The following is a 56,376-nucleotide window of genomic DNA, read 5'->3' on the forward strand; positions in this document are numbered from 1 at the left end:
GGTCGCGCTGGGCTTCGCTTCCGCTGCGGGCAGGTGCCGGGCACTCGTTCCTCGCGCCCGACCCCTACCCTCCGCTGCAGCTCAGCTCAGCCGCTCGTGCTGATGGTCGCGCTGGGCTTCGCTTCCGCTGCGGGCAGGTGCCGGGCACTCGTTCCTCGCGCCCGACCCCTACCCTCCGCTGCAGCTCAGCTCAGCCGCTCGATGACCATTGCCATGCCCTGGCCGCCGCCCACGCACATCGTCTCCAGGCCGAACTGCTTGTCGTGCCACTGGAGGGAGTTGATGAGGGTGCCGGTGATGCGGGCGCCGGTCATGCCGAAGGGGTGGCCGACGGCGATCGCGCCGCCGTTGACGTTCAGGCGGTCCAGGTCGATGCCCAAGTCGCGGTAGGACGGGATGACCTGGGCGGCGAACGCCTCGTTGATCTCGACCAGGTCGATGTCGGAGACCGAGAGGCCGGCCCGCCGCAGCGCCTGCTTGCTGGCCTCGACCGGGCCGTAGCCCATGATCTCCGGGGAGAGGCCGGAGACGCCGGTGGAGACGACCCGGGCCAGCGGGGTCAGGCCCAGCTCGCGCGCCTTGGTGTCGGACATGACGACCAGCGCGGCGGCACCGTCGTTCAGCGGGCAGCAGTTGCCGGCGGTCACCAGGCCGTCGGGGCGGAAGACCGGCTTGAGGCCGGAGACGCCCTCGACGGTGACGCCGGCGCGCGGGCCGTCGTCCTTGGCGACGACCGTGCCGTCGGGCAGCGTGACCGGGGTGATCTCCCGCTCCCAGAACCCGTCGTTGATCGCCTTCTCGGCGAGGTTCTGGGACCGGACGCCGAACTCGTCCATGTCCTGGCGGGTGACGCCCTTGAGGCGGGCGAGGTTCTCCGCGGTCTGGCCCATCGCGATGTACGCGTCCGGGATCAGGCCGTCCTCGCGCGGGTCGTGCCAGTCGGAGCCCGCCTGCTCGGCGCGGGCCGCGGTGCGGGCCTCGGCGTCGGCGAAGAGCGGGTTGTGGGTGTCCGGCAGGCCGTCGGAGCTGCCCTTGACGCTGCGCGAGACGGTCTCGACACCGGCCGAGATGAAGACGTCGCCCTCGCCGGCCTTGATGGCGTGCAGCGCCATGCGGGTCGTCTGGAGCGAGGAGGAACAGTAACGGGTGATGGTGCAGCCCGGGAGGTGGTCCATCCCCATCTGGACGGCCACGATGCGGCCGAGGTTGTGGCCCTGCTCGCCGCCGGGGAGACCGCAGCCGAGCATCAGGTCGTCGATGTCCTCGGGGTCCAGCTCGGGGACCTTGGCGAGGGCGGCCTCGATGATCTTCGCGGTCAGGTCGTCCGGACGCAGGTCCTTGAGCGAGCCCTTGAAGGCCCGGCCGATCGGGGAGCGGGCGGCTGAGACGATCACGGCTTCGGGCATCACACGGCTCCAGGGTGCGCGGGAAAACGGCGGACTGTGAGGGAAGTTACCTGCACGTAGTGCTGAGGTCACGGGGTCCGCGCTGTGATGCGGGCCTCTTTTCTAAGCGCCCGCTTATGGCAACGAGGAGGGGCCGCGGGGTATTCCCCACGGCCTCCCCGCAGCGGTCGGGAGCCGTCCCACGGCCCCTCCGCAGCGACCGCGAGCCGCCCCGGGGCGGCTCCCGTCAGCCGGTGACCGACGAGGGGTCCGCCGGGTCCGCCACCGGGAGCTGGCGGCGCCTGCGGTGCTTGAGCAGGGCCCAGGGCGCACGGGAGGCGGTGACCTCCGTGCCGCCCTCGGAGGCCGCCTCGGCAGCCGCCTGCTCGACCGGCAGCAGCCCCTCGCCGCGCGCGGGCTCCGGCTGCTCCTTCTCCGGCCACAGGCCGAGCGAGGCGCACAGCGTCGGCAGGACGGCCATCGCCGCGGTGGCATAGCCCTCGGCCGACGGGTGGTAGTTGTCCGGCCCGAACAGCTCCCGCGGACGCGCCTCGAACTCGGGGCCGAGCAGATCGCCGAGCGAGACCGTACGGCCGCCGCTCTCCACCACCCCGATCGTCTGGGCGGCGGCGAGCTGCCGGGAGAGCCGCCGGGCCACCCAGCGCAGCGGCTGGTAGACCGGCTCGATGGTGCCCAGGTCGGGGCAGGTGCCGACGACCACCTCGCAGCCCGCGGCGCGCAGGGTGCGCACCGCCTCGGAGAGGTGGCGCACGGACTGCGCGAGCGGCATCCGGTGGGTGACGTCGTTGGCGCCGATCATGATGACGCAGACGTCCGGGACCTCCGTGCCGTCCGCGAGCATCAGCTCCACCTGGCGCGCCAGGTCGTCCGACTGCGCGCCGGGCAGCGCCACGTTGCGGAAGTCGACGGGCAGCTCGGAGAGCGCGGCCAGGCCGGAGGCGAGCAGCGCGCCGGGGGTCTGGCGGGCGCGGTGGACGCCCTGGCCCGCGGCGGTGGAGTCGCCGAGGAAGCCGAGCCGCAGGGGCCGGCGGTCGGTGCGGTGGTCGAAGGCGGCGCCGTAGCGGCCGTCCGCGCACGGCGGAATGTCGCTGCAGCCGCCGACCGTGCGGCGCGCCAGCCGGACCTCGGTCAGCAGCACACCGACCGCGGCCACCCCGAGCAGCCCGATCCCGCCGCCGCCGACAGCGGCGGCGGTCGCGATCCGCCGGGCCACTCTGGCCCTGGACATCGTCATCGGCATGGGCCGGGCACCTCCCCGCGCAGTGCGGGCGCGCCCTGGCCCCGCGGGCCGGACGCGCTCATCGATCGGCACGAACTCCTACAACAGGGTGTTGCCCGTTCCTGCACGGAACGCAACGCATCCTTCCTCTAACGGACCCGGGCAATAGGCTGGCCGCACGGGCGCAGGAGAGCGTGCCCCCGACCGCGGAGACCACCGTGCAGTTTTACGATTCGATGATTGAGCTAGTCGGCAACACCCCGCTCGTGCGGCTCAACAACGTCACTCGAGGGATCCAGGCCACCGTCCTGGCGAAGGTCGAGTACTTCAACCCCGGCGGGTCGGTCAAGGACCGGATCGCCGTGCGGATGATCGAGGCCGCCGAGCAGTCGGGTGAGTTGCAGCCGGGCGGGACCATCGTCGAGCCGACATCCGGCAACACCGGTGTGGGCCTGGCGATCGTCGCCCAGCAAAAGGGTTACAAGTGCATCTTCGTCTGCCCGGACAAGGTGTCCACGGACAAGATCAACGTGCTGCGTGCCTACGGGGCGGAGGTGGTGGTCTGCCCGACCGCCGTCGACCCCGAGCACCCGGACTCGTACTACAACGTCTCGGACCGCCTGGTGCGCGAGACGCCCGGTGCCTGGAAGCCGGACCAGTACAGCAACCCGAACAACCCGCGCTCCCACTACGAGAGCACCGGTCCCGAGCTGTGGGAGCAGACCGGGGGGCGGATCACGCACTTCGTGGCGGGTGTCGGCACCGGCGGCACGATCAGCGGCACCGGCCGCTACCTGAAGGACGCCAGTGACGGCAAGGTCAAGGTGATCGGCGCCGACCCGGAGGGCTCCGTCTACAGCGGCGGCTCCGGGCGCCCGTATCTGATCGAGGGCGTCGGCGAGGACTTCTGGCCGACGGCCTACGACCGCACCGTCGCGGACGAGATCGTGGCGGTCTCGGACAAGGACGCCTTCCAGATGACCCGGCGGCTCGCCAAGGAGGAGGGCCTGCTGGTCGGCGGCTCCTGCGGGATGGCCGTGGTGGGTGCGCTGGAGGTGGCGGCGAAGCTCGGACCGGACGACGTGGTGGTCGTGCTGCTGCCGGACAGCGGCCGCGGCTACCTCTCCAAGATCTTCAACGACGAGTGGATGGCCGACTACGGCTTCCTGGAGGAGGGCGGCGCCGCCGCCCGGGTCGGCGAGGTGCTGGAGCACAAGGAGGGCGCGCTGCCCTCGCTGGTCCACATGCACCCGGAGGAGACCGTCGGCGAGGCGATCGAGGTGCTGCGCGAGTACGGCGTCTCGCAGATGCCCATCGTCAAGCCGGGCGCCGGGCACCCGGACGTGATGGCCGCGGAGGTCGTCGGCTCGGTCGTCGAGCGCGAGCTGCTCGACGCGCTGTTCACCCAGCGCGCCTCGCTGACCGACCCGCTGGAGAAGCACATGTGCCCGCCGCTGCCGCAGGTCGGCTCCGGCGAGCCGGTCGCCGATCTGATGGCGGTCCTGGAGAACGCGGACGCGGCGATCGTCCTCGTCGAGGGCAAGCCGAAGGGCGTGGTCAGCCGGCAGGACCTGCTGGCCTACCTGGCGCGCGAGGCCGGGAAGTAGCGGCGGATCCGGCGGCCGGGGCGTGGGGCGGCGACTGCCCCGCGCCCCGGCCGCCGGCCGTTTCCGCGCCCGGCACGGCGTCAAGTGGCCGCCGGGAAACGGTCCGTCGGCGCAAGGTGTACGGAGGCGTCATGTGCTCGCAGCACGGGCTTAACACGCGTCGGGCACATTGATGACACGGCGACAAGGACCTCCGGAGCGGCTCCCGGACCTCCGGTCGCCACCGGATGCGACGACCGGCTTCACCCCGGTACGCGTCCCTTGCGGGGACCGCCGTCGTCCCGCCCCCGGCAGCGCCGGGGTGCGGCGGTCCCCGCAACATCCGGCTCCCGCCGGAGACTTCACCCCGCCGTGTCGCGCGGCCGGTGCGCCGCGTCGTGGCTCGTGCCCGGGCGCAGGAGCCGGTGCGCGCCGCTCTGCACGGCGTTGACGCCGACGATCCCGGCCCAGCACATCAGCAGCCCCACCTCCCCGGCATGGGCCGCGGCGATCGCGGACAGCGGCACCGCCAGCACCAGCGAGAACGCGGCGAACCCGAAGCGTTCCCACACGCCCCGGGCGTCGCCTGCGGGGCGCTGCGGCCGGGCGCCGCGGGCCACCTGCACCTGGTGCTCGGCGAGTTGCCGCCGCACCCGCTGTTCGACGCTCCGGTCCAGCTTCTCCAGGAAGGACTCCAGGAGCTCCGCCTCGTACTCCGCCCCCAGCTCCTTGCGTGTCTGGAGGGTCGCGTCGAGTTCCTTGCGCAGCTCGGGGTCGTGTGTCGCCATGCCGCCGAGACTACGGACGCCGGGCGCCCGGCGCGGTAGGGCTAACCCCCGGATCCGACGGTGCGCGGGTCCTCCCGGAGCGCTGCCGGCCGTGCCGTGCGCCCGGTGTCGCGGCGGGCGACGAGCCAGTACAGGACGGCCGGCACGGCGAGCCCCACCAGCCAGGAGACGTCGGCGCCGCCGAGCGGTGCCACCAAGGGGCCGGTGTAGAAGTGCGTGGCCAGGAACGGGAGCTGGGCGAGGACCCCGAGGGCGTAGACCGCCAGTGCCGGGACGTTCCAGGCGCCGTAGCGTCCCGTGGGGTCGCTGAGCGCCGGGATGTCGTAGCGCTCCTTGGAGATCAGGTAGTAGTCGACGAGGTTGATGGCCGACCAGGGGGTGAAGAAGGTCAGCAGGAAGAGCAGGAAGTCCTTGAAGGACGTCAGGAACGAGTCCTTGCCCAGGAGGGCGACCGCCGTGCCGGCCACCATGATCCCGGCGATGTACGCGGAGCGGCCGCGCGGGGAGAGGGTGCGCTGCCCGCGGAAGCCGCTGACGCTGGTGACCAGCGACATGAACCCGCCATAGGTGTTGAGGATGTTGATGGTGAGTTTGCCGAGGGCGATCACGAAGTAGAGGCACGAGGCGATCAGGCCCGTGCCGCCCAGGCCGACGAGGTAGCCGACCTCGTGCCCCACGAACGCCCCGGGCGCCGCGGCGGCGGCCAGCGCGCCGAACGTCATCGACCACTGCGAGCCGAGCACCGAGCCGGACAGCGTCCACCAGAACGTGGCGCGCGCCGAGGTGTGCCGCGGCAGGTAGCGCGAGTAGTCGGCGACGTACGGGCCGAACGCCAGCTGCCAGGAGGCCGACAGCGAGACGGCCAGCAGGAAGACCGGCAGCCCGAAGCGGTGGTCGGCGAGGAGCGTGCCGAGGTCGGTGCGCTGCAGCAGCCGGATGCCGAGGTAGACGAACGCCAGCGCGCAGACCAGGCCGGCGATCCTGCCGAGGGTGTGGATCAGGCGGTAGCCGACCGCCGCGGCGACGGCGGTGACCGCGGCGAACAGGACGATGCCCGGTGTCTCGCCGAGATGCGTCAGCTCGCCGACCGCCTGCCCGGCCAGCACGCTGCCGCTGGCGAAGAACCCGATGTACATCACGATGACCAGGGCCAGCGGGACCACCGCGCCGCGCACCCCGAACTGGGCCCGCGAGGTGATCATCTGCGGCAGGCCCAGCCGCGGCCCCTGGGCGGAGTGCAGCGCCATCACCACGCCGCCCAGGAGGTTGCCGAGCAGCAGCCCGATCAGCGACCAGAAGGCGTTCGCCCCGAAGACGACGGCCAGCGCGCCGGTGATGACGGCGGTGACCTGGAGGTTGGCGCTCAGCCAGAGCGTGAACTGGCTGACCGCGCTGCCGTGCCGTTCGTCGTCGGGGACGACGTCGATGGAACGCCGTTCGACCACACCTGCCATGAGTCCGCCTCGCGTCGCCGCTGTATGGATTCATGCAGGATCGATGGCGATGAATGGAAGGTCAATAGGCAGGGGGCGATTCGCGGTGCCGGGGCCGGTCAGGCCGCGGTCGGCCCGTCGGTCGGGCGGAGCTCGTCCGCGTACGAGACCGAGACCCGTCGCATCAGCCCGTCCTCGGTGATGTCGTACTGGCCCAGCCGCCACAACGGCGGCGAGTAGGCGTGCACCGACACCGCGTCGTCGCTCGCGCCGGTCAGCCGGTGGATGTGGTCCGGGCCGAAGCAGAAGGAGGCGCCCGCGCCGACCGTGGTGGCCAGGTGCGCGCCGCCGATCCGGGGGTTGGACTCGGTCAGTGCGCCCTGGACCACCTGGACCGCCCCGGAGGAGAGGTCGTGGTCGTGCCAGCCGGTGTCGTTCTGCCGGGTCCAGCACAGCAGCCAGATGTCCACGAACTCGTCGCGGTGCAGGGAGGCGTAGTGCCGCTCGGTGTCCGAGAAGGCGACCTGTGCGCGCCACAGGTCCGGGCGGGTGGCGAGCTCCTCCACCAGGGCCTGCAGCTCGCGCTTGTCGAGGTTGCGTTCGGGCAGTGCGGAGAACGGCTCCTCGCCGTCGGGGACCTCGCGGGCGGTGGCGGCCAGGGAGGTGCGGTACGTCATGGGCGGGCTCCTTTCGTCGGGCCCAGCAGGCGGGCCGGGTTGGCGGTGCGCAGGGCGTGGACGGCGGCGTCCGCTCCGAGGTCGGGGAGGACGGGTTCGGCGTAGGGGCGGTCGCTGCCGCTGACGACGACGTCGATGCCGGCGGCCCGGACGAGCGCGTCGACCGCACGGGTGCCGTACGAGGACGTCTCGTAGAACGCCCGGCAGTCCACCCGGCCGCGGTCCCGGCCGCCGCCGCGGGCGACCAGCCGCTCGCCGTGCAGCGGCGCCAGGCCCGCCAGGGCCGCGAAGCAGACCCGCAGCTCCGGGTGGCGCGGCCGGCCGAAGGCGCGGAAGGCGAACCAGGAGGCGTGCAGCTGCTGGACGTACGGGACCAGGGCCGGCCACCAGGCGGGCGCGTCCCCCTCGGCGGGCGGGGCCGGGCCGGGGTGGATGAAGAGCGGCGCGTCCTGTTCGGCGGCGGCGTCCAGCAGCGGCGCGCAGCGGGCCCACCCGGCGGCGTCGAGCAGGGCGGTGGCGGGCAGTTGCAGGCCCACGCAGCCGCGGGCCAGCTCGCGCCGCAGCGCGTCGGCGTCCGGTTCCGGCGCGGACAGGCAGGCGGCGGCCCAGGTGCCGAAGGGGGCCGGCAGGTCCAGCGCGCCGTCGTGGAACGCGGCGAGCAGCGGCGCGGCCTCGGCGGGCGGCAGGTATTCGATGCCGAGCGGGCTGGAGAGCGACACCAGGGCCAGGTCGAGGCCGTCGGCGCGGGCGAGCCGGGCGCGGGCCGCGATGTCGTGGTCGGCGGGGTCGACGGCGTACGGGGGCTCGCCCGGCAGGTGCAGCGTCCAGCCGTCCAGCCGCGGCGGCGCACCGCGGTCCCGCAGCAGCGCGAGGAACTCGGGCGGCCAGATGTGCTGGTGGACGTCGGTGGGCACGGGCCTCCCTCGGGGTGCGGGGCGGTCGTACGGGGTGGTGCGGGTGTGGCGGCCTGCGCCTTGAACCGTTTCACTTAACCGCTTAACTGATACGTTTAAGTGAAACGGTTAACCAAGGGTGCTGTCAAGACCCCGGCATGCCCTCCGGCGGGGCTGCCGCGGCCGGTACACGGGGGAGGCCGGATCGTGCCCGGGTGCCGCGGCCTCCTTGGGTAGGCTTCCGGACATGGCCAGGCCCAATAAGCGCACCACCCTCCGCGAGGTGGCCGAGGCCACCGGCCTCTCCACCGCGGCCGTCTCCTACGCGTTGCGCGGCAAGCACGTCTCGAAGGAAACCGAGGAGCGGGTGCGCAAGGCCGCCGCCGAGCTCGGCTACGAGGCCGACCCCATCGCCCGCGCCCTCGCCAGCGGCCGTACGAGCACGGTCGGTGTGCTCGCCGGTGATCTGCAGGACCTGTGGCAGCAGCAGCTGATGGCGGCGATAGGGCGGGAGCTGCTGGCCGGCGACCGCTATGCGCTGATCCTCGACGCGGGCGGCGACCCCGAACGGGAGCTGGCCCTCGCCAAGCAGCTGCGCGACCAGCGGGTGGACGGCCTGCTGGTGTCGCCCGTCGACCCGTCCGCCGAGGGCTGGTCGAAGATCGCCGACGCCGTGCCGGTGGTGTCCATCGGCGACGCCCTGAGCCGGGCGCGTACGGCGGGCGAGGTGCTCTTCGACAACCGGGCCGGCATCGACGCCGTCCTGGACTACCTCCGCGGCCTGGGTCACCGCCGGGTCACCGTGCTGACCCCCACCGGCCCCTCCACCCCCGACCGCCCCGCCGACGTCTATGTGCGCGAGGCCGCCGACCGGCTCGGCATCGAGGCCGTGGTCCTGCCCTGCCCGCAGGAGCTGGGCGAGGCGACGGCGATGGCCCGCCGGGTCCTGACCAACAGCCCGGACGGCCGCCGGCCCGCCGGTCCCGCCCCGGCCACCGCCGTCTTCTGCTTCTCCGACTCCATCGCCTACGGCGTCTACGCGGCCGCCGCCGAGGCCTCCCTCGCCGTCGGCCGCGACCTCTCCGTCGTCGGCTTCGACGACCACCCCGTCTCCCGGGTCCTCACCCCGCCGCTCACCACCGTCGACTGGGGTCTGACCGACATCGCCAAGGAGGCCGCCCGCCTCGCGGTCGCCGCCATCGAGGGCCGCCGCGTCCGCCGCAAGCGCATCCTGTGCGCCCCGCGCCTCTCGGAGCGCGGCTCGGCCGCACCGCCACGGAGCTAGCGCGACGCCCGAAGGGCCGCCCCGCGGCGCGCGGGTGACGTGCCGTCGGCTCGCCTTGGATGTGCCGCGGGTGCCGCAGCGAGGGCTTTCGGGTGCCTGGTCCCCGGTGCGGTGCTCTCGCTCTCCGATGGCTGATGAGAGGCAGGGAAGGAGAAAGTCGCTGATCGCCAAAGTTCTCGCGGTCGTGGTCGTCTTCGCGCTCACGCACACCGTGTTCTCCGGTCTGACGGAACCCGCCCCGCTCGTGTGGAGCGCCGTGGCCGGAGCGGTCGTCGGAGGGGGGCTGCGCGCCGTGCGGGCGCGCGGATGAGCTGAGGCGCGGGGCGGGCCGGCCCGTGGTGGCCCGGGGCGTCCCCGCGCCGTTCTCCCCCGTCCCGGCTCCGGCTGCGGGGCCCCGCGCCGGGGAGCAGACTGGTGCCGGATGCTCCGGTAACGTCGGGCGCGTGTGCCGGTGATCGGCCGACGGGCGGATGGGTGGGTCCACGATGAAACGGTCCTCGACGAGCGGAACCACGGCGGCCGGCGGAGCGGTGCCTGCCGACGGCGGCGCGGAGGGCGCGCCGCGGAAGGAGCCGGTGGACCGGCTGGAGGCGTACCGCACCGAACTGACCGGCTACTGCTACCGGATGCTGGGCTCCGCGTTCGAGGCCGAGGACGCCGTCCAGGAGACGATGGTCCGGGCGTGGCGGAGCTACGACCGGTTCGAGGGGCGGTCCTCCCTGCGGTCCTGGCTGTACCGGATCGCCACCCATGTGTGCCTGGACCTGCTCAAGGGCAGTCAGCGCCGGGCCCGGCCGATGGACCTCGCCTCCCCGTCGGGCGTGGACACCCCGATCGGGGCGGGGCTGCCCGAGGAGACCTGGATCGGGCCCGTACCGGACCAGCGGGTGCTGGCGTCGGCGGGGGACCCGGCGGAGCGGGCCGTCGCCCGGGAGTCGGTGCGGCTGGCGTTCGTCGCCGCGCTGCAGCGGCTGGCGCCCCGGCAGCGGGCGGTACTGATCCTGCGGGAGGTGCTCAGCTGGTCGGCGCGGGAGGTCGCGGAGCTGCTGGACAGCTCGGTGGCCTCGGTCAACAGCGCGCTGCAGCGGGCCCGCGCCACCCTCGCCGCGTCCGGTGACACCGTCCCCGACGCCGTGCGGCAGCCGCTGGACGACACCCAGCAGGCGCTGCTCCGGCGCTATGTCGACGCCTTCGAACGGTTCGACATGGACGCCCTCACGGCCCTGCTGCACGAGGACTGCACGCTGTCCATGCCGCCGTACGAGCTGTGGCTGCGCGGCCGCGAGGACCTTGTGAAGTGGCTGCTGGGGCCGGGCAACGGCTGCGAGGGGTCGCACCTGGTGCCGGTCGCGGCGAACGGCCGGGCGGCGTTCGGGCAGTACCGCGCGGACGGTACGCCCTGGGCGATCCAGGTCATCGAGACGGCGGACGGCCGGATCGGTGCGCTGCAGTGCTTCCTGGACACCGAGCGGCTGTTCCCGCTGTTCGGGCTGCCGTCGCGGTACGGCGGCCCGCCGCCCGCGTGAGGCGTGCGGCGGCGCCGGGCCTCACCGGGCCGGGTGCTTCTTCAGCCAGGCGTCGGCCACCCGGTCCGGGTCCTGCTTCTCCTTGTCGACGAGGCGGTTGAGCTCGGTGAGGTGGGCGGTGGTGAGGGTGTTGCCCAGCCGGGCCAGCGCCTTGCGGACCTTGGAGTCGGCCTTGCGGGCGGCGATCAGCGGGACGATGTGCTGCGCCGGGATCAGGTGCTCGGGGTCCGCCAGCAGGACCCAGCCGTTCTCGGCGGTGTCCACGTCGGTGGTGAAGACGTTGCCGACGTCGATGTCGCCCTTCTTCAGCGCGCCCTTGACCAGCGGCCCGGAGGAGTCCAGCGCCTTGAACTCCTTGAATTCCACGCCGTAGGCGTCCTTGAGGCCGACGAGCCCGACGACCCGCTTCTTCATCTCGGCGGCCGCGCCGAACACCAGCTTGCCGTTGACCTTGCGCAGGTCGGCCAGCGTCTTGAGGCCGTAGCGGTCGGCGGTCGCGCGGGTCACGGCGAAGCTGTCGCGGTCCTCGGCGGCCGCGTAGGGCAGGACTTCGAGGCCGTCGGGGAGCACGGTGGCCAGCGCGTTCTGCATCGCGCCCGCCTCGGTCTCGGTGGCCTTCTTGTCGAGGTAGAGCAGCAGGCTGCCCTGGTACTCGGGGAGCAGGTCGATGTCGCCGGAGCGCAGCGCGGGGACCACGATCTCGCGGGAGCCGAGGTTGGGCTTGACGGTGGCCTTGACCCCGGCGGCGTTCAGCACGCCCGCGTAGAGGTAGCCGAGGATCTGGTTCTCGGTGAAGTTGGCGGTGCCGATGACCAGCCCGCCGCTGCTGCTGCCGCTGTCGCCGCCCGCGCCGTCCCCCTTGAGGGAGGTGATGCCGGAGGAACAGGCGGCCAGCAGCGGGGCCGAGGCGCCGGCGAGGAGGGTGGTCAGGACGGTACGACGGTTCATGGGCGGACTCCTCGGTGCGTACGTGGGGGCGGGGCGGCGGGTGCTCAGCGGGCGGTGGCCGGGCGGCCGCGGAACAGCAGCCGCGTCAGGCCGCCCAGGGCCAGGTCGGCGACGACGGCGAGCACGGCGACCAGGGCCGCACCGCCGAGGACCTGCACCAGGTCGCGCTGCGCCAGCCCGTCGAAGACATAGCGGCCCAGCCCGCCGAAGCTGACGTAGGCGGCGATGGTGGCGGTGGCGACGACCTGCACGGTCGCCAGCCGCACGCCGGTCATGATCAGCGGGAGGGCGAGCGGGAGTTCCACCTGCCACAGGACCTGGCGGCCGCGCAGCCCCACGCCCTTGGCGGCGTCCTTGACCTCGGGGTCGACGGCGGCCATCCCCGCGTACGTATTGGTGATGATCACCGGCACGGCGAGCGCGACCAGCGAGACGTACACCGGCCACACGCTCAGCCCGCCCGCGAGGAACACCAGGGTGACCAGGCCGACGGTGGGCAGCGCCCGGCCGAAGGAGGAGAGGTTGACGGCGAGGAAGGCGCCGCGGCCGGTGTGCCCGATGAGCAGGCCGACGGGCAGCGCGATCACGGCCGCGGCGAGCGTGGCCAGCAGCGAGTACTCCAGGTGCTCCAGGATGCGGGCGGCGATGCCCTCGGGGCCCGACCACTGGGCCGGACTGGTCAGCCAGGAGAGGAGGTTCTTCAGCAGTTCGAGCATCGGTGCGTCACGCTGCCTTCCGCCGCATGAAGGTGCGCTGCCGGGAGGTGCCGCGCCGCCAGGGCGTGCACAGCCACTGGACGGTCACCAGCAGCGCGTCGGCGACCAGGGCGAGCAGCAGGGTCAGGGCCACCCCGGCGACGACCGGGGTGGGGAAGTTGCGCTGGAAGCCGTCGGTGAAGAGCTGGCCGAGGCCGCCGTAGCCGATGTAACTCGCCACGCTGACCAGGGAGATGGACATGACGGTGGCGACCCGTACGCCCGCCATGATCACCGGGAGGGCGAGCGGCAGCTCGACGGTGAGCAGGGTGCGCAGCGGCCGGGTCCCCATGGCCCGGGAGGCCTCACGGACCTTGGCGGGGACCGCGTCCAGGCCCTCGACGGTGTTCCGTACCAGCACCACCAGGGTGTACGCGGTCAGACCGACGATCGCGGTGGTGCGGGTGAGGCCGGTGACCGGCAGGAGGAGGACGAAGAAGGCGAGGGAGGGGATGGTGTAGAGGATGTTGGACGCGCCGAGGATGACGCCGCGCAGCGGCCGTACCCGGTGCGCGAGGACGGCCAGCGGCAGGGCGATCAGCAGGCCGAGGACGACGGCGGGGACGGCGGTGGCGAGGTGGTCGGCGGTCAGGCGGGCCATCTCGTCGGCGTGGTCGGGGAACCAGCCCCATTCGAGGGTCATGCGGGGCGCTCCGTGGCGGCGGAGGCGGAGGTCGTGCGGGGTTCGGTGTCCTCGGGGGTGTTCTCGGCGGCGCCCTCGGGCGCGGCTTTCGCGACGGGCGCCGCGGGGGCGGTGGTCCGGGCGGCCGCCGCCCGGTTCGCCTCCGTCCGGCCCGCCTCCGCGTGGCTGCGGCCCGCCCGGTCGTGGATGGCGTCGCGGGAGGTGAGGCCGGTCAGGACGCCGTCCTCGGTGACCCGGGCGACCGCGGCGGCGGGGGAGGAGACCGCCTCGTTGAGCGCGGAGAGCAGCGAATCGGTGTCGCGCAGCGGCCGTACGGCCTCCAGCGGGGCCTCGCCCGCCGTCCCGCCGGCGGGCAGCGCGTCGGTGTCCAGCCACCCCAGCGGTTCCCCGCGCGGCGAGGTCACCACCCGCCAGCGACCGCCGTCGCGGGATATCCGGCCGACCGGCTCATCCGCGCGTATCGCCCGGCCGGGGGCGTACGGGACGTCCGCGAGGGTGGTGAGCGAGAGCAGCTTCAGGCCGCGTTCGGCGCCCAGGAAGCCGGCGACGAAATCGTCGGCGGGGCGGGCCAGCAGCTCGGCGGGCTCGGCGCACTGGACAAGCCGGCCGCCGGTGCGGAAGACCGCGATCCGGTCGCCCAGCCGGACGGCCTCGTCGATGTCGTGGGTCACGAAGACGACGGTCTTGCGCAGCTCCTCCTGGAGCCGCAGCAGCTCGTTCTGCAGCTGGGCGCGGACGACCGGGTCGACGGCGCCGAACGGCTCGTCCATCAGCAGCACGGGCGGGTCGGCGGCGAGCGCCCGGGCGACGCCGACGCGCTGCTGCTGGCCGCCGGAGAGCTGGTGCGGATAGCGCTTGCCGGCGTCGGCGGGCAGGCCGACCAGCTCCAGCAGTTCGGCGGCGCGGGCGCGGGCCTTGCGCTTGCCCCAGCCCAGCAGCAGGGGGACCGTCGCGATGTTGTCCAGGATCGTACGGTGAGGGAAGAGACCGGACTGCTGGATGACGTAACCGATGCCGCGACGCAGCTCGGCGGCGTCCGCCTCCAGGATGTCGCGGCCGCCGACGCTGATCCTGCCGGAGGTCGGCTCGACCATGCGGTTGACCATCCGCAGGGTGGTGGTCTTGCCGCAGCCCGACGAGCCGACGAGGACGGTGACACCGCCCTCGGGGAGGTCCAGGGACAGCTCGTCCACGGCGGTGGTGCCATTCGGGTATCGCTTGCTGACTGCGTCGAACTTGATCATCCGCTGCCCCTTGCCCGGCCTGCATAGTGTCATGCAGAGTCTTAGGCGCGTGAATAGAAGTCAATAGGCGGAAGTGAATCGCCTGTTACCTCGCCTGCTGGTTCGGCTCACCGTACGGAACGAGGTGTCGGACTTCCGTTGACAAAGCGCGTTATAAGAGGGAGTTGAGCCCCTTGGTTTCCCACATGCTGGACAGCGGCCCCCGCACGGGCCGGCCCATCACGCTCGACGGCACCGGCCTGCACAGCGCCGACGTCGCCGCCCTCGCACAGCGCACCGCGCACCCCACGGCGCCCGACCCCAAGGCCTTCGCCCGCGCCGAGGAGTCCTGGGAGACCGCGCGCCGCCTGGCCGCCACCGGCCGGGTCTACGGACGCAGCACCGGCGTCGGCGCCAACCGCACCGAGGACGTCGGGGACGCGGACGCCGACCACGGGCTGCGACTGCTGCGCAGCCACGCCGGCGCGATCGGCGACCCGCTGCCCGCCCGCGAGGTCCGCGCCATGCTCGCGGTGCGCGCCAACCAGCTGCTGGCGGGCGGCGCCGGCCTGAACCCCGCCGTCATCACCTCCCTGCTCGCCGCCCTGGACTCCGGCGCGCACCCCGTCGTCAACGAACACGGCGCCGTCGGCACCGGCGACCTGGCCGCGCTCGCCCAGACCGGACTCGCGCTGGCCGGCGAACACCCCTGGCACTGTGCCTCCGGCGGCCGGGCCCCCGCCCCCATCGCCCTCGACAACAACGACGCCCTCGCCCTGATCAGCAGCAACGCCCTCACCCTCGGGCAGTCCGCGCTCGCCCTCGACGAACTCCGCCGCCTGCTGGCCGCCGCCCTCCCCGTCGCCGCCCTCTCCCTGCTCGCGGTCGGCGGCTCGTACGAGCCCTTCGCCGAGCCGGTCATGCTCGCCCGCCCGCACCCCGGCTCCGCGGCCGCCGCCACCCGGCTGCGCGCCCTCTGCGGCGTGCCGCCCCGCCCGGCCCCGCCCCTCGGCCGTATCCAGGACCCGTACGGCTTCCGCTGCATCCCGCAGATACACGGCCCGGCGCTGGACGCCGCCGACACCCTGGACGGGGTGCTGACGGTCGAGGTGAACGCGGCCGCCGAGAACCCGCTGATCAGCATCGAGGACCAGGCCGCCTACCACCACGGCAACTTCTACGCCGCCCACGCCGCGCTCGCCCTGGACGCCTTCCGGCTCGCCGTGCTGCAGACCGCCCAGCTGTCCACCGCCCGGCTCGCCGCGCTCTCCGAGCCCGACTTCACCCGGCTGCGGCCGTTCCTGGGCGACCCGGCGCCCGCCAGCTCGGGCGTGATGATCCTCGAATACGCGGCCGGCGCGGCCCTCGGCGAGATGCGGGCGGTCTCCCAGCCGGCCTCGCTCGGCCACACCGTGCTCTCCCGCGGCGTCGAGGAACAGGCCAGCTTCGCCTCCCTCGGCGCCCGCCAGACGCTGCGCGCCTGCACCCACTACCGCCAGGTCCTCGCCTGCGAACTGGTCGCCGCCGTACGGGCGCTGCGGATGCGCTCCCTGGAGCCCGACCCGGACATTCCGCTCGCCGCCGTCTACGCCGTCGCCGCCGACGCACTCGACCCGCGGATGGAGGACCGCCCGCTGACCGACGACGTGGCGGTGGCGGCGGGGCTGCTCGACGGGTTGGCGGGGTGGTGAGGGGAGGCCCGGGAACGTGGTGGGGGCGGGCCGGGTGGGCGCTCCGGGTGTTCCGGGGGCTTGGTGAGGCGGGGCGCTTCGGGTGGGGCCGCGGCGCGGGTGTGCCGGGGAGGCCCGGGGCGGGTGAGGGGGGACGGCCGGATCGCGTCGCGTAGCGCGGGCCGGACCGGGCCAGGAATTCCGTACAGTCGGTCGACACAGGACAAGGCCCCCGACCGGGCCGGGAAGAAGAGGCAATGAGCGGGGACGGGGACAACGGCAGCGGCACCGGCGACGAGCCGAGGGGCATCGGCGGCGCGACCGGCGCGGGCACGACCGCCGAAGGCGCGCCCGGGAACGGTGCGCGGGGCAAGGGCGCGCAGGACGACGGCGCGCAGGGTGATGACGCGCAGGGTGATGGTGCGCAGGGCGGCGGGGCGAGCGGCGAGGTGGCGACGGGTGACGCCGCCGGCGGCGCGGACACCGGTACCGCCGCCCGCCTCCAGAAGCTCTTCGAGGGCCACCGGCTGACCCCGACCCAGCGCCGGATCGCCCACTGCATGGTGCGCCGGGCCGCCGACGCGCCGTTCCTCTCCAGCGTCGAACTGGCCGAACTGGCCGGTGTCAGCCAGCCGTCCGTCACCCGCTTCGCCGTCGCCCTGGGCTTCGACGGGTACCCGGCGCTGCGCCGGCACCTGCGCGAGGTCGCCCCCACGGACAAGTCCGGCGACACCGGCTCCGCGAACGAGTACCAGCAGGCCGTCCAGGCGGAGATCGACAACCTCCGCCAGCTCGCCGCCGCCTTCGCCGACCCCTCGCCGGTCATCGAGGCCGGCCGCCTCCTCGCCGCCTCCCGTCCGCTCCCCGTCCTCGGGCTGCGCGCCGCCACCGCTCAGGCCGCCGGCTTCAGTTACTTCGCCCGCAAGGTCCACCCCGACGTCCGTCTCCTGGACGAGGGCGGCACGATGCTCACCGACCGCATCGACGCCGCCGTCCGGGCCGGCGCGGACGCGCTGCTCTGCTTCGCCCTGCCCCGCCACCCCCGCGAGGTGGTCGACGCCCTGGACTACGCCCGTACGGCCGGCCTGACCGTCGTCACCGTCGCCGACAGCGCCTTCGCTCCCGTCGCCCACCACACCGACCTGCTCCTCCCGGCCCCCGTCGGCACCGGCCTGGCCTTCGACACGGCCTGCGCCCCCATGCTCCTGGGCCGCGTCCTGCTGGAGGCGATGTGCGACGCACTCCCGGACGCCCAGGCCCGCCTGGAGGAATTCGACGCGGGGGCGGCGGCCCGGGGGTTGTTCGTGGAGTGAGGTGACGCGGGAGCGCGGGCCCGTAGGCCGTTGAGGAGCACGGGCCGGGCGCTGAGAAGCGCGGGCCGGCCCTCGGGTAGTACGGGCCGGGCGGTGAGCGGCGCCTGAGGGCGACCGCCCCGCCGTACCTGAGGGCGACCGCCGCCCCGTGCCTGAGGGCGGCCGCCGCGCGGCGCCTGAGCCGGGCGCCCGGCGGACGGGACGTCCGGCGCCCCTCGGCTTCGGACTTCGGCTTCCGCCTCTTGGCCACCGCTCCTCGGTTACTGCCCCTCGGCTTCCGCCCCTCCGCTACCGCTCCTCGGTTACTGCCGCCCGAGCTCGTCCAGCGACTGTGTGTGCGCGCCGCCGCTCTCCGCGGTGAGCTCCTCCAAGGTCTGCGGGGTGCGGACGGTCGCGAAGCGGACGGTGCCGTCCGGGTCCGCCGCGTAGCCGTAGATCCCGGGACGCGGAAGGGAGTTGTAGGCGAAGTGGGTGGAGAAGTAGTAGGCGCCGGTGTCCAGCAGCGCGGCATGGTCGTCGGCCTCCAGGAGTGGAAGCGGACGGTTCTCCGCGACCAGGTCGCCTGCGAAGCAGCACGGCCCCGCGACGTCCTGGGCGACCGGCGTGCCCGTCTTGGGGCGGCCCTGGGCGTCGTAGGCCGCGACCCGGATCGGCCAGGCGTCGGGGACGAAGACCGTACGGGTCGCGATCTGGGCGCCGGCGTGGGTGACGGCGATGGGCCGGCCGCCGGCCGACTTGGCGTACTCGACCCGGGCGAGGACCGTGCCGTGCTTGGCCAGCAGCGAGCGCCCGAACTCGGTGACGATCCCGTAGCGCCCGGACAGCAGGCCGGGGACGGTCTTGTGCAGCAGTGCGGCGTACTCGCGGTAGGTCGGGGTGGTGGCGTCCGAGGAGAAGTTGACCGGCAGGCCGCCGCCGATGTCGAGGGTGTCGATCTGCTGGCGGCCGGCCTGCTCGTTGATCTCCTCGGCGAGGTCGAACAGCTCCCGTACGCCCGCCGCCATCAGCTCCAGGGGCATGCCCTGGGAGCCGACGTGGGCATGCAGCCGGCTCAGCCACGGGCGGGCCAGGAAGGCCTGCACGACCCAGTCGCGGGCACCCTCGTCACGCAGCCCGACGCCGAACTTCGAGGTGTCCGTGGCGGTGCTCATCGCCCCGATGCTGCCGCCGCCGATCTGGGGATTGACCCGCAGACCGATGGGCGCACGGCTCGGTGCGGAGGCCATCAGCGCGTCGATACGTGCGAGTTCCTCGGCGTTGTCGGCGTTGACGGCGATCCCGAGGGCCAGCGCCTCACGCAGTTCGGCGAGGGTCTTCGCCGGCGAGTCCAGGACGGTCCGCCCGACCGGCACGCCGGCGGCCCGGGCCAGTGCCAGCTCGCCGGGGCTCGCCACCTCGCAGCCGAGTCCCTCCTGCGCGAGCACCCGCAGCACGGGGACGAGCGAGGCGGCCTTCACCGCGAAGGCGTGCAGCACCGGGGTGCCCGGCGCGGTGAACTCCGCGAAGGCGGCGCGGAGTTCGGCCGCCGACCTTCGGATCCCGGCGATGTCGAGCAGCCCGGCAACGGGCTCCCCCGGGCCTACCAGCCCGCGCGCGACGGCTGCCTCTACGGCACGGTCTCGCTCCGTGAAGTTCATGGGTCAACTCCATCATTGGGTGGGGGTGTCACGCCAACCGGGAGCCTGCCCGGACGGGCCCGGGTCTGCCCGGACGGGCCCTTGCGCCCGCCAGGCCGTCCACGCCTGCCCGGACTGTCCGCCCCCTGTCCGGACGGTCCGGGCCGCTCGTGTGGTCGCGTGGTTTCGCACAGTAGGTCCATCCCTGTCCGGCCTGTCGGCCCCTGCCCGGGAGGCCGGGGAGGCCGGGGAGGCCGGGGGCCCGGGTGGCCCGGGTGGCCCGGGTGGCCCGGGGGCCCGGCCGGTTCGGGCGGTCTGGGCGATCCCGATGGCCGGACGGCTCGGGCCATCCGCCGCTTTCGTGCCCGGCTGTCGCTCAGGCGGTCCGCTCCCTGCCCCAGCCCGCCCGGCTGTCGCTCAGGCGGTCCGCTCCCTGCCTCAGCCCGCCTGGCGGTCGCTCAGGCCGTCCGCTCCCTGCCTCAGCCCGCCTGGCTGTCGCTCAGGCCGTCCGGCCTGCGCCCCACCCCGCCTTGCGATGGCGTTCGGAGAGGCGGGAACCGGACTCGCGGCGGGCCGCGCGGCGCAGCAGCGGGACGGCGAGCAGGAAGCCCAGGACGGCCCAGGCGGCGAGTATCAGCGCCACGGTCGGCAGCTCCCAGGAGCCGGCCGGTTCCGCGGCGCGCGCGGCGTCCGGCAGAAGGGCCGAGCGCAGCCCCTGGGCCATCCACTTCAGCGGGAAGACGGAGGCGATCTTCTGCACCAGCACGGGCAGCGAGCCGAGCGGGAACATCGCTCCGGAGGTGACCAGCAGCGCCATCGTCGGCAGCATGATCAACGCGAGCGCCTCCCGGGGGTTCGGCAGCACCGCACCGATGGCCGCTCCCAGCGGTACGACGGCGAGCAGCCCCAGCGCGCTGACCCACAGCAGCGTCAGCCACCCGCCGGGCCCGTGCGGCAGCGGCCCGTCCACCAGCAGGGCGGCGGCCCCCAGCAGGAGGGCCAGGGTCCCGAACGCCATGACGACCACCAGCAACGACTTGGCGACCAGGTAGGCCGGTATGCCGCCGGGCGTCGCGCGCAGTCGCAGCAGTGCGCCCTCCTCGCGCTCGGTCACCAGGATCTGCGGGAGATTGACCAGCCCGATCTGGAACAGCAGATAGGCGGCGAAGCCCGCGAGCGTCAGATGCGCCATCGGGACATGGGTGCCGGGCACCTTGTCGCTGATGTATCCGGCGAGCAGCAGCGCGACGACGACATTGATCAGATGGCCGCTCATCTCCTTGGGGTTGCGGACCAGGTGGCGGAGCTCGATCCCGCCGCGAAGAACACCGGCGCGCCAGTACCGGAGCCGGGCGCGCGGGCGCGCTCCGGCCTTCCCCGGGGCCACGGCGCCCGCTGCCCCGCGCGCCGTCGCGTCGCTCCCCCGGGGCGTGCCGGTCCCGTGAGCCATCTCTGCCCCTTGAGCCGTCCCTGCCGGCTGCATCGTCTCGGCCCCCTGGACCGGTTCCGTCGCCCCCGCCGTCGGTTCCGTCACCGCTGCCACTCCGCTCCCCCTGATACCTGCTCCTCCCCGCCCGAAGCCGCCGCCTCGCCCCTGAGCGTGGCCCGGCCCTTGCTCGTGCTCCCTGCCCCGTCCGCGGCCCGGGCCCTGCGCGCGGTCCCGGCCCCGCCCGAGGTCCCGCCCCCGCTCATAGCCCTTGCAACGGGGCCGTCCCCGTCGTCCTCACTCGCACTCTCCACCCGCGGCCCGTCCCCACCGCCCCGGTGCACCATGTGCAGATAGGTGTCCTCCAGCGTCGGGCGGCGGACCTCCAGGTCGGCCACCGGGCCACCGGTGTCGCGGTGGAGCTCCCAGACCAGCTGGGAGGGTTCGGCGGTCCGTTCCCGGCGAGCCGTGCCGTCGGCTGCCGTCCAACGGACCTCGGCCTGTGCGGCGGCCCGGCGGGCCAGTTCCGCCGGGGTGCCGCCGGCCCGGATCCGGCCGTTGACCAGCACGGCTATCCGGTCGGCCAGCCGCTCGGCCTCCGCCAGGTCGTGGGTGGTGAGCAGGATGGTGACGCCCTCGTCGCGGGCGAGCCGTTCGACCAGGTCGTGGAAGTCGCGCCGGGCCTCGGGGTCGAAGCCGGTGGTGGGCTCGTCCAGGAAGAGGAGTTCGGGGCGGCCGACGATCGCCAGTGCCACGTCGAGGCGGCGGCGCTGCCCGCCGGAGAGCCGGTCGACCTGCGTTCCGGCCTGCGCGGTGAGGCCGACCAGGGCCAGCAGCTCGGCGGGATCGCGGGGAGCCGGGTAGTACAGGGCGAAGTGCCGCAGCAGCTCGGCCACCTGCCAGCGGCGGTGGTCGCGCCAGGACTGGAGGACCAGGCCGATCCGCGCGCGCCAGGCGTCGTCGCCGCGCGCCGGGTCCGCCCCCAGGACGGTGACCTCGCCGGCGGAACGCTGCCGGAAGCCCTCCAGGATCTCGACGGTGGTGGTCTTCCCCGCGCCGTTGGGGCCGAGCAGCGCGAAGACCTCCCCGCGCCGGATGTCCAGGTCGATGCCGTGCAGGACGTCGGTGCCGCCGTACGACATCCGCAGGTCGCGCACCCGGATGACGGGCGGGACGGATCCGGCCGCAACCGTGGCCGCCCCGGCTGCTGCCGCCGCGGTCGTGGGCGCGGGGCCGGTCAGCTCGGTGGTCGTCATCGGCCCGCCTCCGCGTGCTGCTGTTGCCCGGCCCCTGTTGCCGCGGCGGGCTCCGGCCACGCCCGGGACTCTGTCCGGTGTGCGGGCGCCGCCGCGGGCCCCGCCCCTTCGACGATGGCCCGGAGCGCCGCCACATGGCCCTCGAAGGCGGACCGGCCGCGGCTCGTCAGCCGTACCTTGGTGCGGCGTTTGCGGCCGCCGCCCTCCTTGCGGATCTCCAGGTACTCCGCCTCTTCCAGCGTGTGCAGCTGCTTGGAGAGCGCGGAGTCGCTGAGCGAGAGGCTGTCGCGGAGGAAGGGGAAGTCGGCCCATTCCGTGGCGGCGAGCAGCGCCACCACGGACAGCCGGGTGGCGGGGTGGATCAGTTCGTCGAAGCCGCTCGGCGTGCTCATCGGCCCGCTCCCTTCCGGAGGTCTGACGTACCGCGGTCGCGCAGTGAGCCGACCGCCCAGCGGTTCGCCGGCCCGATGAAGAGGACGAAGGCGCCCGCGGAGACGGTGGCCCGGATCAGGCTGCCGTACGGGAGTGCCAGCCGGTCGACCAGCAGGCCGGAGGCCAGGATGGTCACGGCGGTCACCGCCATGCCCGCGAAGAAGGCCGCGACGGACCGCCAGCTGTGGCGCGAGCGGTGCAGCCGCATCCGGGTCCTGCGGTTGTAGATCACGGCCAGCGAGCCGAGCACGGCGACGTAGGCGGCGAGTACCAGTCCGAACGCCCAGCCGGGCAGATCGAGGCCCGAGACGGCGAGGAACACCCACATGATTCCGGCCGTGGTGTACGTCGCCCCCGCATCGCTCTCGGCGCAGCGCTCGATCTCGTCGTACACCCGCTCCTGCGGTACCCGGATGCGCTGCAGGTCCTGCCAGGCCTGTTCGGCATTCACCGGTGTGCTCATGTTCCTCGCCTCCCCAAGGCGGTCCGGACGGGGCGGGTCCGGACGATTCCCCGTTGACTTGCCCACTGGGAAAGTTAGCGCAGACTTTCCCGGTGGGCAAGTCGAAAAATGCGGGCGGGGCAGAAATCCGGAGCGGGTCGGCTCCTTCATGCGTCGGCCGGATCGTGCGGGTCGCGGCGCATGGTCCCCCGCGTCCTGTTGACTAGCGCTATTCAGTAACCCCAAGATGTGAATAGCTCAATCCATTCGACGTCAGGGAGGCACGGCCCATGTCGGGACCGCGACCCGTGCGGGCACCGCGCGGAACGGAGCTGAGTGCTCGGGGATGGCAGCAGGAAGCCGCGCTGCGCATGCTGCAGAACAACCTCGATCCGGAGGTGGCCGAACACCCGGACCAGCTCGTCGTCTACGGCGGCACGGGCAAGGCCGCGCGTGACTGGCGCTCCTTCGACGCGATGGTGCGCACGCTCACCACGCTCAAGCAGGACGAGACGATGCTCGTCCAGTCCGGCCGGCCGGTCGGCGTGATGCAGACGCACGAATGGGCCCCGCGGGTGCTCATCGCCAACTCCAACCTCGTCGGCGACTGGGCCAACTGGGAGGAGTTCCGCCGCCTGGAGGCCCTCGGCCTGACCATGTACGGGCAGATGACCGCCGGTTCGTGGATCTACATCGGCACCCAGGGCATCCTCCAGGGCACCTACGAGACCTTCGCCGCCGTCGCCGCGAAGAAGTTCGGCGGCACGCTCGCCGGGACGATCACCCTCACCGCCGGCCTCGGCGGCATGGGCGGCGCCCAGCCGCTCGCCGTCACCATGAACGACGGCGTCGCGATCTGCATCGACGTCGACCCGCGCGCCATCGAGCGCCGCATCGAGCACCGCTACCTGGACGTGAAGGCGGACAGCCTCAAGCACGCCCTCGAACTCGCCGTCGAGGCCCGCGACCGGCGCAAGCCGCTCTCCATCGGCCTGCTCGGCAACGCCGCCGAGCTGCTGCCGCAGATGCTCGCCGAGGGCGCGCCGATCGACATCGTCACCGACCAGACCAGCGCCCACGACCCGCTGGCCTACCTGCCGGTCGGCATCGACTTCGACGACATGGCCGCCTACGCCGCCGAGAAGCCCGCCGACTTCACCCAGCGGGCCCGCGAGTCGATGGCCCGGCACGTCGAGGCCATGGTCGGCTTCATGGACGCCGGCGCCGAGGTCTTCGACTACGGCAACTCGATCCGCGGCGAGGCCCAACTCGCCGGGTACGAGCGCGCCTTCGCCTTCCCCGGCTTCGTCCCCGCCTATATCCGGCCACTGTTCGCCGAGGGCAAGGGGCCGTTCCGCTGGGCCGCGCTGTCCGGCGACGCCCGGGACATCGCGGCGACCGACAAGGCGATCCTGGACCTCTTCCCCGAGAACGAGTCGCTGGCCCGCTGGATCAAGCTGGCCGGCGAGCGGGTCCACTTCCAGGGCCTGCCCGCCCGGATCTGCTGGCTCGGCTACGGCGAGCGCGACAAGGCAGGCGAGCGGTTCAACGAGATGGTCGCCGACGGGACGCTCCGGGCCCCGCTGGCCATCGGCCGCGACCACCTCGACTGCGGCTCCGTCGCCTCGCCCTACCGCGAGACCGAGGCCATGAAGGACGGCTCGGACGCGATCGCCGACTGGCCGCTGCTCAACGCCATGGTCAACGTCGCCTCCGGCGCCTCCTGGGTCTCGCTGCACCACGGCGGCGGCGTCGGCATGGGCCGCTCGATCCACGCCGGCCAGGTCACCGTCGCCGACGGCACCCCGCTGGCCGGCGAGAAGATCCGCCGGGTGCTCACCAACGACCCCGGCATGGGCGTCATCCGGCACGTCGACGCGGGCTACGAGCGCGCCGACGAGGTGGCCGCCGAGCGCGGTGTCCGTATCCCGATGCGCGAGGGCGGGGACGCGTGACCGCCTCGTTCCACGAGATGTGGGAGGAGTTGCGGCCGCTGGGCCGCGACTCCTCCTCCGGGGGCTACCGCCGCTACGCCTGGACCGGCGCCGACGCCGACTGCCGCGCGTGGTTCCGGGCGCAGGCAGAGGCCCGTGGGCTCGCCTACGAACTGGACCGCAACGGCAACCAGTGGGCCTGGCTCGGCGCCACCGGCCACCAGGACGTGGCCCCGGGCGAGGCCGTCGTCACCGGCTCGCACCTGGACTCCGTGCCGGACGGCGGCGCCTTCGACGGGCCGCTGGGTGTCGTCTCCTCCTTCGCCGCGCTGGACGAACTCCGCCGGAGGGGAGCGGAGCCGGCCAAGCCGCTGGCGATCGTCAACTTCGGCGACGAGGAGGGCGCCCGCTTCGGCCTGGCCTGCGTCGGCTCCCGGCTCGCCGCCGGCGCGCTGACCACCGAGGCCGCACACCGGCTGCGCGACGGTGACGGCATCACCCTCCCGCAGGCCATGGAGCGCGCCGGATACGACCCGGAAGGCATCGGTCCGGACCCCGAACGGCTCGCCCGGATCGGCGCGTTCGTCGAACTCCACGTCGAGCAGGGCCGGGCCCTGGACCTGTCCGGCGACCCGGTCGGCATCGCCTCCGCCATCTGGCCGCACGGGCGCTGGCGGTTCGACTTCCACGGCGAGGCCAACCACGCCGGCACCACCCGCCTGGAGGACCGCCGCGACCCGATGCTCAGCTACGCCGCGACCGTGCTCGCCGCCCGCGAGCAGGCCCGGCTGGCCGGCGCCCTGGCCACCTTCGGGAAGATCAGCGTGGAGCCGAACGGCGTCAACGCCATTCCCTCGCTGGTCCGCGGCTGGCTGGACTCCCGCGCCCCCGACCAGGACACCCTGGACACCGTGATCACCGGGATCGAGCAGGCCGCCGCCGAACGAGCCGCCCGCGACGGGGTGGACCTGAGCGTCGTCCGCGAATCCTTCACCCCCGTCGTGGAGTTCCAGCACGCCCTGCGGGACGAGCTGAGCGCGATCCTCGGCAAGACGGCGGAGCGGCCCGTGCCCGTCCTGGGCACCGGTGCCGGGCACGACGCCGGTATTTTGTCCGGAACCGTCCCCACCGCGATGCTGTTCGTCCGCAACCCCACCGGTGTCTCGCACTCACCCGCCGAGGCGGCGGCGGAGGACGACTGCGTCGCGGGGGTCACCGCACTCGCCGACGTACTGGAAGGGCTGGCGTGCCACTGACGACACAGGCCACACCGACGACGTACTGGCTCGAACACGCCTGGCTCGGCACGCATGTCGAGCCGGGCGTGGCCGTGGACACCGCGGACGGGCGGATCACGGCCGTCCGGACCGGGGCGGACACCCCGCCGCCCGGCGCCACCGCGCTGCGCGGCCTGACCCTCCCCGGCCTCGCCAACGCCCACTCGCACGCCTTCCACCGCGCCCTGCGCGGCACCGTCCAGGTCGGCTCGGGCACCTTCTGGACCTGGCGCGAGGTCATGTACAGCGTCGCCGACCGGCTCACCCCCGACACCTATTACGCCCTTGCCCGCGCGGTCTACGCCGAGATGGCGCTGGCCGGCATCACCTGCGTCGGCGAGTTCCACTACCTCCACCACGCGCCCGGCGGCACCCGCTACGACGACCCCAACGCCATGGGCGAGGCACTGGTCAGCGCCGCCGAGGACGCCGGGATCCGCATCACCCTGCTGGACACCGCCTACCTCTCGGCCGGCTTCGGCGCCCCGCCCGACGCCCACCAACTGCGCTTCTCCGACGGCACCGCCGAGCGCTGGGCCGAGCGCGCCGACGCACTCAAGGAGCGCGCGCACGCCCGCATCGGCGCCGCCATCCACTCCGTACGCGCCGTCCCCGCCGGCCAGCTCGGCACCGTCGCGGACTGGGCCCGCGAACGGCAGGCCCCGTTGCACGTCCACCTCTCGGAGCAGACCGCCGAGAACGACGCCTGCCGCGACGCCCACGGCTGCACCCCCACCCGGCTGCTTGCCGACCACGGCGCGCTGGGCCGGCGCACCACGGCCGTGCATGCCACCCACCTCACCACCGAGGACATCGAGCTGCTCGGCGACTCGAACACGGGCGTGTGCATGTGTCCCACCACCGAACGCGACCTCGCCGACGGCATCGGCCCGGCCGCCCGCGTCCAGGACCGCGGCAGCCCGCTCTCTCTCGGCAGCGACAGCCACGCCGTCATCGACCTGCTCGAAGAGGCCCGCGCCATGGAGCTCGACGAACGGCTGCGCACCCGCACCCGCGGGCACTGGACGGCCGCCGCCCTGCTGCGCGCCGCGACCGCCGACGGCCATGCCGCCCTGGGCTGGGACGACGCCGGCACCCTGGAGGCCGGTGCGCTCGCCGACCTCACCACGATCGCACTGGACTCCGTACGCACCGCCGGACCACTGCCCCGGCTGGCCGCCGAAACGGCGGTATTCGCCGCCTCCGCGGCGGACGTTCGGCACACCGTCGTCGCCGGTCGGCAGATCGTCCGCGACGGTGCGCACACCCTTGTCCCCGACGTACCCACCGCCCTCGCAGAGTCCATCGCCGCGGTACGCGGCTGAAGGAGAACACCCCCGCGATGACGACGACTTCCACGCCGACCACCACCGCCATCACCCACATCTCCCAGCTCGTCACCAACGACCCCTCCCTCGGTGAAGGCCCCCTCGGCCTGATCCAGGACGCCGCGGTCGTCATCGACGGCGACCGCATCGCCTGGGTCGGTGCCTCCAGCAAAGCACCCGCCACCGACAACGCCGTCGACGCGGGCGGCCGGGCCGCCCTCCCCGGCTTCGTCGACTCCCACTCCCACCTGCTCTTCGCCGGTGACCGCACCGCGGAGTTCAACGCCCGGATGTCCGGCCGCCCGTACTCCGCCGGCGGCATCCGCACCACCGTCGCCGCCACCCGCGCCGCCACCGACGAGGCGCTGCACGCCACCGTCGCCCGCTACCTCGCCGAGGCTCTGCGCCAGGGCACCACCACCCAGGAGACCAAGTCCGGCTACGGCCTGACCGTCGAGGACGAGGCCCGCGCGCTGCGCATCGCCGCCGAGCACACCGACGAGGTCACCTTCCTCGGGGCGCACATCGTCCCGCCCGACTACGCCGACGACCCGGCCGGCTATGTCGGCCTGGTCACCGGCCCGATGCTGGACGCCTGCGCCCCGCACGCCCGTTGGGTGGACGTCTTCTGCGAGACGGGTGCCTTCGACGGCGACCAGGCCCGTGCCGTCCTCACCGCGGGCAAGGCCAGGGGCCTGGTGCCGCGGGTGCACGCCAATCAGCTCGGCCACGGCCCCGGCGTCCAGCTGGCCGTCGAACTCGGCGCCGCCTCCGCCGACCACTGCACCCACCTGAGCGCGGCCGACATCGACGCCCTCGCGCAGTCCGACACCGTCGCCACGCTCCTGCCGGGCGCCGAGTTCTCCACCCGCGCCCAGTGGCCCGACGCCCGCCCGCTGCTCGACGCCGGTGCCACCGTCGCCCTGTCCACCGACTGCAACCCCGGCTCGTCCTTCACCAGTTCCATGCCGTTCTGCATCGCGCTGGCGGTCCGCGACATGGGGATGACCCCCGACGAGGCCGTGTGGTCGGCGACCGCGGGCGGGGCCCGTGCCCTGCGCCGCACGGACGTCGGCCGGATCGCTCCCGGCGCCCGCGCCGACCTCGCCCTCCTGGACGCGCCCTCGCACGTCCACCTCGCCTACCGGCCGGGCGTCCCGCTCGTCTCGGCCGTGTGGCACAAGGGCGTACGCGTCTGACGGCCGCACGGCGCACCTGAGGTCCGGGCCGGCTTCCGAAGCCGGCCCGGACCTCACCGTCCGTGACACCGGACGGTCCGTGACACCAGCAAAGGAGGGCCCGTCCCGAGCAACCCCGGGGCAGGCCCTCCTTGGCACGGGCGACTGCCGGCCGCACGGGCCGGCAGGGACCGCGGTCCCTCACTCCTCGATCATGAGCCCCTTGCGGAGCCGCACGAGGGTGCGGGAGAGCAGACGGGAGACGTGCATCTGGGAGATGCCCAGCTCCTCGCCGATCTCGGACTGCGTCATGTTGGCGACGAAGCGCAGCGAGAGGATCTTCCGGTCGCGCGGCGGGAGTTCGGCGATCAGCGGCTTGAGGGACTCGACGTACTCGATGCCCTCGAGTCCGTGGTCCTCGTAGCCGATGCGGTCCGCCAGCGCTCCTTCGCTGTCGTCCTCCTCGGGCTGGGCGTCCAGGGAGCTCGCGGTGTAGGCGTTGCTCGCGGCCATGCCCTCGACGACCTCGTCACGGCTGATGTCGAGGCGCGCGGCGAGCTCGTGCACGGTGGGGGCGCGGTCCAGCTTCTGCGCCAGTTCGTCGCCCGCCTTGGCGAGGTCCAGGCGCAGCTCCTGCAGCCGCCTGGGCACCCGCACCGACCAGCTGGTGTCACGGAAGAAGCGCTTGATCTCGCCGATGATGGTCGGCATCGCGAACGTCGGGAACTCGACGCCACGGCTGATCTCGAAGCGGTCGATCGCCTTGATCAGGCCGATCGTGCCGACCTGGACGATGTCCTCCATGGGCTCGCTGCGGGAGCGGAACCGGGAGGCCGCGAACTTCACCAGCGCGAGGTTGAGCTCGACCAGGGTGTTGCGGACGTACGCGAATTCGTGGGTGCCTTCCTCGAGCGTTTCGAGACGCTCGAAGAGGGTCTTGGACAGAGCCCTCGCGTCCACCGGGCCCACCTCGTCGAACGGCGGGATCTCGGGCAGCCCCTCGACCTCAGTCAGTCCCGCCAGATCCGATTCGGCGGCGAGCAACTGGGAAGGGATCTGTCCGGTCGGGTCGGACGGGGGTGTCGACGATGCGGGCTGCCGGGTGTCGTCGGTGCGCAATTCGTCGAGCCGGGGTGACATGGTCTCCTCCATCGTTCTCGGCATATGGCTGCCGATGCCTCTACGCGAAGCTGCGGTGTGCGGCGCCTCCAAGCCGGCCGTTTCGAATGTGTGCCTCTACGCCTACCTGGCTTTGCATGAAGATGGCAAGTGCGTGTTGTCCATATATTGGGCAATACGCGGATTGTTCAGCTACCGAGAGGCGCCGGGAAGGCGTAGGGTTCGACGAGCGCAGTCGGTAAGCAAACAGTCGTCTAGACAGCAAGAGGGGTGCGCGCGCATGGACCGCGGGACGGTCGGCAGTGCAAGCCGGGGCCGGCTTCACGTCGAGATCCGCCATCACGGCGCCAGCGCGGTCGTGACGGTTTCGGGTGAGCTCGATCACCACACCGCGGATCTGTTGCGTGAGTCACTCGAAGGCTGTGTGGACGACGGATACGCACGCCTGGTGGTGGACTGCTCACCCCTTGAGTTCATGGACTCCACCGGGCTCAATGTGCTGCTCGGCGCCCGCCTGAAGGCGGAGGCCGCGGGGGGCGGGGTTCATTTGGCGGGGATGCAGCCGGTCGTGGCGCGGGTCTTCGAGATCACCGGCGCGGAAGCGGTCTTCACGGTGCACGACACCGTCGACGCGGCGCTGGCCGACTGACATGGCGGCGGTGTCCGGAACGTTGCATTCCGGGCACGTAGTACGTGTCACAACTTCCGTACCCAAGAAGTGGGTGTTCTCACCGTCCGGTCGGGCAGGAGACATCTGAATCCGTTGAATCAGTCAGTATCTGTTTTCCGTGAACAGGCGAATCGGTGAGGTGAAGCGCTGATGAGCACCACCCGGCCGTACCCGCCGGGCGATCTCGGCCCGGAGTCGGGCGGCGCGGGCGCTTCCGCCGCCCCGGCTGCCGCCGCCCCGGCGGGTCAGATCCGCCGGCTGCGCCTGGCGGGCACCCGTGGGGCCGTGGCGCGCGGCCGCGACTTCGCCCGGGAGGCCCTGCACGACTGGGGCTGGCTGCCGGCCGGGAGCGCCGACCGGCGTGCCGCGGCCGAGGATGTGCTGCTCGTCGTCTCGGAACTGGTCACCAACGCCTGCCTGCATGCCGAGGGGCCCGAGGAGCTGCGGTTGCGCTGGGCCGGCAAAGTGCTGCGCCTGGAGGTCAGCGACCTCGGCACGGGCTCGCCGGCGCCGCGCAGCCCGCACCGCCCCGGGCGCCCCGGCGGCCACGGCATGTTCATCGTGCAGCGCCTGTGCCTGGACTGGGGCGTGGTGCGCCACGCCGACGGCGCGGGCAAGACCGTCTGGGCGGAGCTCGCCGCGCCGTCCTGAGGGGCGGGTGCGGACACCGGGAGAGAGTTGAGCGCGGGCCTGCGGGCCCGCGCTTCGTCGTGTCCGGGCAGCCGTCCCCGCGGCGCCCCGTCCCCGCGGCGCCCCGGCCCCGCGCGGCGCGGCCGGAATTCCCCCACGGCGCGCACCCGGGCCGATCGGGGCTGTGCTGTGCCTTCCCTCGGCACGGTCCCCGGCGTACCTTGAGCGGCCAATCTGATGTGCCGTCAGAACGTACGGCGGTGCGCTCACCGGGAGAGGGGAATCCGAGGTGGCCCGCTTCTACGAACAGCACGGCAGGCGCCCGGGCCGGGCGGCCGGCCTCGCCGCGGCCGTGGCGATGGCGGCGGGGTCCGCGGTGATGCTCACCGCACCGGCTGCCCATGCCGACGTCGTCGACGTCAACTACCAGTGCAAAACGCCGATCGGCAACAAGGGCGCGGTCTCGCCCATCGACATCAAGGGCACCGCCAGCGGCGGTGCGTACAAGCTCGTCATGTCCTTCCAGAAGGGCGTCTCCTCCAGCCCCGTCGAACTGGGCAAGGGCGCCATGAAGCCGAGCGCGCTGATCCAGCTGGGCGGCGCGGAGAGCGGTACGGTGCCGGTCGCCGGGCCGCCCAACGACCAGGCCATACCGGCCAACACCCCCATCAAGATCAGCGACTTGAGCGGTACGTACACCCCCAAGGGCAGCGGCAAGGTCACCCTCACGGCCTCCACGCTCACCATCAAGGCGCTGGGCACCACCACCACGTGCACGCCCAGTAACCACCCCAAGCCGTCGCTGTCCCTCGATGTGAAGGGGGCCGGCGGCTCCGGCAGTGCCTCTGGCGGAGGCGGCTCGTCCGCGGCGGGCGGCGGCTCCTCCGGCGGGCAGCTGCCGCAGACCGGCCCCGCGGACTCCGCCGTCGCGCTGGGCACCCTCGGCGGCACCGTGCTGCTGGCCGGGGCGGCCGGTGCGCTCTGGCTGACCCGCCGCCACCAGCGGGGGTGACGCGCCGTGCGGGGCGCCGGGTCCCGCAGGCCTCTCCCCGCTGCCCGCACGTCCCCGTGTCCGGCCGGCACGGGGAGCTCTCCTCCTTGTACCAGGAGCCGCCGATGCCGTTCCGTACCCGCACCGCGGTCCGTGGTGCGGTCCTCACGACCGCCGCTGTGCTGCTGTGTTCCGCCGCGTCCTGGGCCCGGCCGGCCGCCGCCCCGGCACCGCCCGGCTGGTCCGCCGCGCCCGCGCCCGGTGCCGGCGCCGAGCCGGGCCCGCAGGACCGCCCGTACTTCTATCTGGAGGGCGCGCCGGGCACCGTCCTGAGCGATCGGCTGTCCCTCAGCAACCCCACCGGCCACACCATCACCGTACGGCTGCGCGGCGCCGCCCCCGGAGGGTGGCTCAGCCTCGCCTCGGCACGGGTGACGGTCCCGCCGCACACCCGGGCGAGCGTGCCGTTCACGGTGACCGTGCCGCGCGACGCCGCCCCCGGTGAGAGCTCCGGCTCGCTGATCGCCACCGGCGGCCGGGGGAGCGGCGCGGAGGGGCGGGACGCCGTACCGGTCCATCTGCGGGTGACCGGGCGGCCGTTGTCCGCGCTGACCGTCGAGAAGGTGGCGGTGCGCGGCCGGGGCGCTGCGGCGCTCATCCGGTACACGCTGGTCAACCGCGGCAACACGGTGCTCGCGCCGCGCCTCGCGGTCCGCGCCGACGGGCTCTTCGGCCCCGTGCTGCGGCGGGCCGCCCGCGCCCTGCCGACCACGCTGCGGCCCGGCCAGGGCGTCGATCTGACGGAGAAGTGGCCCGATCCGCCCCGCCTGGACGCGGTGGACCTCCGGCTCACGGTGACGGCGGGCGGCGGCGCCCACGGGTCCGCCACCGCCACGTACACCACGGCTCCCTGGGGTGCGGTGGCCGGCGGGGGGCTCCTCCTGGCGGCGGGGGTGGCCGGCCCGGTCGTCGTCGTACGCCGGCGCCGCCGGGCACGGGGCGCGAGCGAGGTGCCGGGCGCAAGCGGAGTGCCGGGCGCGGCCGGGGCGGAAGGCGCCGGGACCGCGGCGGGGGCGGCCGGTGACGGGCCGCCGCCCGGCGGCGACCGGGCGGACGCGGCGGGGCAGTTGGCGGGTACCGGACCGGGAGCGCGGTCGTGACCGGCGGCACCGGGCGGTCCCGCACCGGCCCGGCCCTCCGCGCCGTGCGCGCCGCGGTCACCGCCCGCCCCGTACGACTCCCCGACCGGCAGCGGGCGGTGGCCCTGCTCCTCCTCTGCCTGGCGCTCGCGGCGGCTCCGCTCCCGGCCGCCGCCGCGCCCGCGGCCCGGTACTCCGCCGCCGACGGCGCTCCCGCGGTCCACCTCTCCCGGAAGGAGGCCGGCAAGGGCGGCACCCTCACCGTGACCGGCCGCGGCTGGCGGCCCAAGGCGCTGCTCACGCTGGTGATCTGCGGGCAGAACATGATCGGCGGCACCAACTCCTGCGCCAACGGCGACGGGCGGGCGGTCACCACCGACACCCACGGCGCGTTCCGCAAGCGCCTGCCGGTCGCCGAGCCGCCCAAGCCCTGTCCCTGCGTGGTGCATGTGGCGACGGTGACCGGTGCGGCGTCCGAGGCGGACGCCGCGTTCACGGTGGCGGGCCACCCGGTGGCGCCGCTGCCCGCCCAGGCCGCCGGCGGCCGGCTGACGGTGCTCGCCCAGCCCCGGCTGGCGGGCAGCAGCGGCCTGCTGACCTGGTTCGGCGCCCCCGCACAGCGCCGGCTGACCCTCACGGTCGGCAATCTCGGCTCGGCACCGGCCAGGGATCCGGTCTTCCGGGTCGGCACCTCGCACGGGGTCTTCGCGCCCCAGTGGGAGGAGCAGCAGTGGCGGGGGATCATCCCCGCCGGGAAGAAGGCCGAGGTCACGCTGCCGGTCGAGCTGCCGGCGGGCGCCCACGGGGACTACCTGGTCTCGCTCGGATACGGCGGCAAGGTGCTGGCCGAGCAGCCCTGGGGAGTCGGCAGGCCCTGGGGCGTGACGCTCTTTTGGGTGCTGCTCTGCGTGGTGGTCCCGACGGCGGTGTTCCGCATCGGCATGGCGCTCGTGGACCGGGTCCGCCCGCGCCGTACGGGCGGGCGCGGGCACCCCGCACGGCAGACGCCCGCCACCGGACGCGCCCGCGCGGCCGGCACCCGACCACGCATCAGGAACCGAACCGCGCGCAAGGGCTCCACCGCCGGCCCCGGTACGCCGGGCGACGGTGCCGCGCTGCCGTGGTTCACCCCGGACACCGCACCGTCCACCACCACATCAACCGAACGACCGACGTCGAAAGGTTCAGCGTGATGAGGCAACGGAGGAGAGCCGCGGTGGCCCCGGTGGCCGCGCTGGTGCTCGCGGGTGCGGGCATCATGGCAGCGGCCGGGCCCGCCCGGGCGGCCGAGGTGTCGTACAAGACGGAGTGTCTGCCGCCGCCGATATCGGGGCTGCCGCCGGTCGAGGGCACCACGAAGGTGGCCGTCACCGCGCCCGCGACCGCGAAGGTGGGCGACGAGATCGAGGTGGTCTGGAAGACCGTCGAGGGGGCCTCCAAGAACCCCGACATCCTCGATCTGGGGGAGAACACCGTCCAGCCGACGGGCACGATCAAGGTGGCCGGGGCGCAGACCGGTGACCTGGCCGTGCAGGGGCCGCGGGAGAACCCGCCGATCCCCAAGGGCAGCCCGATGAAGCTGTCCGACATGAAGGGCAAGCTGAAGCTGCAGAAGCCGGGTGAGGTCACGCTGACGCCCGGCTTCTACAACATCAACGTCAACAAGCCGATCTCGACGGACACCAAGTGCTCGCCCAAGGAGACCGTGCAGCCCGCGGTTACCATCAAGGTGACCGACGGCGGGAGCAGTTCCGGCGGGACCACTTCGGGCACGACCAGCGGCACCACGAGCGGGACGACCTCGGGTACGACCAGCGGGACCACGTCGGGCTCGACCGGCGGGACCACCGCCGGGACCTCCGGCACCACGTCGGGCACCACCAGCGGGACCACCGGCGGCAGCACCGACGGCGGCGCCAACGCCGGTACGTCCGGCGGGACCACCACCGGGGGCTCCGGCGGCGACCCCGACGGCACCGCGTACCAGGGCAAGCAGATCGACGTCCCGTACGCCTGCAAGACGCCCATCGGGGACAAGAAGGCGACCTCGCCGGTCCAGATCAACGCCGTGAAGAAGGGCGGCAGTTACGACCTGACGGTGAAGTTCGGCAAGTCCGTCATGGACAGCCCGGCGGACATCCCCAAGAACTCGGTCAAGCCGTCGATGGACGTCAAGGTCGGTGGCGCGGACAAGGGATCGGTGAAGACCGAGGGGCCGACCAACGCCGAGCCGATCAAGTCGGGACAGCCGATCACGATCCCCGACCTGAAGGGCACCTACAAGCCGGGCGCCACCGGCAAGGCCACGCTCACCCCGGGCGTGCTCACCGTCAACGCCCTGGGGACGACCACCACCTGCACCCCGGAGAAGGACCCCGGGGTCTCGCTCGCCCTGGACACCTCGGCGCAGCAGGGCGGCACCTCCGGCGGTACGGCGGGCGGTTCCGCCGGCGCGGCGGCCTCCGGCGGCAGCGCGGCCGGAGGGGCCAGTGCCTCGGGCGGCAGTGGCGGCCTCGCCGAGACCGGTGCGAGCGACCGCGGCGCGCTGACCGCGCTCGGCCTCGTCGCCGGCACCATCGTCCTGCTGGGCGGGGCGGTCTTCACGTTCCTGCCGCGGCGCCGGGCGCGGGTGCGCTGACGCGGCGCGGCCACGGGATGCACGAAGGGGGCGTCGCACCGGCGGTGCGACGCCCCCTTCCGTGTTCCGGGGCCGGCAGGCGTCAGTTGACGCCGCCCATCAGCTCCTTGATCCGCTTGCGGGACATCCAGATGCCGAGTCCGGCGACGACCGCGAAGGCGGCCTCCACGGCGACCGCGGCCGAGGTGTTCAGATCGACGTTCAGCTGCGGCGACGTCAGCAGGCCCGCCACGGAGTCGCCCGCGGTGACCGCGAGGAACCACACGCCCATCATCTGCGAGCTGTACTTGGCCGGGGCCATCTTCGTGGTGACCGACAGGCCGACCGGGGAGAGGCACAGTTCACTGACGGTCTGGATGAAGTAGATCGCCACCAGCCACATCGGGCTGACCCGGCCGCCGCCCGCGGCGGTGTCGAACAGCGGGATGAGGAAGACCGCGAACGAGATGCCGATCAGCGCGAGGCTGGACGCGAACTTGACCGCGGTGCTGGGCTCCTTCTCGCGCTTGTTGAGCCACAGCCACGCCGAGGCGACCAGCGGGGCGAGCGCCATGATGAAGATCGGGTTCAGCGACTGGTACCAGGACGTCGGGAAGTGGAAGCCCAGCAGGTCGTTCGTCGTGGAGTGTTCGCCGAAGATCGAGAGGGTCGAGCCGTTCTGGTCGTAGATCATCCAGAAGACGGCGGCGACCGCGAAGAACCACATGTAGCCCGAGAGCTTGGACTGCTCCAGCTCCGTGAGCTCCTTGTCGCGCTTCATGCGGACCAGGACCGCGATCGGGATGACCAGACCGGCGATCGTGATGGGCAGCAGCGCCCAGTCGGCGAAGTTCCCCGTCACGCCCAGCAGGGTGTAGAAGACGGCCGCCACGATCAGCCAGACCAGGCCCTTGCGGAGCACGGACGTCTTCTCCTGCGGCGTCGCGGGCTGGGCGACGACGCTGCTCTCCGGGCTCAGGTGGCGCGTGCCGAGCAGGAACTGGGCGAGGCCGAGCGCCATGCCGACGGCGGCGAGGGTGAATCCGAGGTGCCAGTTGACGCCCTCGCCGACGGTGCCGATGGTCAGCGGGGCGAGGAAGGCGCCGAGGTTGATGCCGATGTAGAAGAGCGTGAAGCCACCGTCACGGCGCGGGTCCTGGGGGCCGTTGTAGAGGTGGCCGACCATCGTGGAGATGTTCGCCTTCAGCAGGCCGGAGCCGAGCGCCACCAGCACCAGGCCGGCGAAGAAGGTCGCCGCGGTGGGCAGGGCGAGCGTGATGTGGCCGGCGATGACGACACAGGCGCCGACGGCGACGGTCTTGCGCGGGCCCCAGAAGCGGTCGGCCATCCAGCCGCCCGGCATGGCGAGCAGGTAGACCATCGCCATGTACACCGAGTAGATCGCGGTGGCCGTGGTGGCCTGCATGTGCATGCCGCCGGGCGCGATCAGGTACAGCGGGAGTAGGGCCTTCATGCCGTAGAAGCTGAAGCGCTCCCACATCTCGGTCATGAACAGAGTGGCCAGGCCACGGGGGTGGCCGAAGAAGGTCTTGCCGCCGTCTGCAGGGTTCCCCTGCTGGGCCGCGTCCTTCGTCAGGCTGGACGCCATGGTGCTTCCTTGCTGCTCGGGACGCGTTCGCAGGCCGATACGCGCCCGGGTGGGGGTGACCGGCACCGGTGCAGACCTGCCCGCCCCCCACGTCCAGGAGGTTCGGCACCGCACGAAGGAGGTGCCGGCAGGACGGTCGTACACCGGGAATCCACGCCCCCCCGTGCGTCTGGCGCGGCGGACCCGGTCGACAGGTCGATCTGTGTCCGGAGACCGGTGGTGCCGGTTCCTGAGCACAACGAGGGACCGCTGACGTCAGTTGAGCGCCAAGGGTCCCGATGGTTGAGCAGTGGACGTCCCGCCACCATACGTCCGCGGGCACCGCCGGTGGGCGGCGTGAGACAACGCTCACACTGCCGCGGGGAACCATGAGCGCCCCTGCGGGTGACCACGCGCCCTCGCGCGCGCCCGGGGCGCGCGCTCTCACGTGCAGGAACGGTCCGCCGTCCGCCATCCGCGCTGGTCCGCCCCTGGGTCCGGATACATCGGACTACCATCGGGCCATGACCCGTGTACTGCTCGCCGAGGATGACGCGTCCATCTCGGAGCCGCTCGCCCGCGCACTGCGCCGCGAGGGTTACGAAGTCGAGGTGCGCGAGGACGGCCCGACGGCGCTCGACGCCGGTCTCCAGGGCAATATCGACCTCGTCGTCCTGGACCTGGGGCTGCCCGGCATGGACGGCCTGGAGGTCGCCCGCCGGCTGCGCAACGAAGGCCATTCCTTCCCCATCCTGGTGCTGACCGCCCGCGCCGACGAGGTCGACACCGTCGTCGGCCTGGACGCCGGCGCCGACGACTACGTCACCAAGCCCTTCCGGCTCGCCGAACTCCTCGCCCGCGTACGGGCCCTGCTGCGCCGCGGCTCCACCGCCGAGCCCCAGCAGCCGCCCGCCACCCACGGCGTACGCATCGACGTCGAGTCGCACCGCGCGTGGATGGGGGACGAGGAACTCCAGCTCACGGCGAAGGAGTTCGACCTGCTGCGGGTCCTGGTGCGGGACGCCGGCCGGGTCGTCACCCGCGACCAGCTGATGCGCGAGGTCTGGGACACCACCTGGTGGTCCTCCACCAAGACGCTCGACATGCACATCTCGTGGCTGCGCAAGAAGCTCGGGGACGACGCCGCCAACCCCCGTTACATCGCCACCGTCCGCGGAGTCGGCTTCCGCTTCGAGAAGAGCTAGGGGCCCGTGCGCCGCCGCCTGATCAACTCCACGCTCGCCGTGGTGCTCGTCGTGATCGCCGTCTTCGGTGTCTCGCTCGTCATCGTCGAGACCCGCACCATCCAGGCCGGTGCCCAGGAGAGCGTGGCGTCCGAGGCGGTCCGGCTGGTGGGGATAGTGGAGAGCCGGCTGGGCAGCGGCGAGAAGATCACTCCGGACATCCTCTCGGAGCAGATCACCGCCAAGCGGTACGCGAAGATCAAGGTGCCCGGCAAGGACCCGATCGAGATCGGGAAGCGGCCCTCGGGCGACGTCATCCAGTCGGAGGTGCGCGGCGACCGCGGGGAGTCCGTCACGGTCCAGGCCTCCCGCTCCATGGTCAGCGCGGAGATCGGCCGGACGCTGCTGGTCATCCTGGCCGTGGCGCTGCTGGCGATCATCGCCGCCGTCATCCTGGCCGTCCGCCAGGGCCGCCGGCTGACCGCGCCGCTCACCGACCTCGCCGAGACCGCCGAGCGGCTCGGCTCCGGCGACCCCCGCCCGCGCCACCGCCGCTACGGCGTCCAGGAGCTGGACCGGGTCGCCGACGTGCTGGACGCCAGCGCCGAGCGGATCGCGCGGATGCTGACCGCCGAACGGCGGCTGGCCGCGGACGCCTCGCACCAGCTGCGGACACCGCTGACCGCGCTGTCCATGCGGCTGGAGGAGATCACCGTCACCGATGATCCGGACACCGTGAAGGAAGAGGCCACCATCGCGCTGGCGCAGGTGGAGCGGCTGACGGACGTCGTCCAGCGGCTGCTGACCAACTCGCGCGACCCGCGCAGCGGCTCCGCGGTCGCCTTCGACCTCGACGAGGTCGTCAAGCAGCAGATCGAGGAGTGGCGCCCGGCCTACCGCAGCGCCGGGCGGGCCATCGTGCGCTCCGGCAAGAAGGGGCTGCGGGCCGTCGGCACCCCGGGCGCGGTGGCCCAGGTGCTGGCCACCCTGATCGAGAACTCGCTGATGCACGGCGACGGGACGGTCGCGCTGCGTACCCGCGTCACCGGCAACCAGGCGGTCGTCGAGGTCATCGACGCCGGCCCCGGCGTCCCGCCGGACCTCGGCTCGCGGGTCTTCGAGCGCACGGTCTCCGGCCGGAACTCCACCGGGCTCGGACTGGCCGTCGCCCGGGACCTCGCGGAGGCGGACGGCGGGCGGCTGGAGCTGCTCCAGCCGCATCCGCCGGTCTTCGCGCTGTTCCTGGCGCGGGAGGCGGAGTCCGTCGAGGAGTGAGGTCGCGGGCGCCCTGCGGGGCCGGCGGGCCGGGGCTACTTGCGGGAGGCGCTGCGCGGGCGCTGCGGGCCGTCGGCGAGGAAGGACTCGGCGGTCTCCACGGCCTCGCGCGCGGGCAGGGTCCGGAAGACCCAGGTGCGGTAGGACCAGAAGCGGAAGAGCGTGGCCATGCCGATGCCGACGAACTTGAAGACGTTGCTCTGCAGCGGGCTGTCCCAGTGGAACCCGTATGTCGCGACGTAGAGCAGACCGTTCTCGATCACCAGGCCGACCGCGCTGAACAGCAGGAAGAGCGTCAGCTCCTTCGTCCGGCCCTGCTTGTCGCGGTCACGGTAGGTGAAGTAGCGGTAGCCGAGGTAGTTGGTGCCGGTCGCCACGACCGTCGCGATGATGCTGGCCCGGACCACGGGCACCTCGGTCAGGTGCCGCACGAGGTTGAACACCGCGAAGTTGACCACCACGCCCGCGCCGCCGACCGCGCCGAACTTCACCAGTTCCCGGAAGAGCGCCTCCAGTCTCGACCGCAGCGCGCTCCGTCCACTCATGGTGATCGTTCAGCTCCCGCCTGGTCGGTGTCGCGGCCGTCGGCCGGCCGCTTCCTCATGCTAACCAGGGCCCGACGGCGCTGCCTGCCATCTGCCGGGTCCGTGCGCAACACCCGGCGGTCCGGACGGGTCAGCCGACGGTCACCCGGAAGTTGAGGCTGCGGGCGCCCCTCTCGTCGGCCGCGCCGGGGCCGCAGCGCCGGCAGCGCAGCAACCGTAAGTCCGTACGGCCCGCGCGGACGGCCTCGAAGGCGAGGTAGCGGCCGGTGCCGGCCGGAGGCGGGCCGCCGGTGCGCACGCGCCCGCCGGCGGCCCGGAGGACGGCCGGGTCGGGGCGGGGCTCGGCGATGATCCAGCGGTAGCCGTCGGCGGGGTCGTCGGAGACCTGCACGCTGAAGCTGTCACCGGGGGAGACGCTGATCTCGGTGTCGCCCGCGTCGAAGACCTCGGGGGCGGACAACTGGCTGACGACGGAGTGCAGGGCGATCAGCAGGGCGGCGACCGCGACGGCGATCACCAGCCTCCTGGAGCCCCCTGGTATGCCACTGTTCTCCATCCGGCCTCCCCTTGTGCCGGGCCCGGCACGGGCGCCGGCCCCGCACCGCGGCCCGAGGCCATCCGTCCGTGCCGGTCTTTCTCCGGCGATCTTCGAACGTGCGAACTCAGAGGATCATCCAAGCCCCGAGTCGGGCCGGTGCCGTCGAACGGATACCCTGGGGGCGTGACGTTCCCGGTAGTCGGCATGGTCGGCGGCGGTCAGCTCGCCCGTATGACCCACGAGGCGGGTATCCCCCTCGGCATCAAGTTCAAGCTCCTCAGCGACACTCCGCAGGATTCCGCGGCCCAGGTCGTCGGTGACGTCGTCATCGGCGACTACCGCGATCTGGACACCCTGCGTGCCTTCGCTCGTGGCTGCGATGTGATCACCTTCGATCACGAGCACGTTCCCACCGAGCACTTGCGGGCACTGGAGGCCGACGGCATCCCCGTACGGCCGGGGCCCGCGGCGCTGGTGCACGCCCAGGACAAGGGGGTGATGCGGGCGAAGCTGGACGCGATCGGCGCGCCCTGCCCGCGGCACCGCATCGTCTCCGACCCCGCCGACGTCGAGCGGTTCGCGGCGGAGGGCGAGGGCTTCCCGGTGATCCTCAAGACCGTCCGCGGCGGCTACGACGGCAAGGGCGTCTGGGTCGTGCGATCCTCCAAGGAGGCCGCCGAACCGTTCCGTGCCGGCGTGCCCGTCCTCGCGGAGGAAAAGGTCGACTTCACCCGCGAACTGGCCGCCAACATCGTCCGCTCCCCGCACGGCCAGGCCGTCGCCTACCCGGTCGTGGAGTCCATCCAGGTCAACGGCGTCTGCGACACCGTGATCGCGCCGGCGCCCGGCCTCGACGAGGAGCTCGCGGGCCAGGCCCAGGAGCTGGCGCTGCGCATCGCCCAGGAACTGGACGTCGTCGGCCACCTTGCCGTCGAGCTCTTCGAGACCGCCGACGGCCGCATCCTGGTCAACGAGCTCGCCATGCGCCCGCACAACTCCGGCCACTGGACCCAGGACGGCGCGATCACCTCGCAGTTCGCCAACCACGTCCGCGCCGTGCTCGACCTCCCGCTCGGCGATCCGCGCCCGCGCGCCCGCTGGACGGTCATGGCCAACGTCCTCGGCGGCGACTACCCCGACATGTACTACGCGTACCTCCATTGCATGGCGCGGGACCCGCAGCTGAAGATCCATATGTACGGGAAGGACGTGAAGCCCGGCCGTAAGGTCGGCCACGTCAACACCTACGGCGACGACCTGGCGGATGTGCGCGAGCGCGCCGCGCACGCCGCCGGCTACCTGCGAGGAACGATCACCGAATGACGCCCAGCCCGTCGCCCGACCACCGCCTCGAACCGAACGCCGACGCCCCTTCCGCTCCGTCCCCCGTGGTCGGCATCGTCATGGGCTCCGACTCCGACTGGCCCGTCATGGAGGCCGCCGCGCAGGCCCTCGACGAGTTCGAGATCCCCTACGAGGTCGACGTCGTCTCGGCGCACCGCATGCCGCGCGAGATGATCGCCTACGGCGAGGGGGCGGACGGGCGCGGCCTGAAGGCGATCATCGCGGGCGCCGGCGGCGCGGCCCACCTCCCCGGGATGCTCGCCTCCGTCACCCCGCTGCCGGTCATCGGCGTCCCGGTCCCGCTGAAGTACCTCGACGGGATGGACTCGCTGCTGTCCATCGTGCAGATGCCCGCCGGGGTGCCGGTCGCCACCGTCTCCGTCGGCGGCGCCCGCAACGCCGGGCTGCTGGCCGCCCGCATCCTCGCCACCCAGGACCCCGAACTCCTCGCCCGGATGCGGGAGTTCCAGCAGGAGCTGAACGACCAGGCCACCGAGAAGGGCAAGCGGCTGCGCAACAAGGTCGCCTCCCCGGCCGGCTTCGGCTTCGGGGGCGGTAAGTGAGCTCCTCCCTGGACACCGCCCGGGATCTGCTCGCCCGCTGGCCCGTCGTCGACGGCCACAACGACCTGCCCTGGGCGCTGCGCGAGCAGGTCAGCTACGACCTCGACCGGCGCGACATCGCCGCCGACCAGTCCGCGCACCTCCACACCGACCTGCCGCGGCTGCGGGCCGGCGGCGTCGGCGCCCAGTTCTGGTCGGTGTACGTACGCGCCGACTACGCGGGCGACACGGCCGTCAGCGCCACCCTCGAACAGATCGACGTGGTGCGGGAACTGGTCGCCCGCCACCCCGACGCGCTGCGCCTCGCGCACACCGCCGACGACATGGAGGCGGCCCGCACCGAGGGCCGGATCGCGTCCCTCATGGGCGCCGAGGGCGGCCACTCCATCCACAACTCGCTGGCCACCCTGCGCGCGCTGCACCACCTGGGCGTGCGCTACATGACGCTCACCCACAACGACACCATCGCCTGGGCCGACTCCGCCACCGACGAGCCGCGCCACCACGGCCTGTCGGCCTTCGGCGAGGAGGTCGTCCGGGAGATGAACCGCTGCGGGATGCTGGTCGACCTCTCGCACGTCTCGGCCGACACCATGCGCGACGCGCTGCGCGTCAGCACCGCGCCGGTGATCTTCTCGCACTCCTCCGCACGCGCCGTCTGCGACCATCCGCGCAACATCCCCGACGACGTGCTGGCGCAACTGCCCGCCAACGGCGGTGTCGCGATGGCCACGTTCGTCCCGAAGTTCGTGCTGCCCGAAGCGGTCGCCTGGACCCAGCGCGCCGACGAGAACATGCGCGCCCACGGCCTGCACCACCTCGACACCACCGAGGCGGGCATGACGGTCCAGCGGGCCTTCGAGGCCGCCCACCCCCGCCCGATGGCCACCGCGGCCACCGTCGCCGACCACCTCGACCACATGCGCGAGGTCGCCGGCGTCGACCACATCGGGATCGGCGGCGACTTCGACGGCACCGCCTTCACCCCGGCCGACCTGGCCGACGTCGCCGGCTACCCGAACCTGATCGCCGAGCTGCTGGACCGCAAGTGGTCCGAGGCCGACCTGGCCAAGCTCACCTGGCACAACGCCGTCCGCACCCTGCGCGCCGCGGAGGACGTGGCGCGCGATGAGCAGCAGCGGCGCGGCCCGTCGCACGCGACCCTCGAGCAACTGGACGGCTGACGCACCGGGCCGGGCCCCCTCACCTCAGACAGAGGCAGAACGGGTGCCCGGCCGGGTCGAGATAGACCCGCCAGTCGCGCTTCCCGTCGTCGTGCTGGACGAGCTCGGCGCCCAGCGCGACGATCGCCCGCTCGGCCTCGTCGATCTTCGCGCGCGGTACGTCGAAGTCGAGGTGCGACTGCTGCGGCACTTCCTGCCCCGGCCACTGCGGCGGCCGGTAGCCCGCCACCCGCTGAAAGGCGAGAACCCGGCCGTCCGGCCCGGAGACCTCGACCCACTCCTCGTCTTCTCCGGTGACCCGCCAGCCGAGCATGTCCGCGTAGAAATCCGCGAGGGCCCGGGGGTCGGGACAGTCCAGTGCGACAACGCCGAACGTGATGAGGCTCATGGCCGCCACGATAGCTGCGCGGGGCCGGCTTCCCACGTCGTCGGCCGTCCCGCCGTGGGGGCGTTCGCCGTTGTGGTTCTGCGGCGCCTCCCACGTACTCGGCTTTCCCGCCGCACTGGCTTGTCGCCGTTGCTCCCCCACGCCCTTTAGGAGGTGGGAGAGCCGGGAGCGTGGGATGTCAGGCCTTCGGCCTGCCCAGCGCCCGGTACGTCCAGCCGGCCTTGCGCCACAGTTCCGGGTCGAGGGCGTTGCGGCCGTCCAGGATGCGGCGTTCGGCGACGACGTCGGCCAACGCGGCGGGGTCCAGCTCGCGGAACTCCCGCCACTCCGTCAGGTGCAGCACCGCGTCCGCGCCGCGCACCGCCTCCAGGGCGCTGTCCGCGTACGCCAGCGTCGGGAAGAGCCGCCGGGCGTTCTCCATGCCCTTGGGGTCGTAGACCGTGACCTGGCCGCCCTGGAGGTGGATCTGGCCGGCGACGTTGAGTGCGGGGGAGTCGCGGACGTCGTCCGAGTCCGGCTTGAAGGTCGCGCCCAGGACGGCGACCCGCTTGCCGAGGAAGCCGCCGCCGACCGCGTCCCGGGTGAGCTCGACCATGTGACCGCGGCGCCGCATGTTGATCGAGTCGATCTCGCGGAGGAAGGTCAGGGCCTGGTCGGCGCCCAGTTCGCCGGCGCGCGCCATGAAGGCCCGCAGGTCCTTGGGCAGGCAGCCGCCGCCGAAGCCGATGCCGGCCCGGAGGAACTTCTTGCCGATCCGGTCGTCGTGCCCGATGGCCTCGGCGAGCTTCACCACGTCGCCGTCGGCCGCCTCGCAGACCTCGGCCATGGCGTTGATGAAGGAGATCTTGGTCGCCAGGAAGGAGTTGGCGGAGGTCTTGACCAGCTCGGACGTCGGGTAGTCCATGACGATGAACGGCGAGCCCTCGGCGATCGGGGTGGCGTACACCTCGCGCAGCAGCTCCTCGGCCCGCCCGTCGGAGACGCCCACGACGATCCGGTCGGGGTGCAGGGTGTCCTTGACGGCGAAGCCCTCGCGGAGGAACTCCGGGTTCCAGGCCAGCTCGGCGGCGGCGCCGGCGGGGGCGGCCGCGGCCAGCCGCTCGGCGAGCCGGGCGGCGCTGCCCACCGGCACCGTCGACTTGCCGACCACCAGGGTGGGGCGGGTCAGGTGCGGGGCCAGCGCGTCGAAGGCGCTCTCCACGTATGACATGTCACAGGCGTACTCACCGTGCTTCTGCGGGGTGTTCACGCAGACGAAGTGGACGTCGCCGAAGGCGCCGGCCTCCTCGTAGGAGGTGGTGAAGCGCAGCCGGCCGGTCGAGCCCTCGATCCCGTCGGCGTGGCGGCGCAGCAGCTCCTCCAGGCCGGGCTCGTACATCGGGACCTCGCCCCGCTGCAGCATTTCGACCTTCTCCGGCACCACGTCGAGCCCCAGCACCTCGAAGCCCAGCTCGGCCATGGCCGCGGCGTGGGTCGCACCGAGGTAGCCGGTGCCGATCACAGTGATCTTGAGGGCCATGGATGCTCCAAAAAAGGGGATGCGGCGCGGGGCGCCGGCGTCGAGGGGCGGGGTCGGAGACGGGGACTGGGGAAAACGGCGCTGACCGAGCATAGTCGGGGCAGGGAGGGGCTCCTCCAGCCGTCGCGGGGCTGCTCTGTAACTGTCGGCAACCTCACGTATCCGCAGGCCGGGTGGGCGCCTAGAATCCGGAGAGGTAAAGGGTTACTTAACGGTAGTTAGCACTGCCGTCAGCTCACAGGGGAGTGAGAAAGCGTGGCGGGAACCGCTGATTTCGATCTGTACCGGCCGTCCGAGGAGCACGACATGCTCCGCGAGTCGGTGCGCTCGCTCGCCGAGGCGAAAATCGCGCCGTTCGCCGCCGCGGTGGACGAGGAGGCCCGCTTCCCGCAGGAGGCGCTCGACGCACTGGTCGCCAACGACCTGCACGCCGTGCACGTACCGGAGGCCTACGGCGGCGCCGGTGCCGACGCGCTGGCGACCGTCATCGTCATCGAGGAGGTGGCCCGCGTCTGCGCGTCGTCCTCCCTCATACCGGCGGTCAACAAGCTCGGCTCGCTCCCGGTGATCCTGTCCGGTTCCGAGGAGCTGAAGGCGAAGTACCTGGGCCCGCTGGCCAAGGGCGACGCGATGTTCTCGTACTGCCTGAGCGAGCCGGACGCCGGCTCCGACGCGGCCGGGATGAAGACCAAGGCCGTCCGCGACGGTGACCACTACGTCCTCAACGGCGTCAAGCGCTGGATCACCAACGCCGGCGTCAGCGAGTACTACACGGTGATGGCCGTCACCGACCCGGAGAAGCGCTCCCGGGGCATCTCGGCCTTCGTCGTCGAGAAGGGCGACGAGGGCGTCTCCTTCGGCGCCCCGGAGAAGAAGCTCGGCATCAAGGGCTCCCCGACCCGCGAGGTCTACCTCGACAACGTCCGGATCCCCGCGGACCGCATGATCGGCGCCGAGGGCACCGGCTTCGCCACCGCCATGAAGACCCTGGACCACACCCGCATCACCATCGCGGCCCAGGCGCTCGGCATCGCCCAGGGCGCCCTGGACTACGCCAAGGGCTACGTCCAGGAGCGCAAGCAGTTCGGCAAGCCGATCGGCGACTTCCAGGGCGTCCAGTTCATGCTCGCCGACATGGCGATGAAGGTGGAGGCGGCCCGTCAGCTGACCTACGCCGCCGCGGCCCGCTCCGAGCGGATCTCGGCCGGCGGCAAGGGCGAGGACCTGACGTTCTTCGGTGCCGCGGCCAAGTGCTACGCCTCCGACGCGGCCATGGAGATCACCACGGACGCCGTCCAGCTGCTCGGCGGCTACGGCTACACCCGTGACTACCCGGTCGAGCGGATGATGCGGGACGCCAAGATCACGCAGATCTACGAGGGCACCAACCAGGTCCAGCGCATCGTGATGGCGCGCAACCTGCCGCAGTAAGCAGGGCACGGACACCGAAGAGGGGCCCCGGACCGCCGTGTGCGGTCCGGGGCCCCTCTCCTCGGGCCGGGCTGCCGGTCAGTTGCCGGAGACCGTGACCTTCTCGTCGTTGTTGAGCTGCTGGACGAGCTGGTGGAGCTTGGCCTTGTCCCAGACCAGGTTGCCGCCGGTGCTGCCGGAGATCGGCATGTTCATCGACTTGCCCTCGCCGCCGGTCACGCCCTTCATCGCGAAGAACATGTTGCCCAGCGACCACAGGCCCATGTCCTTGTCGACGATCAGCGTGTCCAGGCCGGCGCCCATCGTCGGGTAGAGCTTGAAGGGGTTGAGGACCGTGGCGGGGGTGGCGGCCTGGCTGGCCAGGGTCGCCAGGAACTTCTGCTGGTTCTTCGTACGGTCCAGGTCCTGGCCGGCGAAGGCGTGCCGGGTGCGGACGAAGGCGAGCGCCTGCTGGCCGTTGAGCGTCTGCTTGCCGGCCGGGAAGTCGGCGCCGGAGTTCTTGTCCTTGAACGCCTTGGGGATGTCCATCTCGACGCCGCCGATGGCGTCCACGATGTTGGCGAAGCCGGCGAAGCCGATCTCGACGTAGTGGTCGATGTGCAGCTTGGTGTTGTACTCGACGGTGCGCACCAGCAGCTCGGGGCCGTCCTCGGCGTAGGCCGCGTTGAGCTTGGTGTGCCGGCCGGTGCCCGGGTACTTCTTGCCGGAGTCCGAGCCGACGTAGGTGGGTATCTCCACGTCCGAGTCGCGCGGCAGGGATATCAGCGTCGGGCCGTTGCTGCCGTCGTGCAGGATCATCATCGAGTCGGTGCGCTTGCCCTCGGCGGAGCCGGTGTGCAGCTTGCGCTTCTGCTCGGCGGTCATGCCCTCGCGGCTGTCCGAGCCGACGATCAGGTAGTTCGTGCCGTCGCCGGCCTCCGGGCGGTCGATGACCTTGCTCAGGTCGACCTTGCGGCGGAGCTTGCCGTCGGCCCAGAAGTAGGTGGCGACGGAGGTGACCGCCAGCACCGCGACCAGGGTGATGACCGTCCACTTGATGCGCTTGCCCCAGCGGGGGCGCGGCCGGCCGGCGCGGCCGGGGCCGTCGTCGTAGCCGCCACCGCCGCCGCGGCCGCCGCCGTAGACCTGGCCGGTGTTGTAGCCGTCGTACGCGTCGTCGTAGCCCTGGGACTGCTGCGGCGGCACCGCCGCACCCCGGCGCGGGGACATCGACGGCGGCAGCGGGGGCTCCTGCCGCTGGTAGCCGGGGCCCGCGTCACGACGCACATGGGGCATCGCGCGCGCACCCTCCGGCTCGGTGCTGCCGCTGCCGTGTCCGTACCGGTTGCCGCTCTGGTCGCCGGACCACCCATTGGGCCACTCATTCATACGGGAAGTGTGCATGCCGTACCGGGGTCCCCCATAGAGCGGGTACCGGATCGGGCCAGGGCTGTTGCAGAGCTGATGCAAAGCCACGGAGGCAGTCCGCCGCATACCGCAAGGGGCCGTGACCATTCCGACCTGCACGAATGGAAGCAACCATTCCGGATGGTTCCCGGCGAGGCCGCTGAGACCTGTGTCACGGACCTGCACAAACGGCGAGACCAGTCTCACGACCGGGGCGGGACGGGGCCCCGCGGCCGCCGCTTAGGCTGGCTGCATGACCGAACTCGTCACCGACAGCCCCGAGGACGAGGTTGTGGGCAAGCCCACGTCCGTGTCCCGCATCACGCTCAGCCACATCATGACGGCGGGCGACACCAACCTCCTGGGAACGGTGCACGGCGGCGTGATCATGAAACTCGTCGACGACGCGGCGGGCGCCGTGGCGGGGCGCCATTCCGGCGGGCCCGCCGTGACCGCCTCGATGGACGAGATGGCCTTCCTCGAACCCGTCAGGATCGGCGACCTCGTCCATGTGCGCGCCCAGGTCAACTGGACCGGCCGCTCCTCGATGGAGGTCGGCGTCCGGGTCCTGGCCGAGCGCTGGAACGAGTCCAGCCCGGCCCAGCAGGTCGGCTCCGCCTACCTGGTCTTCGCCGCGGTCGACGAGCAGGGCAAGCCGCGGCGGGTGCCGCAGGTGATCCCGGAGACCGAGCGCGACAAGCGCCGCTACCAGGAGGCGCAGATCCGCCGGACGCACCGCCTCGCCCGGCGCCGCGCGATCATGGAGCTGCGCGAACGGCGCGCCGCGGAAGGCCTCGACGACGCATAACGGCGGCCGCCAGCCCGCCGAGCAGCGCCAGCCCCGCGCCGAGGGCGCTGCCGGCCGCCGCGCAGATCACATCGTCGACATCGGCGATCCGCCCGGCCCGCATCAGCAGCTGTGCCGTCTCGACGGCCAGGCACAGCCCCACGCCCAGCAGGAACGCCGCGGCGGCCGAGGTGCGCGGCGCCGCGAACCGCAGCAGCAGCGCGCCGGGCACGAACAGCGCGGCCTGGGCGATCTGCCGCCGCACCAGCATCGACAGCTCCCCGGGCTCCAGCTGGGCGCCCAGATCGAACAGCCCCTCACCGGGGCGCCACCACACCGTCGCGTCTCCGGAGCCGATCGGCTGGCTCGGCGCGAGCGACGCCATCAGCAGCAGCAACAGCCAGCACGACAGCAGCACCCGGGCCGTGGTGCGCGGCGCGGCGCTGCCAGGGGCGTGCGCCGTCCACAGGGCGAGCGCCATGGCCAGTGCCAGCGCCAGGGCCAGGAAGAGCGTCACCGTCGTGGGGGTGACGCCCAGTACGATCTGCCACACGATGCGCTCCTTTCAGGACATCCGGAACATCCGGGACGTCAACCGCAGCTCCACTTCGTGACGTAGACCGCCCCGCCCCGCTCCATGACGCCCCGGATGCACTCGTCCGCGAGCATCTCCACCCGGCCGCCCAGCACCACCGCGCCGCCCTGCGTCCGCCGGGTGCCGAACCATCCGGGGAAGGCGGTGATCCGGTCGTTCTTGCGCTGGTAGCCGAGCCGCACGAGGATCTCGTCCGGCCCGGACGCGGCCCCGAGCCGCCGGTAGCTCACCGTGTACATGCCGTCGGCCCCCACCGGGCCGCGCAGGCACAGCCGGCCACGCACCAGCTCCCCGCAGCCGGTCGGCGCGGCGGGCGCGGGCGGTGCGGCGGCGAGGGCCGCCACCAGGCACAGCGCCGCGACGGCCCCCGCGATCCGGTGGGCGTCACGGCGGGCCTGGGGGCGCCGTACGGGCGGCCTGGGCGCGGTCCGGCGCGGCGCGGGCACACTCATGCCGCGGCCCCGCTCCGCCCGGCGCCGCCCGTGCGAGGCGCGCCCCCGCTGCCCGTGAGCCCGCCGCGCCCGCTCATGGGCACACTGCCTCGTCGCCGGTGATCGCCGCGATCCCGCCCGGCTTCGGCGACGGCTCCTCGGCCCGTACCCGCCGCACCGCCTGCGGGTCCCGGCCGACCGTCACCCGCATCACCGGCCCCCGTCCGGCCGCCGGGCGCAGCTCGGCGCCCGGCAGCGCGGCGGACAGCGAGCGGGCCGAGCGGTCCCAGCGCGGGTCGAAGGCGATGACCGTACGGGGCGCCCTGCCGAGGGGGGAGGCGCCGGGGGCGCCGGTGGTGGCGAAGCCGGTGGCCCGCAGGTTCCTGGCCACCGCGGCGTCCTGGCCGGCCGGCGCGTCGCCGTCGTCGACCTGCACCTGGACCTGCCCGGGCGGTACGTCCACGACCCTGGCCCGCGGCCCGGTGCGATCCCGGTGGGCCGCGAGCGGCTTGTCCTCGCGGATCGCCTGGAAGAGCCGTGGCGCCTGCACCGGATCCCACCGCACGGTCGAGCCGACGCCCGGCACCGGCTGGGCCACATTGGCCAGCGGCACCGAGGTGAACTCCGAGGACGAGGGGGTGAAGCCGCGCATCGCCTGCCCGAGATCGACCAGGTCGTTGGCCCCGAAGCCCGAGTCGGCCCGGACGGACCCCAGCACCGTGTCGGCGACGTCCCGGAAACGGATCGGGTTCATCAGCACTCCGGAGGAGGTGATCTTGTGGATGAGGGCGGCCAGGAAGCGCTGCTGGCGCTGCATCCGGCCCAGGTCGGCGGAGCCGTCGACATGCCGCGAGCGCACGTACTGCAGCGCCTGGCCGCCGTCCAGCCGCGACTTGCCGACCGGCAGATCCAGGCCCGTGTAGCTGTCGCGCAACGGCCGCACGGAGCAGATCTCCACCCCGCCGACCGCGTCCACGCTGCGCATGAAGCTGGTGAAGTCGACCTCCAGGTAGTGGTCGATGTGCACCCCCGTCATGTGCTCGACGGTCCGCACGGTGAGGCTGGGGCCGCCCTCGGCGTAGGCCGCGTTCAGCTTGATGGCGTGCTGGGCGCGCGGCCGGCCGGTGGCCGCGTCGGTGTGCGCGGGGACCTCGGCGTAGGAGTCGCGGGGGAGGCTGATCACGCTCGCGCGGTCCCGGTCGGCGGAGAGGTGCACCAGCATCAGGGTGTCGGTGCAGTGGCAGGGCGCGCCGCCCAGGTGGTACTTCCGCTTCTCGGCGGGGCTGAGCCTGTCGCGCCCGTCCGTGCCGACGACCAGGAAGTTCAGCCCGTCGCCGCCACCGGGCCGGTTGCTCATGCCCCCGAAGGCGTCCACCCGGCCGATCCCGTTCTCCACGCCGGTGACCACGGCGTGCCCGACGCCGCTCGCGGCCAGCAGCAGCACGGATGTGACGGCGCCGATCCGCAGCCCCCAGCGCGTGCCCGGCGGGCGCCGGCGCGGGCTCGGCCGGGCGGCCCGGCGCCTGGCCGGACGGGGGGAGCGGAACGGCGCGGTCACGGGGGACACCTCCGCGGCTGGACGGGCGTGATCGGTGCCCGGCGAGGGAGCGGGGCAGGACGGGACAGGGGGAAAGTCAGGGCATATCCGGCGACGACACCGTAGGTCCATATGATCGGATGCAAAGCGCCACACGCCGGGCGCCCGCCGCCCGGCCACCCGGCTGCGTCCGACGCCGTCCGCCATTCGCGGTAACGTGAGGCGCGATACTGCAGTCTCCCGGCTGGCGCTGCCGTCGCTGGCGGCTCCGCCGCGGGCCGTCCCCCCGAGGAACCATGCCCCAGCAGCAGCCCCCGGCCGTCTCCGTGATCATGCCGGTGCTCAATGAAGAACGTCACCTGCGCAATGCGGTCCGGCACATCCTGGAGCAGGAGTACGCCGGTGAGATGGAGGTGGTGATCGCCCTCGGCCCGTCCGCGGACCGTACGGACGAGATCGCCGCCGAGCTCGTCGCCGAGGACGCCCGGGTGCACACCGTGCCGAACCCCACCGGCCGCACCCCCGCCGCGCTGAACGCCGCGATCAAGGCGTCCCGGCACCCGATCGTGGTCCGCGTCGACGGCCACGGCATGCTCTCGCCGAACTACATCGCCACCGCCGTGCGCCTCCTGGAGGAGACCGGTGCCGCGAACGTCGGCGGCATCATGCACGCCGAGGGCGAGAACGCCTGGGAGGACGCGGTCGCCGCCGCGATGACCTCCAAGATCGGTGTGGGCAACGCCGCCTTCCACACGGGCGGGCAGGCCGGTCCCGCCGAGACCGTCTACCTCGGCGTCTTCCGCCGTGAGGCGCTGGAGCAGCAGGGCGGCTACAACGAGGAGTTCATCCGCGCCCAGGACTGGGAGCTGAACTTCCGCATCCGTGAGGCCGGCGGCGCGATCTGGTTCTCGCCCGAGCTGCGGGTGCAGTACCGCCCGCGGCCGAGCGTCAAGGCGCTGGCCAAGCAGTACAAGGACTACGGCAAGTGGCGCCACGTCGTGGCCCGTTACCACGCCGGTTCGATCAACCTGCGCTACCTCGCGCCGCCGACCGCGGTGTGCGCCATCGCGGCGGGCCTGGTGGTCGGCGCCGCCGTCACCCCCTGGGGCCTGGTGGTCCCGGCCGGCTACCTCGCGGCCATCGCCGCGGGGTCGGTGCCGGCCGGCAAGGGCCTGTCGCTCAAGGCGCGCGCCCAGATCCCCCTCGCCCTGGCCACCATGCACATGGCCTGGGGCGTCGGCTTCCTGACCAGCCCCCGCTCCCTCGCCAAGCGGGTCATCGCCAGCCGCCGCCCGGCGGTCCTGGCCCCGGCGGTCGGGGGCGAGTAGCTCGGGGGCGAGCAGGCCGGGGGCGAACAGGCCGGGTCTCCTGCGCCGGGGGTGAGCCGGCCGCCCCCCTTGCCGGGGCGCCGGGCCGGGACGAGTAGTCCGGGCCTCCCGGGCCGGGGTGCCGAGCAGCCTCACCCCGTCTCCTGCCGGGACCCTGCCTTCTGCCGGAACCTCCCCTCCTCACCCGCCCACCCCCCGAAGGGGGGTGGGCGGCGGGGAAAAACCAACAGGGGCGGGCAAAGCGGCTCAAGCCGCCCGCTGCCCCAGGGACCGTCGGCCGCCCTAGGAGACGACGCCGTCCCTGGAGCGCCCGACCCCCTGGCGCGCCCGCCACTCCAGGCCGCTGCCCCTGGCGCGCCCGCCGCCCCAGAGGCCGCCCGGAGCCTAGAAGGTGTACTGCGGGTTCACCTTCATGCAGGCCTTGGAGTCCTCGCCGTTGAGGGCGTCCGCGCTGTCCGGGGCCTTGTCGGCGCCCTTGTCGGCGCCGGCCTTCTCCGGGTACGCGGTGCCGTTGCGCCAGTCGTTGCCGATCACCAGCCGCATTCCGGTGGCCGAACTGGACTCCCGGACCGCGCTCTTGGGCAACCCGAGGGCCTTCGCCAGCGCCAGGGCGTCGCCCCGCTGCCCCTTGTCCCGGTAGGTGAGCGTGGTGTCGGCCTGGGTGGTGAGCGCGGAGTCGGTGGCCGCCGCGGCGTAGCCGAGGCCGGACAGCCGCTGCTGGACGACCGCGGCGCGGCCGGAGACCGGGCCGTTGACGGTGCTGTTGGTGCCGTTCTGCACCACCACCTTCAGCGCGCCCTTGGGCGTCGACGGCTTCGGGTCCGGCGCGGCTTTCTTCTTCTTGTCCTTGCCGTCCAGCGCGGTGTCGTTGCGCAGCATCCCGAAGGTCGCCTCCGCGTCGCCCGGCTTGGGCATGACGTACGACTCGTCGGGGCTGTACTGCCAGGGCATGGTGACCATCGTGATGCGCTTGGTCGGCACCCGGTTGAGGTCGCCGCCGAGGTCGTAGAGCTTCTTGACGGTGTCGAGGCCGTCGTCGACGGTCAGCGCCTTGGTCGCGGCCTCGGCCAGGTCGCGCAGCTGGCCCGGGTCGGTGAGCTTGGTGCCCTTCTTCAGCTGCCGGACCATCGAGTTCATGTACATGTGCTGGGCCTTGGCCCGGCCGATGTCGGTGTTGTCCTCGAAGCCGTAGCGGGTGCGCAGCCACTGCAGGGCCTGGACGCCCTTGACGGAGTGGGTGCCCTTGGTGAGCTTCAGCCCGCTGCCGTGGCCCTTGCTGTCGTGCGAGTAGACGTTGCTGCCGACGCAGACCGGGACGCCGCCGATGGCGTCGGCCATGTCCACCACGCCGGAGAAGTCGACCATCATGAAGTGGTCGATGTAGATGCCGGTCAGCTCCTGCCAGGTGGCGAGGGTGCAGCCCGGACCGCCGTGCTGGAGCGACTGGTTGATGGCCGCGGAGGTCTGCCGGTAGACCTGGTGCGTCTTCGGGTCGGTGCACTGCGGGATCGTCACCCGGGTGTCCCGCGGGATGGAGATCACCGACATGTTGCTGCGGTCCGCGGAGACGTGCAGCAGCATCTGCACATCGGCGAGCGGCTTGCGGTCCGCGTCCTGCCGGGCGCCGCCGAGCTCGATGTTCTCCTTGCTGTTCCGGCCGTCCGAGCCGAGCAGCAGGATGTTCAGCGGGCTCTGCCCGAAGGCGTTGGGGTCCGGCTTCTTCAGGCCGTCCCCGGCCAGGGAGCGCGGTGCCTTGCGGAGGTTCGCGTTGAGGTGCTCGTAGTACCAGTACCCGGCGCCCGCGCCGCCCACTATCAGGACGGTGAGGGTGAGGGCGGTCCAGCGCAGCACCTTGCGCCCCTTGCCGCGGCGCGGTTCGCCCGCCGAGCGGCGGCCCGCGCCCTCGGCGGGGCCGTCCCCGTCACCGGAGGCGACGCCGCCCCCCGAGGGGGGCGGCGTCCAGCCGGGTGCGTCCGGCGGCAGTCCCTTGTTCTCGTAGAGCCCGTCGTCCCAGCCCAGCTCTTCCGCGTCCGGCTGGCGCCGTCGGCGCGATCGGTCACCGCGCACACTGCTCTGCCGCATTGGGCCCTCTCCCCGTTGTCTGTCCGATGGTGCGCTCGGCGCCTCGGCGGGGCGGCCGGATCCCGCTCAGGTCACTTCGCGCAGACGTTCTTGTCATCTGCATTGACGTTCTGCACCCCGTCCGGGGTTTCGGTCGGCGCGTCGATCGGCGTGCCCGGTGCCTTGAAGTCCTTGCCGAGCGTGAGCTTCATCGGGACCCGGTCACCGGCGTTGTGCGACGACTGCTTCAGCGCGCTCTTGGGCAGCCCCATCCAGTCGGCCAGGGTGGCGGCCTGGTCGGCCTGGTTGGGCGCGTACTCGAGGCGGGTGGTGGCCAGCTTCGCCGGGGCGTTGCCGGCGTTGGTGGAGAGCTTGGCGGCCTTGCTGTTCTGCAGCCAGTCCACGGTCTCCTGCGCCGAACCGATCGGCCCGCCGCCGTTGGTGACGTCGACCCGCACCTGCTCGGGCGGGGCCTTCTTCACCGGCGCGGACTTCTTGCCCTTGCCCTTCTTGCCCTTGGCCAGGGTGTGGTCGGCCCGGACCATCGCGAACAGCGGGTCCGCGGCGGTCTTGTTGAGGATGACGGTGGCCGGGTCGTCGGGGTTGTCCAGCACCGGCACCGTGGCGAAGGTGACCTTGTCGATGTCGACCTTCTTGAGGTCGGTGCCAAAGTCCAGCAGCTTGTTCGCGGTGCCGATACCGGTGTCGACGGTGAGCGCCCTGGTCGCCGCCTGGCTGACGTCGTAGAGCTTGCCGGGGCTGCTGAAGGCGCTGGACTTCAGCTTGCGGATCAGCGAACTGAGGAACTGCTGCTGCATCTTGATCCGGTCGAGGTCGCTGCCGAACCCGATGGCGTGCCGGGTGCGGACGAAGGCCAGCGCCTGCTCGCCCTTGACGACGTGCCGGCCGGCCTTCAACTTCAGGTGCGACTTGGGGTCGTTGAGGTCCTTGCCCGCGCACACCTCGACGCCGTCGACCGCGGTGGACAGCTCCTTGACCGCGTTGAAGTCGGCCATCATGAAGTGATTTATCTTCAGCCCGGTCAGCTTCTCGACGGTGCGCCAGGTGCAGCCCGGGTCGCGGCCCTCCTGGCCCAGGCTGGTGTTGAAGCGCACCCCGTGCTCGCCGGGGATCCTCTTCGTCGAGCCGTCCTTCTGCTTCGTGGGGCAGGTCGGGATGTCGGTGATCATGTCGCGCGGGATGCTCAGCGCGGTGGCGTTCGTCCGGTCCTTGGAGATGTGCATCAGGATCGTGGTGTCCGCGTGGCCCACG

50 protein-coding genes and 1 pseudogene (1 of these 51 only partly in view) are annotated in these 56,376 nt (G+C 72.9%); 24 read left to right on the forward strand and 27 right to left on the reverse strand.

Annotation, left to right across the window (positions count from 1 at the left end; genetic code table 11):
• Window positions 1-185 precede the first annotated feature (185 nt).
• On the reverse strand, window positions 186-1,406 hold the full coding sequence (locus AB0411_RS27730; RefSeq protein WP_366420005.1) for an acetyl-CoA C-acetyltransferase: 1,221 nt from the start codon (window positions 1,404-1,406) through the stop codon (window positions 186-188).
• A gap of 226 nt (window positions 1,407-1,632) precedes the next feature.
• Window positions 1,633-2,646 (reverse strand): SGNH/GDSL hydrolase family protein, encoded by a 1,014-nt coding sequence (locus AB0411_RS27735; RefSeq protein ID WP_366420006.1) that lies wholly within the window; start codon window positions 2,644-2,646, stop codon window positions 1,633-1,635.
• Window positions 2,647-2,843: 197 nt separating this feature from the next.
• Here AB0411_RS27735 and AB0411_RS27740 point away from each other — a divergent pair, with 197 nt between their 5' ends.
• Window positions 2,844-4,232 carry a cystathionine beta-synthase gene (locus tag AB0411_RS27740; RefSeq protein ID WP_366420007.1) on the forward strand — a complete coding sequence of 463 codons (1,389 nt, stop codon included), beginning with the start codon at window positions 2,844-2,846 and terminating at the stop codon, window positions 4,230-4,232.
• Between the two features lie 341 nt (window positions 4,233-4,573).
• On the opposite strand, the gene AB0411_RS27745 is transcribed toward AB0411_RS27740, so the two are convergent.
• The 4 genes from AB0411_RS27745 to AB0411_RS27760 all read right to left on the reverse strand — a co-directional run bounded on the left by AB0411_RS27745 (window position 4,574) and on the right by AB0411_RS27760 (window position 8,023).
• The gene (locus tag AB0411_RS27745) at window positions 4,574-4,999 is read right to left on the reverse strand and encodes a hypothetical protein (protein WP_366420008.1); all 426 of its coding nucleotides are present in this window, start codon (window positions 4,997-4,999) and stop codon (window positions 4,574-4,576) included.
• Between the two features lie 41 nt (window positions 5,000-5,040).
• Window positions 5,041-6,453, reverse strand: a complete 1,413-nt coding sequence (locus tag AB0411_RS27750) for a purine-cytosine permease family protein (protein ID WP_366420009.1) — start codon at window positions 6,451-6,453, stop codon at window positions 5,041-5,043.
• A 98-nt stretch (window positions 6,454-6,551) separates the two neighbouring features.
• Window positions 6,552-7,109: a cysteine dioxygenase gene (locus tag AB0411_RS27755; RefSeq protein WP_366420010.1), complete on the reverse strand. Its 558-nt coding sequence runs from the start codon at window positions 7,107-7,109 to the stop codon at window positions 6,552-6,554.
• Window positions 7,106-8,023, reverse strand: a complete 918-nt coding sequence (locus tag AB0411_RS27760) for an amidohydrolase (protein ID WP_366420011.1) — start codon at window positions 8,021-8,023, stop codon at window positions 7,106-7,108. The genes AB0411_RS27755 and AB0411_RS27760 overlap by 4 nt, the downstream gene beginning before the upstream one ends.
• A gap of 226 nt (window positions 8,024-8,249) precedes the next feature.
• Here AB0411_RS27760 and AB0411_RS27765 point away from each other — a divergent pair, with 226 nt between their 5' ends.
• The 3 genes from AB0411_RS27765 (at window position 8,250) to AB0411_RS27775 (ending at window position 10,813) form a co-directional block, all read left to right on the forward strand.
• On the forward strand, window positions 8,250-9,287 hold the full coding sequence (locus tag AB0411_RS27765; RefSeq protein ID WP_366420012.1) for a LacI family DNA-binding transcriptional regulator: 1,038 nt from the start codon (window positions 8,250-8,252) through the stop codon (window positions 9,285-9,287).
• Between the two features lie 127 nt (window positions 9,288-9,414).
• Window positions 9,415-9,597, forward strand: a complete 183-nt coding sequence (locus AB0411_RS27770) for a hypothetical protein (RefSeq protein ID WP_366420013.1) — start codon at window positions 9,415-9,417, stop codon at window positions 9,595-9,597.
• Between the two features lie 175 nt (window positions 9,598-9,772).
• Window positions 9,773-10,813: a sigma-70 family RNA polymerase sigma factor gene (locus AB0411_RS27775; protein ID WP_437043599.1), complete on the forward strand. Its 1,041-nt coding sequence runs from the start codon at window positions 9,773-9,775 to the stop codon at window positions 10,811-10,813.
• Between the two features lie 21 nt (window positions 10,814-10,834).
• Here the strand turns inward: AB0411_RS27775 and AB0411_RS27780 are convergent, their stop codons facing one another.
• From AB0411_RS27780 to AB0411_RS27795, 4 genes are read right to left on the reverse strand one after another with little or no spacing between them, the layout of a single operon-like run.
• On the reverse strand, window positions 10,835-11,761 hold the full coding sequence (locus AB0411_RS27780; protein WP_366420015.1) for an ABC transporter substrate-binding protein: 927 nt from the start codon (window positions 11,759-11,761) through the stop codon (window positions 10,835-10,837).
• 44 nt (window positions 11,762-11,805) lie between these two features.
• The gene (locus tag AB0411_RS27785) at window positions 11,806-12,477 is read right to left on the reverse strand and encodes an ABC transporter permease (protein WP_366420016.1); all 672 of its coding nucleotides are present in this window, start codon (window positions 12,475-12,477) and stop codon (window positions 11,806-11,808) included.
• 7 nt (window positions 12,478-12,484) lie between these two features.
• Window positions 12,485-13,159 (reverse strand): ABC transporter permease, encoded by a 675-nt coding sequence (locus AB0411_RS27790; RefSeq protein WP_086721040.1) that lies wholly within the window; start codon window positions 13,157-13,159, stop codon window positions 12,485-12,487.
• Window positions 13,156-14,403 carry an ABC transporter ATP-binding protein gene (locus tag AB0411_RS27795; protein ID WP_366420017.1) on the reverse strand — a complete coding sequence of 416 codons (1,248 nt, stop codon included), beginning with the start codon at window positions 14,401-14,403 and terminating at the stop codon, window positions 13,156-13,158. The genes AB0411_RS27790 and AB0411_RS27795 overlap by 4 nt, the downstream gene beginning before the upstream one ends.
• A 185-nt stretch (window positions 14,404-14,588) precedes the next feature.
• Here AB0411_RS27795 and AB0411_RS27800 point away from each other — a divergent pair, with 185 nt between their 5' ends.
• Window positions 14,589-16,073, forward strand: coding sequence for an aromatic amino acid lyase (locus AB0411_RS27800; protein WP_366420069.1), 1,485 nt, complete (start codon window positions 14,589-14,591; stop codon window positions 16,071-16,073).
• Between the two features lie 236 nt (window positions 16,074-16,309).
• A complete protein-coding gene (locus tag AB0411_RS27805; protein WP_366420018.1) occupies window positions 16,310-17,365 on the forward strand; it encodes a MurR/RpiR family transcriptional regulator in 1,056 nt (351 codons plus the stop codon).
• Between the two features lie 302 nt (window positions 17,366-17,667).
• Here AB0411_RS27805 and AB0411_RS27810 read toward each other — a convergent pair whose 3' ends face one another.
• The 5 genes and pseudogenes from AB0411_RS27810 to AB0411_RS27830 form a co-directional block, all read right to left on the reverse strand.
• Window positions 17,668-19,002, reverse strand: a complete 1,335-nt coding sequence (locus tag AB0411_RS27810; protein WP_366420019.1) for a diaminopimelate decarboxylase — start codon at window positions 19,000-19,002, stop codon at window positions 17,668-17,670.
• A gap of 478 nt (window positions 19,003-19,480) precedes the next feature.
• Window positions 19,481-20,431, reverse strand: coding sequence for an ABC transporter permease (locus AB0411_RS27815; RefSeq protein WP_366420020.1), 951 nt, complete (start codon window positions 20,429-20,431; stop codon window positions 19,481-19,483).
• Between the two features lie 305 nt (window positions 20,432-20,736).
• Window positions 20,737-21,549 (reverse strand): annotated as a pseudogene (locus tag AB0411_RS27820) (ABC transporter ATP-binding protein); the annotation flags it as partial.
• Window positions 21,550-21,659: 110 nt separating this feature from the next.
• On the reverse strand, window positions 21,660-22,055 hold the full coding sequence (locus AB0411_RS27825; protein WP_366420022.1) for a transcriptional regulator: 396 nt from the start codon (window positions 22,053-22,055) through the stop codon (window positions 21,660-21,662).
• Window positions 22,052-22,558, reverse strand: a complete 507-nt coding sequence (locus AB0411_RS27830; RefSeq protein WP_366420023.1) for a hypothetical protein — start codon at window positions 22,556-22,558, stop codon at window positions 22,052-22,054. The genes AB0411_RS27825 and AB0411_RS27830 overlap by 4 nt, the downstream gene beginning before the upstream one ends.
• Before the next feature lie 269 nt (window positions 22,559-22,827).
• Here AB0411_RS27830 and hutU point away from each other — a divergent pair, with 269 nt between their 5' ends.
• Genes hutU through hutI form a run of 4 tightly spaced genes read left to right on the forward strand, consistent with a single transcriptional unit; the run spans window position 22,828 to window position 28,275 of the window.
• Window positions 22,828-24,492: a urocanate hydratase gene (gene hutU / locus AB0411_RS27835; protein ID WP_362608818.1), complete on the forward strand. Its 1,665-nt coding sequence runs from the start codon at window positions 22,828-22,830 to the stop codon at window positions 24,490-24,492.
• A gap of 17 nt (window positions 24,493-24,509) precedes the next feature.
• A complete protein-coding gene (locus tag AB0411_RS27840) occupies window positions 24,510-25,727 on the forward strand; it encodes an allantoate amidohydrolase (RefSeq protein WP_366420070.1) in 1,218 nt (405 codons plus the stop codon).
• The gene (locus AB0411_RS27845) at window positions 25,718-27,073 is read left to right on the forward strand and encodes a formimidoylglutamate deiminase (protein ID WP_366420024.1); all 1,356 of its coding nucleotides are present in this window, start codon (window positions 25,718-25,720) and stop codon (window positions 27,071-27,073) included. Before AB0411_RS27840 ends, AB0411_RS27845 begins: the two co-directional genes overlap by 10 nt.
• 17 nt (window positions 27,074-27,090) lie before the next feature.
• Complete coding sequence (gene hutI, locus AB0411_RS27850) at window positions 27,091-28,275, forward strand: imidazolonepropionase (protein ID WP_366420025.1); 1,185 nt, start codon at window positions 27,091-27,093, stop codon at window positions 28,273-28,275.
• A gap of 180 nt (window positions 28,276-28,455) precedes the next feature.
• Here hutI and AB0411_RS27855 read toward each other — a convergent pair whose 3' ends face one another.
• The gene (locus tag AB0411_RS27855) at window positions 28,456-29,394 is read right to left on the reverse strand and encodes an RNA polymerase sigma factor SigF (protein WP_366420071.1); all 939 of its coding nucleotides are present in this window, start codon (window positions 29,392-29,394) and stop codon (window positions 28,456-28,458) included.
• A gap of 259 nt (window positions 29,395-29,653) precedes the next feature.
• Between AB0411_RS27855 and AB0411_RS27860 the strand changes: the two genes are divergently transcribed.
• From AB0411_RS27860 to AB0411_RS27885, 6 genes are all read left to right on the forward strand, one after another.
• Window positions 29,654-30,022 carry an STAS domain-containing protein gene (locus AB0411_RS27860; protein WP_366420026.1) on the forward strand — a complete coding sequence of 123 codons (369 nt, stop codon included), beginning with the start codon at window positions 29,654-29,656 and terminating at the stop codon, window positions 30,020-30,022.
• A gap of 171 nt (window positions 30,023-30,193) precedes the next feature.
• Window positions 30,194-30,694 carry an ATP-binding protein gene (locus tag AB0411_RS27865; protein ID WP_366420027.1) on the forward strand — a complete coding sequence of 167 codons (501 nt, stop codon included), beginning with the start codon at window positions 30,194-30,196 and terminating at the stop codon, window positions 30,692-30,694.
• Between the two features lie 268 nt (window positions 30,695-30,962).
• Window positions 30,963-31,685 (forward strand): LPXTG cell wall anchor domain-containing protein, encoded by a 723-nt coding sequence (locus AB0411_RS27870; RefSeq protein ID WP_366420028.1) that lies wholly within the window; start codon window positions 30,963-30,965, stop codon window positions 31,683-31,685.
• A 104-nt stretch (window positions 31,686-31,789) separates the two neighbouring features.
• The gene (locus tag AB0411_RS27875; RefSeq protein ID WP_366420029.1) at window positions 31,790-32,824 is read left to right on the forward strand and encodes a COG1470 family protein; all 1,035 of its coding nucleotides are present in this window, start codon (window positions 31,790-31,792) and stop codon (window positions 32,822-32,824) included.
• Between the two features lie 44 nt (window positions 32,825-32,868).
• Window positions 32,869-33,996, forward strand: coding sequence for a hypothetical protein (locus AB0411_RS27880; protein WP_437043635.1), 1,128 nt, complete (start codon window positions 32,869-32,871; stop codon window positions 33,994-33,996).
• Window positions 33,996-35,441, forward strand: coding sequence for a hypothetical protein (locus AB0411_RS27885; protein WP_366420030.1), 1,446 nt, complete (start codon window positions 33,996-33,998; stop codon window positions 35,439-35,441). The genes AB0411_RS27880 and AB0411_RS27885 overlap by 1 nt, the downstream gene beginning before the upstream one ends.
• Window positions 35,442-35,523: 82 nt before the next feature.
• Here AB0411_RS27885 and AB0411_RS27890 read toward each other — a convergent pair whose 3' ends face one another.
• Window positions 35,524-37,029, reverse strand: coding sequence for a peptide MFS transporter (locus AB0411_RS27890; protein ID WP_366420031.1), 1,506 nt, complete (start codon window positions 37,027-37,029; stop codon window positions 35,524-35,526).
• Between the two features lie 503 nt (window positions 37,030-37,532).
• On the opposite strand from AB0411_RS27890, the gene AB0411_RS27895 reads away from it, so the two are divergent.
• Together AB0411_RS27895 and AB0411_RS27900 are read left to right on the forward strand one after the other, a co-directional pair.
• Window positions 37,533-38,213, forward strand: a complete 681-nt coding sequence (locus AB0411_RS27895) for a response regulator transcription factor (protein WP_030086430.1) — start codon at window positions 37,533-37,535, stop codon at window positions 38,211-38,213.
• A 6-nt stretch (window positions 38,214-38,219) separates the two neighbouring features.
• On the forward strand, window positions 38,220-39,467 hold the full coding sequence (locus tag AB0411_RS27900; RefSeq protein WP_366420032.1) for an ATP-binding protein: 1,248 nt from the start codon (window positions 38,220-38,222) through the stop codon (window positions 39,465-39,467).
• A gap of 35 nt (window positions 39,468-39,502) precedes the next feature.
• Here the strand turns inward: AB0411_RS27900 and AB0411_RS27905 are convergent, their stop codons facing one another.
• Both AB0411_RS27905 and AB0411_RS27910 read right to left on the reverse strand, forming a co-directional pair.
• Window positions 39,503-40,012 carry a GtrA family protein gene (locus tag AB0411_RS27905; protein WP_366420033.1) on the reverse strand — a complete coding sequence of 170 codons (510 nt, stop codon included), beginning with the start codon at window positions 40,010-40,012 and terminating at the stop codon, window positions 39,503-39,505.
• Window positions 40,013-40,142: 130 nt separating this feature from the next.
• Window positions 40,143-40,568: a protease inhibitor I42 family protein gene (locus AB0411_RS27910; protein ID WP_366420034.1), complete on the reverse strand. Its 426-nt coding sequence runs from the start codon at window positions 40,566-40,568 to the stop codon at window positions 40,143-40,145.
• 165 nt (window positions 40,569-40,733) lie between these two features.
• Between AB0411_RS27910 and AB0411_RS27915 the strand changes: the two genes are divergently transcribed.
• Genes AB0411_RS27915 through AB0411_RS27925 form a run of 3 tightly spaced genes read left to right on the forward strand, consistent with a single transcriptional unit; the run spans window position 40,734 to window position 43,641 of the window.
• Complete coding sequence (locus AB0411_RS27915) at window positions 40,734-41,873, forward strand: 5-(carboxyamino)imidazole ribonucleotide synthase (protein ID WP_366420035.1); 1,140 nt, start codon at window positions 40,734-40,736, stop codon at window positions 41,871-41,873.
• Entirely contained in the window at window positions 41,870-42,457 is a 588-nt protein-coding gene (purE, locus tag AB0411_RS27920) for a 5-(carboxyamino)imidazole ribonucleotide mutase (protein WP_403151622.1), read from the forward strand. Before AB0411_RS27915 ends, purE begins: the two co-directional genes overlap by 4 nt.
• Complete coding sequence (locus AB0411_RS27925; protein WP_366420036.1) at window positions 42,454-43,641, forward strand: dipeptidase; 1,188 nt, start codon at window positions 42,454-42,456, stop codon at window positions 43,639-43,641. Before purE ends, AB0411_RS27925 begins: the two co-directional genes overlap by 4 nt.
• A gap of 19 nt (window positions 43,642-43,660) precedes the next feature.
• Here the strand turns inward: AB0411_RS27925 and AB0411_RS27930 are convergent, their stop codons facing one another.
• The gene (locus AB0411_RS27930) at window positions 43,661-44,029 is read right to left on the reverse strand and encodes a VOC family protein (protein WP_366420037.1); all 369 of its coding nucleotides are present in this window, start codon (window positions 44,027-44,029) and stop codon (window positions 43,661-43,663) included.
• Between the two features lie 178 nt (window positions 44,030-44,207).
• Window positions 44,208-45,548, reverse strand: a complete 1,341-nt coding sequence (locus AB0411_RS27935; RefSeq protein ID WP_366420038.1) for a UDP-glucose dehydrogenase family protein — start codon at window positions 45,546-45,548, stop codon at window positions 44,208-44,210.
• 255 nt (window positions 45,549-45,803) lie between these two features.
• Here AB0411_RS27935 and AB0411_RS27940 point away from each other — a divergent pair, with 255 nt between their 5' ends.
• The gene (locus AB0411_RS27940; protein ID WP_366420039.1) at window positions 45,804-46,979 is read left to right on the forward strand and encodes an acyl-CoA dehydrogenase family protein; all 1,176 of its coding nucleotides are present in this window, start codon (window positions 45,804-45,806) and stop codon (window positions 46,977-46,979) included.
• Between the two features lie 78 nt (window positions 46,980-47,057).
• On the opposite strand, the gene AB0411_RS27945 is transcribed toward AB0411_RS27940, so the two are convergent.
• Window positions 47,058-48,347 (reverse strand): LCP family protein, encoded by a 1,290-nt coding sequence (locus AB0411_RS27945; protein WP_366420040.1) that lies wholly within the window; start codon window positions 48,345-48,347, stop codon window positions 47,058-47,060.
• Window positions 48,348-48,618: 271 nt separating this feature from the next.
• Here AB0411_RS27945 and AB0411_RS27950 point away from each other — a divergent pair, with 271 nt between their 5' ends.
• On the forward strand, window positions 48,619-49,173 hold the full coding sequence (locus AB0411_RS27950) for an acyl-CoA thioesterase (protein WP_366420041.1): 555 nt from the start codon (window positions 48,619-48,621) through the stop codon (window positions 49,171-49,173).
• Here AB0411_RS27950 and AB0411_RS27955 read toward each other — a convergent pair.
• From AB0411_RS27955 to AB0411_RS27965, 3 genes are all read right to left on the reverse strand, one after another.
• Window positions 49,124-49,705: a VanZ family protein gene (locus AB0411_RS27955; protein WP_366420042.1), complete on the reverse strand. Its 582-nt coding sequence runs from the start codon at window positions 49,703-49,705 to the stop codon at window positions 49,124-49,126. The genes AB0411_RS27950 and AB0411_RS27955 overlap by 50 nt on opposite strands.
• Before the next feature lie 38 nt (window positions 49,706-49,743).
• Entirely contained in the window at window positions 49,744-50,199 is a 456-nt protein-coding gene (locus AB0411_RS27960; protein WP_366420043.1) for a hypothetical protein, read from the reverse strand.
• 73 nt (window positions 50,200-50,272) lie between these two features.
• Window positions 50,273-51,736: an LCP family protein gene (locus AB0411_RS27965; protein ID WP_366420044.1), complete on the reverse strand. Its 1,464-nt coding sequence runs from the start codon at window positions 51,734-51,736 to the stop codon at window positions 50,273-50,275.
• 275 nt (window positions 51,737-52,011) lie between these two features.
• Between AB0411_RS27965 and AB0411_RS27970 the strand changes: the two genes are divergently transcribed.
• Window positions 52,012-53,043, forward strand: a complete 1,032-nt coding sequence (locus AB0411_RS27970; RefSeq protein ID WP_366420045.1) for a glycosyltransferase family 2 protein — start codon at window positions 52,012-52,014, stop codon at window positions 53,041-53,043.
• A 384-nt stretch (window positions 53,044-53,427) separates the two neighbouring features.
• On the opposite strand, the gene AB0411_RS27975 is transcribed toward AB0411_RS27970, so the two are convergent.
• Entirely contained in the window at window positions 53,428-55,125 is a 1,698-nt protein-coding gene (locus AB0411_RS27975) for an LCP family protein (RefSeq protein WP_366420046.1), read from the reverse strand.
• 71 nt (window positions 55,126-55,196) lie between these two features.
• On the reverse strand, window positions 55,197-56,376 hold the 3' portion of the coding sequence (locus AB0411_RS27980) for an LCP family protein (RefSeq protein ID WP_366420047.1). Its footprint extends 569 nt past the window's final position; only the last 1,180 of its 1,749 coding nucleotides appear in the window; its start codon lies beyond the right edge, outside the window; it ends in the stop codon at window positions 55,197-55,199.

The organism is Streptomyces angustmyceticus (assembly GCF_040701845.1).
In the GTDB taxonomy this organism is placed as follows: domain Bacteria; phylum Actinomycetota; class Actinomycetes; order Streptomycetales; family Streptomycetaceae; genus Streptomyces; species Streptomyces angustmyceticus_A.

Coding starts and splice junctions, on each gene's coding strand:
- hutU (WP_362608818.1), top strand. CDS start 22,828: ATGTCGGGACCGCGACCCGTGCGGGCACCGCGCGGAACGGAGCTGAGT.
- AB0411_RS27970 (WP_366420045.1), top strand. CDS start 52,012: ATGCCCCAGCAGCAGCCCCCGGCCGTCTCCGTGATCATGCCGGTGCTC.
- AB0411_RS27785 (WP_366420016.1), bottom strand. CDS start 12,477: ATGCTCGAACTGCTGAAGAACCTCCTCTCCTGGCTGACCAGTCCGGCC.
- AB0411_RS27815 (WP_366420020.1), bottom strand. CDS start 20,431: ATGGCTCACGGGACCGGCACGCCCCGGGGGAGCGACGCGACGGCGCGC.
- AB0411_RS27755 (WP_366420010.1), bottom strand. CDS start 7,109: ATGACGTACCGCACCTCCCTGGCCGCCACCGCCCGCGAGGTCCCCGAC.
- AB0411_RS27975 (WP_366420046.1), bottom strand. CDS start 55,125: ATGCGGCAGAGCAGTGTGCGCGGTGACCGATCGCGCCGACGGCGCCAG.
- AB0411_RS27950 (WP_366420041.1), top strand. CDS start 48,619: ATGACCGAACTCGTCACCGACAGCCCCGAGGACGAGGTTGTGGGCAAG.
- AB0411_RS27775 (WP_437043599.1), top strand. CDS start 9,773: ATGAAACGGTCCTCGACGAGCGGAACCACGGCGGCCGGCGGAGCGGTG.
- AB0411_RS27885 (WP_366420030.1), top strand. CDS start 33,996: ATGAGGCAACGGAGGAGAGCCGCGGTGGCCCCGGTGGCCGCGCTGGTG.
- AB0411_RS27810 (WP_366420019.1), bottom strand. CDS start 19,002: ATGAACTTCACGGAGCGAGACCGTGCCGTAGAGGCAGCCGTCGCGCGC.
- AB0411_RS27935 (WP_366420038.1), bottom strand. CDS start 45,548: ATGGCCCTCAAGATCACTGTGATCGGCACCGGCTACCTCGGTGCGACC.
- AB0411_RS27730 (WP_366420005.1), bottom strand. CDS start 1,406: ATGCCCGAAGCCGTGATCGTCTCAGCCGCCCGCTCCCCGATCGGCCGG.
- hutI (WP_366420025.1), top strand. CDS start 27,091: ATGACGACGACTTCCACGCCGACCACCACCGCCATCACCCACATCTCC.
- purE (WP_403151622.1), top strand. CDS start 41,870: ATGACGCCCAGCCCGTCGCCCGACCACCGCCTCGAACCGAACGCCGAC.
- AB0411_RS27795 (WP_366420017.1), bottom strand. CDS start 14,403: ATGATCAAGTTCGACGCAGTCAGCAAGCGATACCCGAATGGCACCACC.
- AB0411_RS27890 (WP_366420031.1), bottom strand. CDS start 37,029: ATGGCGTCCAGCCTGACGAAGGACGCGGCCCAGCAGGGGAACCCTGCA.
- AB0411_RS27830 (WP_366420023.1), bottom strand. CDS start 22,558: ATGAGCACACCGGTGAATGCCGAACAGGCCTGGCAGGACCTGCAGCGC.
- AB0411_RS27745 (WP_366420008.1), bottom strand. CDS start 4,999: ATGGCGACACACGACCCCGAGCTGCGCAAGGAACTCGACGCGACCCTC.
- AB0411_RS27840 (WP_366420070.1), top strand. CDS start 24,510: ATGTGGGAGGAGTTGCGGCCGCTGGGCCGCGACTCCTCCTCCGGGGGC.
- AB0411_RS27855 (WP_366420071.1), bottom strand. CDS start 29,394: ATGTCACCCCGGCTCGACGAATTGCGCACCGACGACACCCGGCAGCCC.
- AB0411_RS27770 (WP_366420013.1), top strand. CDS start 9,415: ATGGCTGATGAGAGGCAGGGAAGGAGAAAGTCGCTGATCGCCAAAGTT.
- AB0411_RS27865 (WP_366420027.1), top strand. CDS start 30,194: ATGAGCACCACCCGGCCGTACCCGCCGGGCGATCTCGGCCCGGAGTCG.
- AB0411_RS27875 (WP_366420029.1), top strand. CDS start 31,790: ATGCCGTTCCGTACCCGCACCGCGGTCCGTGGTGCGGTCCTCACGACC.
- AB0411_RS27945 (WP_366420040.1), bottom strand. CDS start 48,347: ATGAATGAGTGGCCCAATGGGTGGTCCGGCGACCAGAGCGGCAACCGG.
- AB0411_RS27735 (WP_366420006.1), bottom strand. CDS start 2,646: ATGCCGATGACGATGTCCAGGGCCAGAGTGGCCCGGCGGATCGCGACC.
- AB0411_RS27960 (WP_366420043.1), bottom strand. CDS start 50,199: ATGAGTGTGCCCGCGCCGCGCCGGACCGCGCCCAGGCCGCCCGTACGG.
- AB0411_RS27750 (WP_366420009.1), bottom strand. CDS start 6,453: ATGGCAGGTGTGGTCGAACGGCGTTCCATCGACGTCGTCCCCGACGAC.
- AB0411_RS27765 (WP_366420012.1), top strand. CDS start 8,250: ATGGCCAGGCCCAATAAGCGCACCACCCTCCGCGAGGTGGCCGAGGCC.
- AB0411_RS27895 (WP_030086430.1), top strand. CDS start 37,533: ATGACCCGTGTACTGCTCGCCGAGGATGACGCGTCCATCTCGGAGCCG.
- AB0411_RS27805 (WP_366420018.1), top strand. CDS start 16,310: ATGAGCGGGGACGGGGACAACGGCAGCGGCACCGGCGACGAGCCGAGG.
- AB0411_RS27790 (WP_086721040.1), bottom strand. CDS start 13,159: ATGACCCTCGAATGGGGCTGGTTCCCCGACCACGCCGACGAGATGGCC.
- AB0411_RS27910 (WP_366420034.1), bottom strand. CDS start 40,568: ATGGAGAACAGTGGCATACCAGGGGGCTCCAGGAGGCTGGTGATCGCC.
- AB0411_RS27800 (WP_366420069.1), top strand. CDS start 14,589: ATGCTGGACAGCGGCCCCCGCACGGGCCGGCCCATCACGCTCGACGGC.
- AB0411_RS27780 (WP_366420015.1), bottom strand. CDS start 11,761: ATGAACCGTCGTACCGTCCTGACCACCCTCCTCGCCGGCGCCTCGGCC.
- AB0411_RS27860 (WP_366420026.1), top strand. CDS start 29,654: ATGGACCGCGGGACGGTCGGCAGTGCAAGCCGGGGCCGGCTTCACGTC.
- AB0411_RS27930 (WP_366420037.1), bottom strand. CDS start 44,029: ATGAGCCTCATCACGTTCGGCGTTGTCGCACTGGACTGTCCCGACCCC.
- AB0411_RS27825 (WP_366420022.1), bottom strand. CDS start 22,055: ATGAGCACGCCGAGCGGCTTCGACGAACTGATCCACCCCGCCACCCGG.
- AB0411_RS27905 (WP_366420033.1), bottom strand. CDS start 40,012: ATGAGTGGACGGAGCGCGCTGCGGTCGAGACTGGAGGCGCTCTTCCGG.